The organism is Nocardioides koreensis (assembly GCF_039531775.1).
GTDB lineage: Bacteria > Actinomycetota > Actinomycetes > Propionibacteriales > Nocardioidaceae > Nocardioides > Nocardioides koreensis.
Genome location: NZ_BAAAQR010000017.1, coordinates 57,672 through 110,575 on the forward strand (window position 1 = coordinate 57,672; position 52,904 = coordinate 110,575).

Consider the following 52,904-nt stretch of genomic DNA (forward strand, 5'->3'; position numbering starts at 1 on the left):
TCGCCGTCGGCCGCGGACCCGACCGCGGCGCGCGGCAACAGCTCGCCGGCGCCGACGCCGCGGGTCAGCACGAGGTCGGCCGGCAGCTCGTCGTCGGCGGTGAAGTAGCCGCCCAGGGCGCTCGCGTCGGCGAACCGGACGCGCACGGCGACCAGGTCGTCGGCGCCGACCTCGTCACCAGCCCCCATGTCGGTGGCCACGGACCAGACGGGCACCGTGTCGTCCGCGGCGCTCAGCAGGCGCGCGCCCGCGACCACCGAGACGGCCACGATGAGGAGCCCGACCCAGAGCCGGGGATCTCGCCAACCCGGTGTCGTCGCGCGCGTCGCGGGTGGGGTCGGCGCCGTCGTGGACGTCCCGAGGTCAGTGGCCACGCGCCCATGATGCCGTTCGCGGGCCTCGCGGTCATCCGGTTCTCCACAGTCGCCGTGGCACCGGCGCCGCGGCGGGGTCGAGGTGGGACGATGTGCGCATGTCCGGCACGCCCCGCTTCCTGACCCTCGCCGACGTGGCGGAGGTCCTCAACACCTCCAGCGCCCAGGTCTACGCCCTGGTCCGGCGCGGCGACCTGCCCGCGATCAAGATCGGCGGCCGGGGCCAGTGGCGCGTGGAGTCGGCGCAGCTGGAGGAGTTCATCCAGCGGATGTACGCCGAGACCCGGACGTTCGTCGACGAGCACCCCTACGTGGAGGCCGAGCCGCGGCCCGAGTAGCCGTCAGCCGACCTCGGAGTCGAGGGTGACCGAGACGGTGCGCTCCTGGCCGTCCCGCAGCACGGTGAACTTCAGGGTCTCCCCCGGCTGGTGGGCCCGGATCGCCACGATCAGCGCGATCCCGTCGGTGACCCGCTCACCGTTCACCTCCGTGACGACGTCGCCCTTCTCCAGGCCGCTCGCCTCGGCGGGGGTGCCGTCGAGCACCTCGCTGATCTCGGCGCCGGTCCCGTCCTCCTGGACGGTCTGGACCTTGGCCCCGATCACGGGGTACCTCGCCTCCCCGGTCCGCAGGATCTGGTCGGCGGTGATCCTGACCTGCTCGATCGGGATCGCGAACCCGACGCCGATGTTGCCGGCCTCGCCGGTACCGCCGGTCGTCGCGATCGCGGAGTTCACGCCGACGACCTGGCCACGCAGGTTGACCAGCGGGCCGCCCGAGTTGCCGGGGTTGATCGCCGCGTCGGTCTGGACGGCGTTGATGTACGACGAGTCGTTGGCCGTGTCGCCGGTGGTCACCGGCCGGTGGAGGGCGCTGACGATCCCGGCCGTCACCGTCGAGCTCAGCCCGAGCGGCGAGCCGAACGCGACGACGCCCTCACCCACCCGCAGCGCCTGCGAGGAGCCGAGCGAGGCCGGCTTGAGCTTGCTGGCCTCCGGCGCGTAGAGCACGGCGAGGTCGTAGACCGGGCTGCGCCCGACCAGCGTGGCGTCGAAGCGGTTGCCGTCCTGGTCGACGATCTCGATCGGGCCGTCGTCGGAGGCCGCCTCGGCCACCACGTGGTTGTTGGTGATGACGTGGCCCTGCCGGTCCAGGACGAAGCCGGAACCCGTCGCACCACCCTTCTGGCCGCCGTACTCCGCGGAGATCTGCACGGTGCTGGGCAGCAGCTCCTGCGCGACCGCCTCGACCGAGCCGTCGGCCCTGGACAGGGGCGGCAGGGACACGGTGTCGACGCCGTCGAGGCCCTTGCTCACCGTGCCGGGGCCGCGGTCGTTGGCGATCCGCTCGTAGGCGACGCCGCCGAGGGCGCCGCCGAGGACCCCGACGACCAGCGCCAGCGCGGCCACGACCGGCCACAGCCAGCCGGGGACCCGGCCCCGCGGCGTCGCGTGCCGGGGCTGGGACATCGGCATCGGCTGGGTGCCGGGCGGCGGGAACGCGGGCCAGCGGCCCGGGGGTGGCTGGGAGGTGGGCGGCACCCACGAGGGCGCGGGGGCGGGCTCGGCGGGGCGACCGAAGGCCAACGGCCTGGTGGGCTCACTGTCCTCGGGATCACCCGGCCGGTCCGGCGCTCCCGCGTCGCCACCGGGCGCGCGGCCCTCGTCGTGCTCGTTCACGCGCCTATCTTGACCCCCCACCCGAAATCCGGGCGGTCAGGGGGTGCGCGCGGGACGGCTGGGGCTGTCCACCGGCGTCAGCATCGAGCCGCGCTTCGGGCCCAACGTCGGCGACAGCAGCCGCGGCGCCTGCGCGGGGGTGACCAGCTGGGTCACGGGGGCCCGCCGGTCGATGGTCGGGGCGTCCGCCGGCGCGACCCCCAGCGCGAGGACTCCCATCACCGCCGCACCCACGGCGCCGCCGCCGATGGCCACCAGGCCGGTGTTGCGGCGCGACGACTGCTCGGTGCGGTGCAGGGCGAGGTAGGCGTCACCGGGGGTCGCCCCGGCGGGTCTGCCCAACAGCGACCCCTTGAGGTGGTCGGGGGCGGAGGTGCTGCCGAAGGAGAGTCCGGCCAGCCGGGTCTTCACCCAGCCCTCGCGCTCGACGAGGTCCCGGCAGGCGTGGCAGGAGTGCACGTGCCCCCAGGCCCGCTCGGCCTCGTCCGGAGGCAGCTGGCCGTCCAGGAGCGCGCTCACGCGGGAGCCGAGGTGACCGATCACGTGCCCCACCCCTGGCCGGAGAACATCGGCGCGGGCCCGGAGTAGCGGGCGCGCCCGGCGCTCGGGGCGCGGTGCGCGAGCGCGGCACGCAGCATCGCCCGGCCGCGATGGATGCGGGAGCGGACGGTGCCGAGCTTGGCACCGAGGATCTCGGAGATCTCCTCGTAGGACAGGCCCTCGACGTCGCAGAGCACGACGGCGGCCCGGAAGTCCGGCGGCAGCGTCGCGAGCGCGCGCTCCACGTCGTCGTCGAAGGTCTGGTCGGCGTAGGCCATGTCCGGGCTGGGCGAGGCGCTGGTGAGCCGGTCCGCGCGCTCGTCGGAGAGCGCGTCGAAGCGGATCCGCTGCTTGCGGCGGGCCTGGTCGAGGAAGAGGTTGGTGGTGATCCGGTGCAGCCAGCCCTCGAAGGTGCCGGGCGTGTACGTCGACAGCGACCGGAACACCCGGACGAAGACCTCCTGGGTGAGGTCCTCGGCGTCGGGACGGTTGCCGGTCAGGCGGTAGGCGAGCCGGTAGACCCGGTCGGAGTGCTGCTCGACGATCTCGTCCCACGTCGGCACGCCGTCCTGCCGGCCGTCGCGCACGCCCTCGACCTCAGCGTCCACCGGGTACTCCTCGCCGCGCGCCGGGCGCGCCTTCGATCCGACGTGTCTCTGGAACAGCGTCCTGACCCTTCCACCGTAGGAAACCTGGCTGAGAGAACCCTGTGAGTGGTGTCCTCTCCCGCTGAGGGAGCTGGGCTGCACCCTCGAACCGGACAACGACCGGTGCCCGGTCGGTGTTCCCGGGCGTGACCCGCTGTGTTGTTCCCCCGGCGGGACCGGCTGTTCACGATACGGTTGGGGCCGCCACGCCGTCCGTCCACCCGGACGGCGTCCGACCCAGGAGGCCACCATCACCACCCCGATCAAGCCCGCGAGTTGGTCCTACGCCGAGGGGTTCGTCGCCGAGGACGAGGCGCTGGCCTCGGCCCGGGCCCGCGCCGAGGAGGTCGGCGTCGTGCCGATCGGCTCCGGCGGCGGCGCGGCCCTGCGCTTCCTGACCTCGGTCCTCGACGCTCGCGCCGTGGTGGAGATCGGCACCGGCACGGGCGTGTCCGGCCTGTGGCTGCTGCGTGGGATGCGCGCCGACGGCGTCCTGACCACCGTCGACATCGAGGCCGAGCACCAGCGCCTGGCGCGCCAGTCGTTCACCGACGCCGGCATCCCGGCCCAGCGCGCACGCACGATCTCCGGGGCGGCGCTCGACGTGCTGCCCCGGCTCACCGACGGCCACTACGACCTGGTCTTCTGCGACGGTGACAAGCGGGAGTACGCCGCGTACCTCAAGGAGGCGCTGCGACTGCTGCGCCCCGGTGGCGTGGTGGCCTTCGACAACGCACTGTGGCACGACCGGGTCGCCGACCCCGCCCAGCGCGACGAGGAGACCGTGGCGATCCGCGACCTCGGCCGGGCGGTCATGGACCACGACGACCTGGTGTCCGTGCTGCTGCCCGTGGGCGACGGCCTGCTCGTGGCGAAGAAGGAGTGGTCCCCCGAGGCCTGACGGCCCGGGGGCAGCGACCCCGACGCCGGTCAGTAGCGGGCAGCCGCCGCGAAGCCGTCCCAGCCCTCGGCGACCGCGACGATGTCGCACTCCTCGATGAGCACCGGCGCGCTGCCGACGATCTTCGAGCCGGGCGCCTCCGCGGCGCCGGCCGTGAAGGTCGCCTGGAACTCGGCCCGGGCCTCGTCGGTGGCGAAGACGTAGCAGCCCTCGAACCACTCCGCGGCGCGCATCCGCCAGGTCTTGAAGCGCAGCCCGGCCATCCCGGTGAACTTCGCGTGGGACGTGCCCTCGACGTACGACGCCAGCTCCTGCTCCACGCCGTCGGGGGCGTCGGTCAGTGACCAGCGGACGGTGAGCCCCTTCATCCCAGCACCTCCAGGGGGTCGGGGCTGCCGAGCCACGTCAGCAGCGCCCGGGCACCGAAGCCGGTCGGCCCGGTGGTCCACTCGTGGTGCTCCTTGGGCGAGTCACCGACCGACGCGACGTCGAGGTGTGCCCAGGGCACGTCGCCGGCGAAGTGCTGCAGGAACAGCGCGGCCGTGATCGCACCCGGCCCGCCCGGGGCATTGTCGGCGTCCGCGACGCTCGAGCGCAGCTTCTCCTCGTAGACGTCGGCGAGCGGGAAGCGCCACAGCGGCTCTCCGGCCGCCTCGGCGGCTTCGGCCAGCGCGGTGGCGAGGCCCTCGTGGTTGGCGAAGAAGCCGCCGACCCGCTGCCCCAGTGCCACCTTCATGGCCCCGGTGAGCGTGGCGACGTCGACGACCACGGCGGGAGCGATCTTGTCCACGGCGTAGGCGATGCCGTCGGCCAGCACCAGCCGCCCCTCGGCGTCGGTGTTGGTGACCTCGCTGGTGCGGCCGCCGTAGTGGCGGACCACGTCGCCGGGGCGCAGGGCGTTGCCGCTCACGGCGTTCTCCGCGGCGGCGATCAGGCCGACCACCCGCACCGGGCAGCCGAGGGTCCGCAGTGCCCCCATGACCGCGATCACGACGGCGCCGCCGGTCATGTCGCGCTTCATGTTGACCATGGCCTCACCGGGCTTGATCGAGAGGCCGCCGGTGTCGAAGGTGATGCCCTTGCCGACCAGGACCACGGTCGGCGTCTTACGGCCGACGTTGTCCGGCGTGTAGTCGAGCCGGATCAGCCGCGGCGGCGTGGCCGAGGCCTGGCCGACCGCGACGATGCCGCCGAACCCTTCTGCGGCGAGCTTCTTCTCGTCCCACACGGTGATGTCGAGCGCGCACTCCCCGGCCAGCTCCCGGGCCTGGTCGGCCAGCCACGACGGGTTCTTGAGGTTGGACGGCACGGTCGCCAGCATCCGCGAGCGCCAGCCGGCGCCGCCGAGGGCGATCGCCCGCTGCAGCTCGGCGCGGAGGCCGTCCGCGTCCGGCATGCCGGCCAGCACGATGCGTTCGACCGGGACGTGCTCGGGCCCGACCGAGCGCCAGTGGAAGGAGAACGAGCCGAGCATCGCCCCGACGACGAACGCCTCGAGGCCCCCCGGCCCGGCCAGGGCCGGGATCGAGGTGGCCACCGCGGAGCGGTCCTTGGTGGCCCGGGCCAGGGCGGCTCCGGCGCGCCGGAAGTCGATCGGTCGCTGCTCGCCGATGCCGACCAGCAGCACCCAGCGGAGGGCTTCGTTGTCGGCACCGCCCAACGGCACCGGCAGCGAGGTGACCTCGCCCGCCTTGCCGGTGGCGGCACTGAGCTCGAGCAGGGCGAGCAGATCGGTGCCGAGCTGCTCGCCGACCTCGTCGGCGCCGGGCCCGAGGAGGACGCCGGCGCCCGGACCGTCGCCGGGCAGCACCGGCAACGCCAGCACCTCGGCTCCGTTGATGGCGTGCGGCGGCACCGCGCTGAGTGCGAACTCGGGCGGCGATACCTGGGCGGGAAGGGTGGTCAGGGTGTCAGGGGTGCTCACGGGCTGGAGCCGGCCTCAGCCGACGACGTCCTTGAGGGCATCCCCGAGAGCGCCGGCCTCCTCGGCGTTGAGCTCGACAACGAGGCGGCCACCACCCTCGAGCGGGACGCGCATGACGATGCCGCGACCCTCCTTGGTGACCTCCAGCGGACCGTCGCCCGTCCGCGGCTTCATCGCCGCCATCCGCGCACCTCTTCCTGTTGCTGTTCTCGAGCAGGCGAGGTCAGAGCGACCCCGCACGCCGTACCGGCGACCATTATCCCCTATCCCGCCCGTGACTCGGACCACAGGCCTGTACCTGTCGTTCCGCACCCTCACCGGCAAGGGCTGGCAGACTCCATTCATGCACGCCCGCTCGGCACTCTTCGACGTGTACGGCGACCACCTGCGCGCCCGCGGGAACCAGGCTCCGGTCGCGGCCCTGGTGCGCATGCTCGACCCGGTGGGCATCGCCGCCCCCGCCGTCCGCACCGCGATCTCGCGGATGGTCATGCAGGGCTGGCTCGAGCCGGTCCCGGTCGACGGCGGCCGCGGCTACCGCGCCACGGAGCGGGCCACCCGGCGCCTCGACGAGGCGGCCGACCGGATCTACCGGCGCACCGAGCGGGCGTGGGACGGCACCTGGCACCTCGTCTTCGTGACCCCGCCGGACGACCGCAGCGCGCGGCACCGGCTGCGTGCGGACCTCGGCTTCGTGGGGTACGCCGAGCTGGCCGACAACGTCTGGGTCAGCCCCTTCGTGCGCACCGAGCTCGCGTTCGTGCTGGAGCGCGGCGGGGCGCGGGCCCGCTCGGCGCGGGCCGTCGAGTTCGACCCGCCGCCCGTCGAGGCCTGGGACCTCGGCGCCCTGCGCGCGGCGTACGAGGACTGGCTCAACAGCGCCGGCGACCTCATCACCCGGCGGCTGGACGCCCACCACACGGAGGACGAGGGCGCGTTCGCGGCGCGCTTCGAGCTCGTGCACGAGTGGCGCAAGTTCCTCTTCGCCGACCCGGGGCTGCCCGACCCGCTGCTCCCGGCGGACTGGCCGGGCCGGCCGGCGGCCGAGCTGTTCGCCGTCGAGGCGGAGCGGCTCAAGCCCGCCGCGGACCGGTTCGTGGCGCGCTGCCTGGACTCCTGACCCTCCGGCGATCCGGCAGACTGCCCCCCATGACCGACGACTCCCCCGCCCCCGACCAGCCGGTGCTCCTCGACCTGACCGACGGGATCGCCACGATCACGCTCAACCGGCCGGACGCGATGAACAGCCTCGACGGCGCGACCAAGGAGATGCTGCTCGACGTCCTGCGCCAGGTCGCGGACGACCCGGCCGCGCGATGCGTCGTGCTGACCGGCACCGGGCGGGCGTTCTGCACCGGGCAGGACCTCAAGGAGCACATCGCCATCCTGCGCAGCGAGTCGAGCGAGTCGCTCTTCCGGACCGTGGACGAGCACTACAACCCGATCGTCACCACGCTGGCCGGCATGGCCAAGCCGGTCATCGCGGCCGTGAACGGCGTGGCCGCCGGCGCCGGCGCGAGCCTGGCCTTCGCCTGCGACCTGCGGATCCTCGCCGACACCGCGGGCTTCAACCTCGCCTTCGCCAACGTGGCGCTGTCCTGCGACACCGGTGCGAGCTACCACCTCCAGCAGCTGGTCGGCCGGGCCAGGGCGCTGGAGCTGCTGTACTTCCCGCGCACGTTGAAGGCCGAGGAGTCCGCCGAGCTGGGGCTGGCCACCAAGGTGGTCCCGGCCGCCGAGCTGGCGGCCGAGGTCCGCGCGGTCGCGGAGCGGCTGGCGGCCGGCCCGACGGTGGCGCTCGGCGCGATGCGCCAGTCGGTGGCCTACGCCGCCGGGCACTCCTTCGAGGAGGCGCTGGTCTTCGAGAGCTCGATGATGCAGAAGACCGGCGCCACCGAGGACCACGGGGCCGCGGTCGCGGCGTTCGTGGCGAAGGAGAAGCCGGTCTTCCAGGGGCGCTGACCCGCCCGGTCATGGCGGAGGGGTGGCGGTGAACCAGCCACGCACTCGGTTCCGGGAACGGTGGACTACTCACCGCGACCCGGCGGGCCCAACACCCGGCGGTGAACCAGCCACCCAATCCGTTGCAGGAACGGTGGCCCACCCACCGCCACCCGGCGGACGCGGCCGCCAGCGGTGAACCAGCCACCCCATCCGTTGCGGGAACGGTGGCCCACCCACCGCCACCCGGCGGACGCGGCCGCCAGCGGTGAACCAGCCACCCGATCCGCACCAGGAACGGTGGCCCACCCACCGCCACCCGGCGGACGCGGCCGCCGGCGGTGAGCCAGCCACCCCATCCGCACCCGAAACGGTGGCCCACTCACCGCTACCGACGCGGGCGCGCGCCTCAGCCGCCCTGGCCGACGCCGTACTGGCCCCGCCAGGCACCCCAGATCGACAGCACCTGTCGCGGCGCCCGGACCCGCATCAGGCGCCGCGGCGGGGACTGGCCGTACTCGACGGTCAGCGCGGTGCCGGCGAACTTGTGGTTGAACCACATCGTCATGGTCCCGTGGCAGACACCGCCGCAGGTGAACTTCTTGGCCGGCAGGTCGAGGTGCCGGCCGACCTTGCGCGCGAACTTCGGCCGCTTGGTGTCGGTGTCGACCCCGTGCAGGGGCTGGTGGAAGCTGAGGATCCACTTCGGGCGGACGTCGCGGAGGAACTTCATCATCGCGCGCGTCTCCGGCTCCGAGGCCGCCTTGGCGCCGGACTCATAGCCGCCGTCCAGGTCGGTCCAGCGGTAGGGGAAGTTCCGGTTGAGGTCCACGCCGTGGGCGTTCTTGCGGGTGCCGGCCGCGGCCCCGTCGGGGTTGTAGGTCGGGACGACCCAGAGGTTGACCCCGTTGATCTGGTCGCCGTCGCGCAGGGTCTTCAGGATCTGCCGGGGCGCCATCTCGTTGCCGTGCATGCCGGCGATCAGCACCACCTTGGGCTTCCCCGGCTCGCCGAGGTGCCAGGCCATGATCTTGCGGCCGTCCACGGACTCGCCGAGCACCCGTTTGCCGAGCACGGCGCCCTTGTGGGCCGGCGCCGGCGCGGCCGAGGACGGTACGCCGGGCGCTGCGGCCGCGAGCAGGAGCAGGGTGGCTGTGGCGATCCCGAGGCGTCGAAGCATCGCCCCAGCATCACACAGCCGGTGCCTCAGACCGCGGAGGTGAGGTAGGCCCAGGTGAACACGGAGACCCCGACGAGCATCCCGACGTGCGCCAGGACCGACAGCCCCGGCCCCTCCGACCAGGTGTCCTCGGTGGCCGACTGGGCGTGCCGGCCGTGGCTGGGGAGCCACCGCACCAGGATCAGCAGGCCGGCCACGACGACGATCCACCAGAACGCGAGCGCGACGATGCCGACGGCGCCGCCGCCCAGCGGCGAGTCGGAGTCGGCGACCAGGAACAGCAGCCAGGTGACCAGCGCCAGGACCCCCGCGGTCGTGTGCACGTCGACGAGCCGCCGGCCGACCTGGAAACGCCCGGCACCGCCCGTCTCCTGGCGCAGCCGCAGCCGCGTGAGCACGATGACGACCGCCGCCAGAGCGGTCAGGATGTAGACGATCACCTGGGTCGACACGCTGGGAAGTGTGCCCTACCGCGATGCGTCGTCGCCACGACCCTCCGAGTCCACCGCGTGTTCATCTTGCTGCTCGAGCTGCGAGGACAGCCGGTCCAGCAGCGCATCGACCTCGGACATCCGGTAGCCACGCAGGGCGATGGAGAACCGGATCCGGCGCAGGTCGTCGGCCCGCAACGGCCCGCCGGCGGGCACGCTCGCGTCCGGGCGGTCGTCGTACTCCTCGGCGAGCGGAGCGCCCTTCCCGGCTGCCAGCACGGCCACTGCGCCCATCGCCAGCACGATGAGCACGGCGAAGAACCACGTCATCCGGCGTCACCCGCCCGGGCCGCCACCATCAGCGCGACGGCCTCGTCGACGTCATCGGTGAGGGTGAGCATGTCGAGGTCGTGCTGGCTGATCTTGCCGTCGGCGAGCATCGACTCGCGCATCCACGCCAGCAGGCCCGACCAGTAGTCCACGCCGATCAGGACGATCGGGAACCTGGTGACCTTGCGGGTCTGCGCGAGCGTCAGGGCCTCGAACATCTCGTCGAGGGTGCCGATGCCGCCGGGCAGCACCATGAAGCCCTGGGAGTACTTCACGAACATGGTCTTGCGGGCGAAGAAGTAACGGAAGTTGATGCCCTTGTCCACCCACGGGTTCAGGCCGGCCTCGAAGGGCAGCTCGATGCCGAGCCCGACGCTGAGGCCCCCGGCCTGGCTCGCCCCCTTGTTGGCCGCCTCCATCGTGCCCGGGCCACCGCCGGTGATCACCGCGAACCCGGCCTCCACCAGCGCGCGGCCGACCCGCTCGCCGATCTCGTACGTCGGGTGGTCGGGCTGGGTGCGCGAGGAGCCGAAGACCGCGATCGCCGGCCCGAGCTCGGCCAGCGCGCCGAAGCCCTCCACGAACTCGGCCTGGATGCGCAGCACGCGCCACGGATCCTGGTGGACCCAGTCGCTGGGGCCGCGGCTGTCCAGCAGCCGCTGGTCGGTGGTGGTGGTCTCCTGGGCCTGCCCGCGGCGCTTGAGGATCGGGCCGGCGAGCTTGTCCCGCATCACTCGCCACCGAGCCAGGCGCGCAGCAGCCGCTCGCAGCGCTCGATGTGCTCGACCGGCACGTGCTCGTCCTGCTTGTGCGCGAACATCGGGTCGCCCGGGCCGAAGTTGACCGCCGGGACGCCGAGGCCGGTGAAGCGGGCGACGTCGGTCCAGCCGAACTTCGGGTTGGCCTCGCCGCCGACGGCCTCGAGGAACGCCTTGGCCGCGGGGACGTGCAGCCCCGGCAGCGCACCGGGCGCGCTGTCGGTGACGGTCACGTCGTACCCCTCGAAGAAGTCGCGGACGAACTGCTCGGCGTCCGCCTCGCTGCGGTCGGGGGCGAAGCGGAAGTTGACCTCGACGACGCACTCGTCGGGGATCACGTTGCCGGCGACGCCGCCGCGGACGAACACCGCGTTGAGGCCCTCGTGGTACTCCAGCCCGTCGATCACCGGCGTGCGGGCGTCGTACTGCTGGAGGCGCGCAAGGATGTCGGCGGCCTTGTGGATCGCGTTGTCGCCGAACCAGCTGCGTGCCGCGTGGGCCCGCTCGCCGGTGGTGCGGACCTCGACCTTCAGGGTGCCCTGGCAGCCCGCCTCGACCCCGGCGTTCGAGGGCTCCATCAGGATCGCGAAGTCGCCCCGCATCAGCTCGGGGTTGCTCGCGGACAGCTTGGTCAGGCCGTTGAACTCCGCCTCGACCTCCTCGGCCTCGTAGAGGATGAAGGTGACGTCGCGGTTGGGCTCGGGCACGGTGGCGGCGAGGCGCAGGATGACCGCGTCGCCGCTCTTCATGTCGCAGGTGCCGAGCCCGTGCAGCAGGTCGCCCTCGGGGCGCACCTCGCGGCGCACGGGCAGGTTGTCGTTGAGCGGCACGGTGTCGAGGTGGCCGGCGATGACGACCCGCTCGCCGCGGCCGAGGTCGGTGCGGGCCACGATCGTGTGCCCGTGCCGCGAGACCTCCAGGTGGCCGAGCGAGCGCAGCGCCTCCTCGACGGCGTCGGCGATCTCCTGCTCGTGGTGGCTCACCGACTCGATGTCGACCAGCTGCTCGGTGAGGGTGACGGCGTCCGCGGTGAGATCCAGGCGTGGCATGGCGCCAAGGGTATGTGGTGGCGGACCGGCCCCCGGTCAGCCCGTCCCCGCCGCGCCCGCGGGCCATACCGCCCGGGCTGCAACGGGTTCTAGCATCGAAGGATGCGTCACGGCGTCGTCCTGTTCACGTCCGACCGCGGGATCACCCCGGCGGACGCCGCTGTCGCCGCCGAGGAGCGTGGCTTCGACACGGTCTACGTGCCCGAGCACACGCACATCCCGGTGCGCCGGGACGCGGCGCACCCGGGCACCGGCGACGAGACGCTGCCCGACGACCGCTACCTGCGCACGCTCGACCCGTGGGTCTCCCTGGCCACCGCCGCGGCGGTCACCTCGCGGATCCGGCTGGCGACCGCCGTGGCGCTCCCGGTGCAGTCGCACCCGATCACGCTGGCCAAGACCGTCGCGACCCTCGACCACCTCTCCGGCGGCCGGGTCACGCTGGGCGCCGGCTTCGGCTGGAACACCGACGAGCTCGCCGACCACGGCGTGCCGACCGGGCGGCGGCGTACGGTCCTGCGGGAGTACGTCGAGGCGATGCGGGCCCTGTGGACGCAGGAGGAGGCGTCGTACGACGGGGAGTTCGTGTCGTTCGGACCGTCCTGGGCGTGGCCCAAGCCGGCCCAGGACCACCTCCCGGTGCTCGTCGGCGCGGGCGGCGGACCGCAGACGTTCGCCTGGATCGCCGGGCACGCCGACGGCTGGATCACCACGCCGATCGAGCAGAACGTCGCCGGCAAGGTCGCCCAGCTCCGCGCGGCGTGGACCGCCGCCGGCCGCGCCGGCTCCCCCGAGGTCCACCACCTGGTCGCCGCCAAGCCCGCCCCCGAGGACCTCCTCGAGTGGGGCGAGGCCGGCGTCACCGACCTGATCTGGGGCGTGCCCGACCGCGCCACCGAGCAGGTCGTCGCCCACCTCGACCGGCTCGCGGAGCGCGTGGGCCTCTGACGCCCCCGGCCCCGCCCGCCGGCGGGTCGGCGTTCAGGCGCGGGCGACGTGGACGGTCGCCTTCTCGTTGTCGCCGACGGTCACGGGCGTGCCCTCGCCGTTGGCCTCGACCACGGCGTACGACGTGGCCAGGGTCTCGCCGGCGATCAGGGACTCGTGGGTCCGGGCGGCGGCCTGCACCGCGGGCGAGCCCCCGACGGTCAGCGCGATCCGGTCGGAGACGTCGAGACCGGCGTCGCGGCGGGCCTGCTGGACGGCCCGGACCAGGTCGCGGGCGAGGCCCTCGGCGGCCAGCTCTCGGGTCACCGCGGTGTCGAGCACGACGAAGCCGCCGCCGGGCAGCATCCCGGTCGCGGAGCCGCCGTCGGCGGAGCCGGCCACGGTCTCGAGGGTGTACTCCCCCTCCTCCAGCACCAGGCCGCCGGACGTGACGGTGCCGTTCTCGGCGACCGACCAGTCGCCCGACTTCGAGCCCTTGATCGCGGTCTGCACGTCGCGGCCCAGCCGCGGCCCCGCGGCGCGCGCGTTGACGGTCAGCTTCTGCGAGACGCCGTACGACGCCGCCTCGGGCGCGTCCGCGTCGAGCAGCCGCACCGCCTTCACGTTCACCTCGTCGGCGACGATCGACTCGAAGCCCTCCAGCGCGGCCGCGTCGGTGACGACCACGGTGAGCGTCGACAGCGGCAGCCGGTTGCGCAGGTTGCCGGCCTTGCGCAGCGCGGACGTGGCCGAGCAGACGTCGCGCACCTGGTCCATCGCCGCGACCAGCGCGTCGTCGCCGGGCAGGTCCTCGACCAGCGGCCAGTCGGCCAGGTGCACCGAGCGGCCGCCGGTCAGGCCGCGCCAGACCTCCTCGGTGGCCAGGGGCATCAGCGGCGCCGTGAGGCGGCAGACGACCTCGAGCACCGTGTAGAGCGTGTCGAAGGCGTCCTCGTGGTCGCGGCGGGCTCGATCACCGGAGGAGTCCGTCGCCCAGAACCGCTCCCGCGACCGGCGGATGTACCAGTTCGTCAGCACGTCGAGGAACGACCGGGTCGAGTCGCACGCGTTGGCGACCTCGTAGTTGTCGAGCTGCTCGGTCATCGCCTCGACGTACTGCCGGCACTTGGCCAGCAGGTAGCGGTCCAGCGGGTCCGTGGACGCCGTGGACCACTGCGCGTCGTACCCCCCGTTCTCCTGGGCGGCGTTGGCGTAGAGCTGGAAGAAGTACCAGCTGTTCCACAGCGGGATCAGCACCTGGCGCACCGAGTCGCGGATGCCCTGCTCGGTGACGACCAGGTTGCCGCCGCGCAGGATCGGCGAGGACATCAGGAACCAGCGCATCGCGTCCGCGCCGTCGCGGTCGAAGACCTCGCGCACGTCGGGGTAGTTGCGCAGCGACTTCGACATCTTGTTGCCGTCCGAGCCGAGCACGATGCCGTGGCTGAGGCAGGTCTCGAACGCCGGCTTGTCGAAGATCGCGCTGGCCAGGATGTGCAGCGTGTAGAACCAGCCGCGGGTCTGGCCGATGTACTCGACGATGAAGTCCGCCGGGAAGTGGTGCTCGAACCAGTCCGCGTTGTCGAACGGCACGTGCACCTGGGCGAAGCTCATCGAGCCGGAGTCGAACCACACGTCGAGCACGTCGGGGACGCGCCGCATCATCGACTTCCCGGTCGGGTCGTCGGGGTTCGGCCGGACCAGGTCGTCGACGTAGGGCCGGTGCAGGTCGGGGTTGCCCTCCTTGTCGCGCGGCAGCGTGCCGAAGTCGCGCTCGATCTCCTCGAAGGAGCCGTAGACGTCGACGCGGGGGTACGTCGGGTCGTCGCTCTTCCAGACCGGCACCGGCGAGCCCCAGAACCGGTTGCGGGTGATCGACCAGTCCCGGGCGTTCTCCAGCCACTTGCCGAACTGGCCGTGCTTGATGTGGTCGGGCACCCAGCGGATCTGCTCGTTGAGCTCGAGCATCCGCTGCTTGACGGCCGTGACCTCGACGAACCACGACGAGACGCCCTTGTAGATCAGCGGCTCGCGGCAGCGCCAGCAGTGCGGGTAGGAGTGCTCGTAGCTCTCGCGGCGCAGCAGCACCGTCCCGTCGCTGACCGAACCGGTCTCCCCCGACCGCTTCGTCGCGGCCTTGAGGTGGTCGATGACGTGCAGGTTGGCGTCGAAGACGAGCATGCCCTCGTAGTCGGTGACCGGGAACGTGAACCGGCCGTCCTTGCCGACCGGCATCACCGCCTCGATGCCCTCGCGGTCGGTCACCTCCTTGTCGACCTCACCGAAGGCGCCGGCGGTGTGCACCAGGCCCGTGCCGTCCGTGGTGGTCACCGCGTCGTTGGCCGCCACCACCCGGAACGCGTTCGCGTGGCCCCGGTAGTAGGAGAACGGCGGGGTGTAGGTGCGGCCGACGAGGTCGCGGCCCTTGAGCCGCCGCACGACCTGCTGGTCGACGTCCTCGACGTCCTCGTTGCGCAGCTCGCGGGCGTAGGACTCCAGGCGCGCCTCGGCGAGGACGTACCGCTCGGTCACGCCGGTGACGTCGGACTCCACCACGACGTAGTCGATGTCCTCGCCGACCATCACCGCGAGGTTCGACGGCAGCGTCCACGGCGTGGTCGTCCACACCAGGACCAGCGCGCCCCCGAGGTCGTCGTCGCCGTCGAGGCGGTAGCCGACGGTGACCGCCGGGTCCTTCACCATCTGGTAGACGTCGTCGTCCATCCGCAGCTCGTGGTTCGACAGCGGGGTCTCGTCGTTCCAGCAGTACGGCAGGACCCGGAAGCCCTCGTAGACGAGGCCCTTGTCGAAGAGCTGCTTGAAGGCCCAGATCACCGACTCCATGTAGTCGGGGTTCATGGTCCGGTAGTCGTTGTCGAAGTCGACCCAGCGGGCCTGGCGGGTGACGTACTCGCGCCACTCGCCGGTGTACTTCATCACCGACTCGCGGCAGGCCTTGTTGAACTCCTCGATGCCGAGCTCGAGGATCTCGTCGGTGGTCTTGATGCCGTTGAGGCGCATCGCCTCCAGCTCGGCGGGCAGCCCGTGGGTGTCCCAGCCGAAGCGGCGCTCGACCCGCTTGCCGCGCATCGTCTGGTAGCGCGGGATCAGGTCCTTGACGTAGCCGGTGAGCAGGTGGCCGTAGTGCGGCAGGCCGTTGGCGAACGGCGGGCCGTCGTAGAAGACGAACTCGTTGGAGCCGTTCTCGCCGGGGTCGCGCTGGTCGACGCTGGCCTGGAAGGTGTCGTCCTTCTTCCAGTACGCCAGCACCCGCTCCTCGATCTCGGGGAACTTCGGCGAGGAGGGGACGGCGGTGCCCTCGGCGGCGGTGGAGACCTTGGGGTAGGTCATCGGTGGCTCTCTCCTGCGGTCGGTCCTGCTCGTGTCGAAACACGAGGACGACGTCTGCCGCGGTACCACCTCGCTTGCCACCGGTCGCCCGGTGACCACTCGTTCACGGCTGTGACGGGCCTACCCGTCCGGTTCTACTGGGCCAGCCCCCCTCGGTGGTCGAGCTTGTCGAGACCACGTCCGGTGCGGACCGTTCTTCCGGAGGCTCGCCGCTGATGACGGCTCGAACGCCTGTGGCCACAGCGTACGGCGGCCCGCCACCGCCGCGCGAATCAGTTGCGGCGCGGGTCGGCGGCCGTCGGGACCAGCCGGCCGCGGGCGTCGAGCCACGTGGTGATCTCGGCGGCCGACTGCTCGGGGGTGAGCTCGCTGTTGTCGAGCCGCAGGTGCGCGAAGTCGGTGAGCACCTCGTCGGCCGGGGTCGGCCGGCCGGGACGGGTGTTCATGACGTACGACGCGTCGAGCTCGCGCACGTGCGCGTCGGACCAGACCAGGTCGCGCTTGGACCTCTTGTGCGAGATCCGCTCCTCCCCCACGTTGCGCTCGAGGCGGGTGGGGAGGTCGGCGTACAGCTCGACGAAGGAGACGGGCATGCCGGCGTCGCGGTACGGCGCGACGAGGTCCACGACGAAGTCGGCGTCCTCCTGCTCCTCGACGTTCCAGACGAAGGTGAAGATCAGGCGGGTGCCGGAGGCCGCGGCCTCCTCGATGACCCGGCGCCGGAACTCGCCGTTGAGCGTGCGGAACGCCGGGGTGCCGAAGCCGAAGATCTCCAGCAGCGGCTCGATCGTGTGGTGGTTGTGGAACAGCCGGAAGTCGGTGCGCGCGCACACGGCCCGTCCGACCGTCATCTTCCCCACGGCCGGCGGTCCGATGATCAGCAGCAGCTCCCCGTCACTCATGGCGCGGAGGTTATGGGGTTGCCGAGCCCCGGCGCGAGCCGATTTGCTGGGCCGGTGACCGAGCAGACCTCCGAGCAGACCGAGAACCGGACCCAGCCGGGCTTCAACGGCATGTGGGTGGATCCCGCCCACGACCCTCGTGGCACCGACGAGCCGCCGGTGGGCGAGAAGGCGACCCTGCGGCAGTACCTCGACCACTACCGCATGACCTTCGAGATGAAGTGCGAGGGCCTCACGCCGGAGCAGCTGGCGACCCGGTCGGTCCCGCCGAGCACGATGAGCCTGCTCGGGCTGGTGCGACACCTCGCCAAGGTCGAGCACCACTGGTTCCGTAGGGTGCTGGAGGGGCAGGGGGACCTCCCGCACCTCTACGACACCGAGGAGGACCCCAACCTCGACTTCAGCGGCGCGGTCGGCACCGAGGCGTGCGTCGCGGACGCGTGGGAGTCGTGGCGGCGCGAGGTGGCGCACGCCCGCGAGGTCTACGAGCGGTACGACGACCTCGGCGAGAGGTTCGTCCCGGGCGAGCCGTGGCAGGTGCGCGGCGTCGTCGTCCACATGATCGAGGAGTACGCCCGGCACTGCGGCCACGTGGACCTCCTGCGCGAGTGCGTCGACGGCCGCACCGGGCAGTAGCGGCCCGGCGTACGTCCGTAGACTGCTCGCCCATGACCTCCCCTGTCACCGGCCCGGCCTGGGGCTTCAGCCTCGCCACCCTCGACGCGAACGGCACCGTCCTGGACGTGTGGTTCCCCGCGCCCGCACTGGGCGCGAAGCCGGGCGATGCGTCGGAGCCGGAGGAGCTGGTCGCGCTGGCGGGCAAGGACGACGTACGCCGGGTCACCCGCGAGGTGCGCCTGGTCGAGGTGGCCGACCTGCAGGCCGCCCCGGGCTCGACCGAGGACGCCTGGCTGCGGCTGCACCTGCTCTCGAGCCGGCTCGTCGCGCCCCAGTCGATCGCGATGGACGGCATCTTCGGGCTGCTCACCAACGTGGTGTGGACCTCGGCCGGCCCGTGCGCCGTCGAGGGCTTCGAGGCCACCCGCGCCCGCCTGCGCGGCGCCGGCCAGCACGTCACCGTCCTCGGCGTCGACAAGTTCCCGCGGATGGTCGACTACGTGCTGCCGACCGGCGTGCGGGTCGCCGACGCCGACCGGGTGCGCCTCGGCGCGCACCTGGCCGAGGGCACCACGGTGATGCACGAGGGCTTCGTGAACTACAACGCCGGCACGCTCGGCGCCTCGATGGTCGAGGGCCGCATCTCGGCGGGCGTCGTGGTCGGCGACGGCTCCGACGTCGGCGGCGGCGCCTCGATCATGGGCACCCTGTCCGGCGGTGGCAAGGAGGTCATCGCGATCGGTGAGCGCTGCCTGCTCGGCGCCAACGCCGGCATCGGGATCTCGCTCGGCGACGACTGTGTCGTGGAGGCCGGCTGCTACGTCACCGCCGGCACCAAGGTCACCGTCAAGGACATGGACGGCAAGCCCAAGGTGGTCAAGGCGCTGGAGCTCTCGGGCGCCAGCAACGTGCTGTTCCGCCGCAACTCGGTGACCGGCACCATCGAGGCCGTGCCGTGGAAGAGCGAGGGCGTCGAGCTGAACGCCGCCCTCCACGCCAACTAGCCCATGCGGCTGCGGACCGCCGCCGCGCTGGTCGGCGCGGCGGCGCTCGGGGTCGTCGGGGTCACCGGCTACTTCGTGCTGCACCACGTCGGGCCGCTGCTGCCGACCCAGGAGTGCACGGCGACCGTGGGCGGGCACACCGTCGACCTGAACACCGAGCAGGCCGAGAACGCCGCCCTGATCGCGGCCGTCTCGGTGCAGCGCGGGATGCCCGCGCGCGCCGCCTCGATCGCGCTCGCCACGGCGTACCAGGAGTCCAAGCTCTACAACCTCGAGCAGGGCGACCGCGACTCGCTCGGGCTCTTCCAGCAGCGCCCCTCCCAGGGCTGGGGCACCCGCCAGCAGATCCTCAACCCCTACTACTCGACCAGCGCCTTCTACGACGCGCTGGCCAAGGTCGACGGCTACGACACGATGCGGATCACCAAGGCCGCGCAGGAGGTGCAGCGCTCCGGCTACCCGGAGGCGTACGCCGACCACGAGGCCGACGCCCGGGTGCTGGCCTCGGCGCTCACCGGCAACTCGCCGCACGCGTTCAGCTGCGTGGTGACCGGCGACGTGCCGTCGGCCGGGGACCGGCTCAACGACGCCGGGCTGACGCACCGCGCCGACGTCGTACGCCGTGAGGTCGAGGCGGTCTTCGGGGAGCAGTCCCTCGGCGGATTCGCGCCCGGCGGGGTCAAGGACGGCCACATGGAGGGCTCGACCCACTACGAGGGTCGCGCGATCGACATCTTCGTGCGCCCGATCAGCCCGGCCAACAAGGTCAAGGGCTGGGCGATCGCGCAGTACCTCGTCGCCGAGGCCGACCGGCTCTCGATCCAGACGGTCATCTTCGACGACCGGATCTGGAAGTCCGGCTCCCAGTCGAAGGACGGCTGGCGCGACTACGACCCGCCGGAGAGCTCCGGCGACCGGGCCGTCCTCGAGCACCGCGACCACGTGCACGTCGACGTCTTCGACTGACACCTGATCCTGGGGGAACTCGGCGTCGGCGGAGCCGATGCCTGATGATGGGACCGTGCCCCGTGTCTCGGAGACGGTCGACGACCGGACCCCCATCACCGCGTCGCGCATCGACGTGGCAGCCCGCGTCGGCTGGCTGCTGCGCACCCACCGCAGCGTCGCGGGGCTGTCGCTGCGGCAGATGTCGGCCGCGCTGAAGGAGCACGGCGTCTCCCTGTCGGCGGCCACGCTGAGCCGGATCGAGTCCGAGGGCCACCCCTCACCGGCGGCGCTGGACGGGTACGCCCGGGTCCTCGGCCTCCCCCAAGGTGCGCTGCGGGCGCCGACGGAGCTCCTGTGCCGCACCTTCCCCTACGCCCCGGGAGCCGGCTCGAGAGTGGCCTCCGGCGGCCTGGAGGAGTTCAGCCGGGCCTTCGAGGCGATCGACGTCGCGAACCCGACGGGCGCCGCCTGGCAGGAGTTCGCCCACCAGCACGCGCACGGCGCCTTCGGCCTCCCCCGCACGTTGGTCGAGCCCCACGTCCGCCGTCTGGCGATCGAGCTGACACGGTCGAGCGGCGTCGCCCGGTTCACCCGCGTCGAGGCGCTGTCCACGCTGCGCTGCAGCGCGTACGGCGACGTGGTCGAGGACGTGGCGCGGTCGATCGTGCTCGCCCCCGACGCCCAGAACACCTGGGACCTCGTCGCGGCCGTCACGGAGCGCCCGACCCCGAAGGTGCTCGACTGCCTGGCGAGCCTCCTGCGGCACCCCTCGCTCTACGTCGCGCAGGGGGCGTCGTACGGGCTCCAGGGCATGCTCGTCATCGGCGGCCTGGGCCTCGAGCCGTGGAGGGGCCTGCTCCCCCACGTGGAGGCGGCCTGGCGCGAGGGCGGCGAGGACCGCCGGGCGATGTTCACGCAGCTGTGCGCCGCGCTGCCGCCGGTCCTGCAGAAGGAGCTGCAGGCGAGCTGCCCGCGCGAGCAGACGACCCACTGCGGCCCCGCCGTCTGGTCCCGGAGCCGGCAGAACCTCCACTACGTGGGAGCGGAGTGCCTCGCCCGGACCGTCACCACCCGGATGTCCCACCCGGAGGAGCCGCTGCTGGCCCGGCTGCTGTTCGAGGCGCTGTTCGACCCCCGCGGGGTGCGGATGTCCACCGCGACCTACACGCTGGCCTTCTCACCCTTCGCCGCCACCCTCGTCGACGTGCTCCTCGAGAAGCGGGACGGCCTGCCCGACGACGCCGCCCGGGCCTCGGCGCTCCGGGTCGCGGCGTTCTGCCACGAGGGCGAGCCCCCCGCCGGAGTGACCGACCTGCTGGGGTCGCTCGACGAGACCGTGCTCCAGCACGTGATGGCCTTCTACAGCCGCGGCAGCCGTCCGGTGCCGCAGGCGCTCGTGGACCGGGGACTCTCCGGCGGGGAGCTGACGGTGCGTCGGACGCTGTGCTGCCTCGGCCTGCTCGGAGACCCCCGCCTCCGGAAGGTCGCGGCGGACCCGGCCCTGCCGCGGGAGACGCGGGGTGGGGCTCGCTGGTGGATCGAGCAGGGGCGCCGGGTCCCCGTCTGAGGGTGACCGGAGCGGCTGCCTGTCCCCCGTACAGGCAGCTCGGCTCCGCCCGGAACGGCTCCAACGTGAGGGGAGCCGCAGCCAGGCAGGAGGCTAGGCGACGAGGACCCCTCGAGGGCGCGTTGTTGCACCGGGGCGAACACCCGGAACACCCGCGGCGCAGCCTCTAGGCTGCCCGCATGCGCGCCATCGGGGGGACACTCACCGCGGTGCTGCTCGTGGCCGGCACGGCCGCGCTGGGTGGGGACGGATCTGCGGACGCCTCCGCGAACCCCTGCGCGGCGGCCACCGTGGTCGGCACCGGTGGTGACGACGTGCTCCAGGGCACCGAGGGCGACGACGTCATCGACGGTCGCGGCGGCGACGACCGGATCCTCGGGCTCGGCGGTGACGACGTGCTGTGCGGCGGCGAGGGGCAGGACCGGCTGCTGGGCGGCGCGGGCGCCGACACGCTGCACGGCGGCACCGACGCGAAGGTCGTCGAGGACACCGAGTACTACGTCTACTACGGCGACACCCTGGACGGGGGCGCCGGCGACGACGTCCTCGACCCGGGCTCAGACGGCCGCCACGAGGGCACGGTGGACACGATCACCTACGTCCACGCACCCCAGGCGGTCACGGTCGACCTCGGCGCCGGCACCGCGACCGGTGTCGGCGACGACACCCTCCTCGGGCCGGTCGCGACCCTGGTGGGCTCGGCGTACGACGACACGCTGACCGGCAGCGACGCGGCCGAGACGATCGTCGGCAGCGGCGGACGCGACCGGCTCGTGGGCCTGGGCGGCGCCGACCTGCTCGCGGGAGGCTCATGGGGCGCGGGCGACGACGACCGCGTCGGCAACCTGCTCCTGGGCGGGCCCGGCCGCGACGAGCTGCACGGCTCCGCGGGCGACGACGAGATCCACGGCGGTCGCGGCAACGACCTCGTCCAGGGCGAGGGCGGCCGCGACCGGACCTTCGGCGGAGCCGGTGACGACAGCTTCAACGACCTGGTGTTGCCGGGAGGGGCCCAGGCCGTCCACGGCGGCCGCGGCCGCGACAGCCTCTCCGCCTTCGGTTACGCCGACGCCGGCGGGCACGAGCTGCGCCCCGTGCGCGGGCTCACCGACCTGCGCGAGGGCGTCACCCGCGCCCGCTTCACCGACCGCAGCGTCACGGTCACGACGGCCGGCATCGAGAACGTCAACACCCCGCGGGCGAGGCTGTGGACCGTCCGCGGCACCGGCGGCCCCAACGAGCTCATCGCCGGCTTCGACCACACCGCCGTCCGCCTGTACGGGCTCGCGGGCGACGACCGGCTCTACGGCTCGTTCGAGGACGACGTGCTCGACGGCGGTCCCGGCCACGACGAGGGCAGCGGCTGGACCGGCCACGACCGGATCCGGTCGATCGAACGGCTCCGCGGCTGAGCTACAGCGCCAGCCGCGCGACCGCCGCGTCGATCCGCTCGTCGGTGGCGGTGAAGGCCACCCGGACGTGCCGGGCGCCGGCCCGGCCGTAGAAGCTGCCGGGCGCGGCGAGGATGCCGCGCTCGGCCAGCCAGGAGACGGTGTCCCAGCAGTCCTCGTCTCCCCCCTCGGTCTGGCGGGAGGCCCACAGGTAGAGCGACGCCTCGGAGTGGTCGATCCGGAACCCCGCGGACTCCAGCGCCTCGCGCAGCTTCGCCCGGCGGGCGGCGTACCGCGCGTGCTGCTCGAGCACGTGGTCGTCGTCGTCCAGCGCCGCGATCATCGCCGCCTGCTGGGGCGCGGGCATCTGCAGCCCGAGGTTCTTGCGTACCGCGAGCAGCTCACCGACCAGCGCGGGGTCGCCGGCCACGAACGCGCACCGGTAGCCCGCGAGGTTGGACCGCTTCGACAGCGAGTGGACCGTGAGGATCCCCTCGGTCGAGCCGCCGGACACCGAGGGGTGCAGCACGGAGACCGGCGTCGCCTCCCACGCACACTCGATGTAGCACTCGTCGGAGACCAGGACCGTGCCGCGCTCGCGGCACCAGTCGACGACCTTCTTGAGGTGCTCGACGGGGAGGACCCGTCCGGTCGGGTTCGACGGGGAGTTCAGCCACAGCAGGGCCGGCGTCTCCGGTCCCATCGAGGTCAGCGAGTCGGTCGCGACGGCGCGCGCCCCGGCCAGCACCGAACCCACCTCGTAGGTCGGGTAGGCCAGCGCGGGGTAGGCGATCAGGTCGCCCGCGCCCAGGCCGAGGTGACCGGCCATCGAGGCGATCAGCTCCTTGGAGCCGACCACGGGCAGCACCGCGTCGAGGCCGAGGCCCTCGACGCCGTGCCGCCGCGAGAGCCAGTCCAGGCAGGCCTGCCGGGTGTCCACCCGCCCGATCGTGGTCGGGTAGCCCGGCGCGTCGGCCGCCTCGCACAGCGCGTGCTGGACGACCGCCGGGGTCGGGTCGACCGGCGTACCGACCGAGAGGTCGACGATGCCGTCGGGGTGCGCCCGCGCCGTGGCGGCGTGGGTCGTGAGGTTGTCCCAGGGGAAGTCCGGGAGCCGGCTCGAGACGGTGCCGAGCCGGCTCGAACGCGGGCTCAGGAGTCCTGGTTCTGCGGCGGCAGGGCAGCGACGAACGGGTGGTCCTTGTCGATCTCACCCATCTTGGCGGCTCCACCGGGCGAGCCCAGGTCGTCGAAGAACCCCACGTTGGCCGTGTAGTAGTCCTTCCACTCCTCCGGGGTGTCGTCCTCGTAGAAGATCGCCTCGACCGGGCAGACCGGCTCGCAGGCACCGCAGTCGACGCACTCGTCGGGGTGGATGTAGAGCATCCGCTTGCCCTCGTAGATGCAGTCGACGGGACATTCGTCGACGCACGCCCGGTCCTTGAGATCGACGCACGGCTGGGCGATGACGTAGGTCACCAGATCCTCCTGAGGGAGCACGGGACAGCACAACTGTTCGGACAACAGACAGCCTAGTATCCCGTCGTGCCAGACTCCCCGGAAGCCCACCGCTTGGGCCCCCACGTGGTGGGGGTGCGCGTCGTCGTACGCCGGGTGCTGCCCGGCGAGACCGGCCCCTCGGGCGGTCCGGCGATGACCGACGTCCTCGGGATCTGCACCGCGTGGGGCGAGGGCCCCTCCGGTGAGGGTTACTGCGTGATCGCCCCCGAGACCGGCGACCCGGTGGAGATCCGGCTCGCCGACATCGTGTCCGGCAAGCCGGTCCCCCCGCGCCCCTCGGTCCGGCACCGGGTCAGCACCCGTGCCGCGGAGCAGCACACGATCAACCTGTGGCCGCGTCTGGAGACCGAGCCCCTGGGCGAGTGGGTCCTGCGCCACGACCCGGCACCGGTCGGGCGGCTGCGCAAGCGGGCCAGCTCGTGCCTGGCGATCGGCGACCCGGGGGTCGACCTGGCCGAGGCCACCGACCGGGTCCGGACTTTCTACGAGGCCCGGGACCGGCGGGTGCTGGCCCAGGTCGAGCACGGCTCGGAGGTCGACGACGCGCTCGTCGCGGCCGGCTGGGCCCCGGTGCCGGACGGTGACGCCCACTTCCTCATCGCCTCCCTCGCCCGGGCGCTGCGGTCGGCACGGGCCGCGGGCACCGGCGACGAGCCCCGGCTCACCGAGGACGACGACCACGCGCTGGTCGAGCTCGGCGACGTGGCGGCCGGCCGGGCCACCCTCGACGGGGACTGGCTCGGCCTGCACTCGCTCACCGTCGAGGAGTCACACCGCCGCCGCGGGCTGGGTACGACGGTGCTCGCGGCGCTGCTGGACTGGGGGGCCGAGCGCGGCGCGACGACGGCGTGGCTGCACGTCGAGGTCGACAACGCGCCGGCGCTGGCGATGTACGAGCGGCTGGGGTTCCGCGTCCACCACACCTGCCGCTACCTGACGCCCGACCTCTAGCCCTCGGCCTTCTAGCCCTCGGCCTTCTGGCGCCGGGGCTTCAGCCCGCCGCGTGGCTGCCGTTGCCCGAACAGCCGCTCGGCCTGCGTCGTGACCCAGGTCCAGCTGGTGCGCATCACGGCCAGCACGACCACGCCGGCGATGACCATGCCGAGGACGTTCGTGCCGAGCTGCTCGAGGGACCCGACGATCTCCGAGCTCTGCCACAGCCCCAGCCCGAGGGCCAGGTTGCCGGCGGCGGGCACGGTGGTCACGCTGATGAAGACGCCGACCATGGTGGCGGTCTTCTCGATCGCCAGCGCCAGCACGCCGGCCGCCCCGGCGACCAGCGCCACCACGAACGACCACATGTCGGGGTGCCAGATGAAGCCGGTGTTCGGCCGGGGCCGGGTGATCATCTCGGCGTCCAGGGCGCCGGTCAGGCTGACCAGCCAGGCGAGCACCGCCACGACGCCGACCGCGAAGGCGAAGCTGAACACCAGCAGCTGCAGGCTGCGTCCCACCAGCCCCCAGCGCGCGAAGACGATCCCGACGGAGGCGGCCGCGATCGCACTGAACTCCGGGCCCACGACCATGGCCCCGACGACCAGGATCGCGGAGTCGGTGATCACGGCGATGGCCGCGAGGATGACCGCCAGCACCAGGAACACGACGTACGACACCGTGGGCTGGGCGCCGTCGTCCGCCTTGGCCTCCACCGACTCCCAGATGACCGCGTCGTCGGGGTGGCCGGGCGCGAGCTCCTCGAGCCGGGACGCCTCTGCGAAGGGGGTCGACAGCGGGGTGGAGAGGACGATGCCCCCGCGCTCGTCGAGGCCGAGCTCGTTGAGCTGGTGCAGGACCACGCCGGCCTTCTCCCGCGCCACGTCGCACTCGATCAGGTCGCCCTCCGGGTCGACGCAGATCCCGCTCTCGAGGGTCACGTTGGTGACGCACTCGGCGTCCACGAGCAGGTCCCGCACCCGGTCCGAGAGGTCGTCGGGCACGGTGAGGCGGAAGTGGACGAGCACGGCGACAGCGTACGGCGAATTCCGGTTTCCCCCGGGCCTGCGGCCGACCTAGGATCTGGGTGGCTCACGCGAGGACTGACGACCCTCCCCCTGCCCGCCAGGGAAGCGTGGCCCGCGCGTACGGCGTACCGACGAGAGGCCGGCTCCCCGACGGGGTCTCCGGCGAAGGTGTGGTGGCACCGCGACCTTGCCCCCGCCCACACCTCCAGGGCTTCCGCAGCTACTGGAGGTGAAGGACATGAGACCCATGGTCTCGACACGCTCGACCACCGAACCGCGCACCCTGAGCGCAGAGCTCCCCCACATCACGCCCGGACAGACCGTCCGGCTGCAGGGCTGGGTCCACCGCCGTCGCGAGCTCGCGGCCCTGACCTTCCTGGTCCTGCGCGACCGGACCGGGCTGGCCCAGGTCGTGGTCAAGCCCGGCCCCGCGGGGATGCCCGAGGTGCCGCCGGAGGAGACGACGGTCGAGGTGACCGGCGTGGCGACCGCCAACCCGCAGGCACCCGGCGGCATCGAGGTGACCGAGCCGGTGATCACGGCGCTGACCGAGCCGGCCGCGACGCCGCCGGTCGAGCTGTGGCGCCCGGCCCTGAACGCCTCGCTGCCCACGCTGCTCGACCACGCCCCGGTGACCTGGCGGCACCCGGCCCAGCGGGTGAAGTGGGAGCTCGCGGCGGCCTCGCTGCGCGGCTTCCGCGACACCCTCGACCGGGCCGGCTTCACCGAGATCCACACCCCGAAGTTCGTGGCCTCGGCGACCGAGTCCGGGGCCAACGTCTTCGAGGTCGACTACTTCGGGCGGCCGGCGTACCTCGCCCAGAGCCCGCAGTTCTACAAGCAGCAGATGGTCGGCGTCTTCGAGCGGGTCTACGAGGTCGGGCCGGTCTTCCGGGCCGAGCCGCACGACACGGTGCGGCACCTGGCCGAGTACGTCTCGCTGGACGCCGAGCTGGGCTTCATCGAGGACCACCGCGACGTGCTGCGGGTGCTCCGCGACGTGCTCGCCGGCATGGTCGCCGCGATCCACGAGCACGCCGGGCCCGCGGTCGAGCTGTCCGGCGCGGAGATCCCGGTGGTGCCCGAGGAGATCCCGGTCATCCACTTCCGCGACGCGCTGAAGCGGGTCGGGGCGCCCGAGGACGAGCCCGACCTCGCCCCCGAGCACGAGCGGGCGCTCGGCGCCTGGGCGCGCGAGGAGCACGGCAGCGACTTCGTCGCGGTCGAGGGCTACCCGATGGCGAAGCGGCCCTTCTACACCCACGGATGGTCTCGACCGGCTGGACCCTCGGAGGAGGACCGCTGGTCGAACAGCTTCGACCTGCTCTTCCGCGGGCTCGAGCTGGTCACCGGCGGCCAGCGCCTGCACCGCCCCTCGGCGTACGACGCGGCGATCCGCGCCCGCGGCGAGGACCCGGCGGCGTACGCGTCGTACCTCCAGGCCTTCGAGCACGGCATGCCGCCGCACGGAGGGTTCGCGATCGGGCTGGAGCGCTGGACCGGCCGCCTGGTCCGGGCCGCCAACGTGCGCGAGGTGACGCTCTTCCCGCGCGACCTCAACCGCCTGGCCCCCTGAGCCGCTGGCGCACGAGCGACGGGACGGCCCAGCGGCGCGCCAACTCGACTAAATACAGTTGGTTTGTATGCTTACCGCATGCTGCGATGCTCCCTGGGCCGTCCCCTCGACGGCGGTGACTGGTTCGTCCACCACGGCACCGACGTCGAGACCCGGTGGGACGCCGACGTCCCGCACCTGACGCCGAACGACCGGTTCTTCGTGCGCAACCACACCCGACCGCCGGTGGTGGACGTGCACAGCTGGCGGCTGCTGGTCACCGGCGACGGCGTCCTGGGCGAGCGGACCTACTCGCTGGCCGACCTCCAGTCCTTCACCAGCAGGACCTACGAGCGCGCCCTGGAGTGCACCGGCAACGGCCGGCGGCTCTTCGCCGACCAGCAGGGCACGCACCGGCCGGGCACCCAGTGGGGGCTGGGCGCGATCGGCGTCGCGCGCTGGACGGGCGTCCCGCTCTCCACCGTGCTGCGGCACGCCGGACTGCGGCCCGAGGCCGTGCAGGTGATGCCGGTCGGCCTCGACGAGCCGTACGTCGAGGACGGCGTCGACCACGGCCGGGTCCGTCGACCGCTCCCGATCGCCAAGGCGCTCGACGACACGATCATCGCCTGGGCGATGAACGACGAGCCGCTGCCCGTCGACCACGGCTTCCCGGCCCGGCTGGTCGTGCCGGGCTGGGTCGGCATCGCCAGCATCAAGTGGCTCGGCGAGCTGCGGGTGACGACCAGCGTGGTCGACTCGCCGTGGAACACCCGGTGGTACCGGATGCACGGCGAGGGGTGGGCCGGGCCGGACGCGGTGCTGGACCGGATGCCGCCCAAGAGCGCGATCGACGCGACGGGGCCGCTCGAGGCCGGCCGGCTCGCGGTGCTGCGCGGCCGGGCCTGGTCCGGCGACGCGTCGATCCGGATGGTCGAGGTCAGCACCGACGGCGGGCGCACGTGGGACGAGGCCCACCTGACCGGGGCCAACGAGCCCTCGTGCTGGGTCGGGTGGGAGCACCCGTGGACGCCTCCCGCGGCCGGCGAGCACGTGCTGATGACCCGCGCCACCGACAGCCTGGGCCGGACCCAGCCGGACCGGGCGCCGGCCAACGACGACGGCTACCTGTTCTCGGCCGTCGTGCGGCACCCGGTGACCGTCGCGGCACCCTACTTGCAGACCACCGTGTCCGAGGGGGTGTAGCGGGTGTGGAACACCTCGTTGTGGTGCAGGCTGCTGCGGCCGTGCCGACGGAAGTGCCGGGTGACGTCCACGTCGAAGCCGTCGTACCCGGTGTTCGGGTAGCAGTCCTCGGTCTTCAGCGTGCGCGTCCTCGGCGGCACGAAGCGGTAGCGCCGGGAGGTGGTGGAGGTGATGTCCCAGTACTTCGTGGACCACATCGACACCGTGACCACGCCCTGGCTCGACGGGGTGCTGGGGGTGACGTGGGCGTCGATCAGCACGCCGTACGGCGTGTCGTTGCGGAAGCGCAGGTCCACCGAGCCCCAGGCGACGGTGGCCTCGCGGCCGACCGGGTAGCGGTCGATGTAGAAGGAGTGCGGCTTGTGCTCGACGTCCTCGAGCCCGGCGAAGTACATCGCGTTGAACAGCGTGGTCGCCATCTGCGAGACCCCGCCACCGAGGTCCTCCTTGAAGATCCCGTCGCTGATGATGAAGCCCTCGGTGAAGCCGTTCGCGCGGGTGCGCTCACCGACGGTGCCGTTGAGGGAGAACGTCTCCCCCGGCTCGAGCACGGTGCCGTCGACGATCTCGGCGGCCCTGCCGATGTTGGTGTTGCGGTACTCCGCGTAGGGGAAGTACGTCGTGAACGACGAGACCTTCTCGCGGATCCGCAGCTTGCGGGCGTCCTTGGTGGTGAAGTCCGGCTCGGCGACGCGGGCCTTCACCTTCATCGAGCGCTTCCCGAGGTCCCGGGTCACGAGCTGCAGGAAGGCGTCGTTGACGTCGCGCTGGTGGTAGACGACGCCCGGCTTGGCCGGCACCACCTTCGGCCTGCCGTCGACCAGCGTGACGCGCGCGTCGACGGGCGCTCCGTCGGCCGCGACCGCGTCGCCGACGAGCTTGCGCAGGACGGCCTCGTCGAGCTCCGGGACCAGCCGGCCGTTCTCGGCGCGCATGGCGAGCGCCGGGGCGTACTCGCGGGGCTGCAGCCGCACCGGCGTCCTGCCGAAGAGCAACCGCACCGAGCCGGACATCGCCGGGTTCGCGAAGCGGGTCATCGCCTTCTGCACGTCGGCTCCGTCGATGTCGGGGGCCTGGTCGTGGAGGGTGAGCGCGGCGACCGGGTCGTCCTGGAGGTACGCCGCCTCGAGCGCCGCCCGGGTCTCGTCGGGGTCGAGCCGCTCCCCGACCACGGGGTCGGTGACCTTGATCCGGTCGCGGCCGAGCTCGATGGCCCCGTCGGTGGCCGGGGTACCGGCGGCCGCGTCGAGCCGTGCCACCAGCGCGTCCATGCGGCCCTGGTCCACGGTGATGACGGGGTCGAGCTCGTCGCCACCGGCGTAGTGGTCCCACAGCCGCGACAGCTTCCAGCTCTGCTCCTCTGCGACCTGGTCGACCGAGGCGGCGAAGTCGACACCGAGCCCCGCCGCGCGCGGGGAGACTCGCTGGGTCTGCCCGTCGATCGTCACCGTGATGGCCCGGTGGGTCCGCTCGCGCAGGCCCGCGCGGAGCGCGACGAAGGCTGCGGAGTGGGTGCGACCGCCCACGTCCACCCCGGCGATCGTCGTGCCGCGGGGCGTCCGGTCGGCGGCGGCGTAGTACGCCGCGGCGTACCCGCCGCCGAGCATGATCGCCAGCACGAGGATCAGGACGAGGACGACCCGTCCGCCTGCCCGCTCCCGCTCGCTCACGGCGCCGAGTCTAAGGAAGCCGGTGGGGCGGTCCGGGGCTCACGCGCCGGGGCCGGCGTGGTTCGACGGCTCGGACGCGGCAGCGTGGCGATCCCGACCACGAGGACCAGGAGGGCGAGCCCCACCAGCGCGTAGCCGCGTGCGTCCGAGCTGATCGCGTAGCCGCCGTCGACCCGCGGCCCGACCACCAGGCCGACGAACCCGGCCCAGGCCAGCGCGAAGGGCAGCCGCGACCACCAGCCCGGCGGGAGCGCCACCAGGGTCACCAGGGTGGCCGCCGCGGCGAGCGGCAGCCCCCAGGAGATCTGGTGGACGGCGACCGAGGCCAGTGCGGTCCCGGCGCCCACCACGAGCAGCCCGGCAGCCGCCGCGGCCCGGGCCAGGGTGTGCATCAGAGCCCGGCGAACAGGTCCGTCTCGAACCCGTCCTGACCCACGGGCCCCGGCGTGCCCTTGGCGATCCGGAAGTACTCGATGCCCCAGGCGGTGCTGCCCACGTTGTTGGACAGCGCGAAGAACGGCCCGTCGGTGGTGATCTGGGTGGCGTGCGCCCTCATCGCGGCCATCTTGTGGTCGATGAACTCCTGCGCGTCCACGGCCGCGGTGAGGTCCTCGTCCTTGATGGCGAAGTACGGCAGCGGCCCCTCGGGGTCCATCCCCTCGAAGGAGGTGGTGTCGCCGGCCTCGCGCAGCATCCGCAGCCCGGCGCGCAGCCGGCTCTCGGACATCGCGCCCCAGTAGATCTTGGCGATGTCCCAGGCCTCGCCCAGGTCACGGCGGTACGACGGCACCGCCGCGAGCTGCGCGGCGTACATCGCGACCCGGTGGGCCTGGATGTGGTCGGGGTGGCCGTAGCCGCCGAACTGGTCGTAGGTGACCAGCACCTGCGGACGCACCTCGCGGATCACCCGGACCAGGTGGTCGGCGGCCTCGGTGAGGTCGGCGTGCCAGAAGGCGTTGTCGTGGACGTCGTCGGCGGCGACGGCGTGGCCGTCCGCGTGCCACTTCATGCCGGAGTCGCGGTAGGTGCCGAAGCCGCCGAGCCAGCGGTAGTCGGTGACGCCGAGCTCCTTCATCGCGTCCGCGAGCTCGCCGCGCCGGTGCTCGGCCAGCTCCTCGGGGCTCAGGTGCTCGAGCTCGGGCACCAGGATCTCGCCGAGCTCGCCGGCGGTGCAGCTCACCAACGTCACCCCGCGGCCCTCGGCGACGTACTTCGCCATGATCGCGCCCTGGTTGATCGACTCGTCGTCGGGGTGGGCGTGGACGAGCAGGAGGCGCTGGTCGGCGGTCATGCCTTCGATCCTAGTGAGGCCCCCCGCGTGGCCGAGACGCGGAACCGGCACCATTGCCCCCCGTGATGGGGTGGAGGAACGCACGAGGCCGGGCCGTGGTCGTGGCAGCAGTGCTCGGAGCCGCGCTCGCGTCGGGGCTCTCGGCGTGCACGCTGCCGGCCGAGCCGGGCTCCGCCGGCCCGCGGCAAGGCGGCAGTACGTCGGTCGCGGGCGGAAGCGCGAGGGCGGCGCTCGAGCGGCTGCCGGTGAAGGGGCGGGCGCCGATGACCGGCTACGACCGGGACCGGTTCGGCCCGGCGTGGCTCGACGCCGACCGCAACGGGTGCGACACCCGCAACGACGTGCTCGCCGCCCACCTGACCCATTTGGTGCTGGAGCCCGGCACCCACGACTGCGTGGTCACCTCCGGCGACCTGGCCGACCCGTACACCGGCACCGCCGTCCACTTCGTCCGGGGCGACGGCACCCTGGTCGACATCGACCACGTCGTCGCGCTCGGCAACGCCTGGGTCACCGGCGCCTTCAAGGAGCCGGTGCGGGAGCGCGCGGCGCTGGCCAACGACCCCCTCAACCTGCTCCCGGTCGACGCGTCTGCCAACCGCCAGAAGGGCGACGCCGACGCGGCCACCTGGCTGCCCCCGGACAAGTCGTTCCGTTGCCGCTACGTGGCGCGTCAGGTCGCGGTGAAGGCGAAGTACGACCTGTGGGTGACGCCGCCGGAGCGCGCGGCGATCGAGCGGGTGCTCGACGCCTGCCCCGGGCAGCGGCTGCCGGCGGACTCCGGCGCGCCCGTGCTCGCGCCCGTGCGGGTCACCGACCCCGCCTCACCCTCTGCCTCGCCCTCTGCCTCACCCTCTGTCTCGCCCGGATCGGGCGCCTTCGCGAGCTGCGACGCGGCCCGGGAGGCCGGCGCGGCGCCGCTGCACCGGGGCGACCCCGGCTACTCCTCGCAGCTGGACGGCGACGGGGACGGGGTCGCCTGCGAGTGAGGACAGGCGGCAGAGGCGGTCACCTGGTGTCGGGCCGCTTGATCCGCTTCGGCGCGGTCGGCAGGTCCGGCACCGCGTCACCCGACCCCCGGTGACCGGCTGTCCCCCGGTGATCGAGCTTGTCGAGATCATCCTCGTCGAGCCACCCGTCGTACTCGTCGACGAGCAGCTCGAGCACGATCGAGGGCGCGTCGGTGAGGATCGCCCAGGGGTGGTCCTCGTCGTCGTCCTCGCCGGCCAGCCGCTCACGCACCAGCGTGGCCTCGTAGCCGTCGTTCAGGAGCCGGGCCTGCACGGCCCGGGCGTCGTCCTCGTCGAAGAAGATGCCGCGCACGCGCCCAGTCTCGCCGAGGCACACCCGGCCGGAGCCACCGGGCTGCCCTCCGTTCCAGGCGCGCGGCATCGGCGTCGGGATACACCGCACGGGTGATGTGCGGGGACGTGGCCGCGGCGACGATGAGGCATGAGGTGCGGGGGCAGGGTCCTGACCTGGGGGCTTGCGGTGGCTACGGCTGCGACCCTCTTGGTGTCCGGCTGCTCCGACGACTCATCCTCCAGCTCCAGCACAGGAGACGGCGACTCCTCCTCAGGGGCGAGCCCGACGGCGACCCGGGCCGGGTCGTCGGAGACGACCGGAGCGGGGCTGTCCGGCAGCATCGACGTCGGCGGTCGCTCGCTGCAGCTGACCTGCAACGGCCTGGGCGCGCCGACGATCCTGCTCGAGGGTGGCGAGGGCCAGCCCGGCGGGGCCCTGGCGGCCATCCGCACGGCCTACGAGGCGAAGCACCTCGTGTGCACCTACGACCGGGCCAACGTGGGCGCCAGTGACCCCGCCCCCACCCCCCGCAAGGCCACAGCAATGACGGCCGACCTGCACCGGCTCCTCCGGCAGGCCGACGTACCCGGCGACTACGTGCTGGTCGGGACGTCGGCCGGCGGCCTGCTCGTGCAGGCCTATGCACGCGCCTACCCCGACGAGGTCGCCGGCGTCGTCGCCCTCAATCCCGTACCTCCCTGGGACCAGTGGTCCACGCTCGGGCTCCGCGAGATGTCACCCCAGGAACGGACAGGCGAGAAGGCCTACTACGCCGGCGAGAACGGCGAGTCCCTGGACTACCGGGACCTGAGCGCCGCGGTCGCGGCGGCCCCCGCGCCGCCAGGCGTCCCGTTCCACTTGGTGATCTCCACCATCGCGCAGTGCGAGAGCCCGCACGACGTGTGCTCGCGGACCTATCCGGCCTACGAGAAGATCATGCGAGCGGTGAGTCAACAGTGGCCGGGCGGAAAGATCGACGAGGTGCAGGCCGGGCACGAGATCCATCTCGACAACCTGCCCGCGGTGCAGGCAGCCGTCGATGACGTGCTGAGTCGCTGACCGACCCACCAGCTCAGCTCACCAGCCTGCTCGAAAGCGGGGCACTCCGCGGAACTCACGTCCGCCTGGTGAACCTGACGTCGCCGCTGGCAAGCCGGCTCATGTCGAACCGTTCGTCGTGGGCACGGTGGTGGTGCCAGGGACAGAGCAGGACCCCGTCGTCGAAGTCGGTCCGGCCACCCTGGCTCCAGGGCCGGAGGTGGTGGGCCTCGCACCAGGCGGCGGGGATCGAGCAACCCTCGGTGCGGCACCGCCGGTCGCGGACGGCCATGGCCTTGCGCTGGCCGGGGCTGAACAGGCGGCGGGCGCGGCCGAGGTCGAGCACCTCGCCCTTGCCGCCGAGGACCACGGGAAGGATGTCGGCGGTGCAGGCCAGCCGCCGGGCCTCGGCGGCGGTGATCCGGTCGCCGCTGCCCAGGTCGGCGGCCCCGAGACCGGACGTGAGCTGGTCGAACGGGATGGTGACCATCACGCTGGTGGCGGTGCCGCCGTGCTGGGGCAGCACCTTCGCCGGCAGCCGCTCGAGCAGCGCACAGAACGCCTCGCCCAGCCGGCGCGGGTAGGGCAGCCGGGCCTGCTCGTCCGCCGGGTCGGGCCGGCCGGGCTGACGCGGCGAGGTGAATGACTCCAGATAGACCTTGAGCCGCGCCGCTACATGCTCGGGCACCCGGATCCGGATGTCGGTGGCACCGTCTCCGCGGGCATGCATCGACAGCGACGTGGCCCGCCGCGCGGCCCGCTCCTCGGACTCGAGCTTCTTTCGCTCCTCCTCCTCGGCGATCTCGGGCGCCAGCTTCTCGAGGACCGATTCCCCCAGAACCTTGAGCTCCCGCGGCGCGAACTCCGCGGTCTGCTCCACGAGGTACTCCTCGGCTCGACCGAGCAGCGCCGGGCCGAGCCGCTCAGGCAGGGCATCGAGGGCCCGCACCAGCACCGTCGCCTGCGCCTCGGTCGCCCGCCCGTCCAGGAACGCGGCAGCGAGCCGGGGCCAGCGGCGGTCCAGCGCCTCCCCCAGCCGCGCCGCCCGGGCCGTCTCCCGGGAGTCCACCCGCATCGCCAGCTCAGCCCACGCGGCGACGTTGCGCGCACCGGTGTCGACCGCGACGTCGTCGGCGTTCGCCAGCAGCCGCAGCTGGACCGCGCGCAGCTGCTCCACCGCGCCCGTGACGACCAGCAGCGCCGCCCGCTTCTCGGCGGTGTTCAGGTACGCCGGGTCATGCTGAGCGGCCTGCTCGACCTGCTGCAGCACCGCGTGCACGTCGCCCAGCAGCGGGTGCTTCAGCGGGAGCGGGTCGACGGCCATGCCTCAGTCTAGGCCGTCTTGACACATTATTCGAGCACATTTTCGAATCTGTGGAGAAGTCAGATGGGCACCCGCAGAAGGGCCCTGAGCTCGGCCAGGAACGGCCGGTCCGGCTCGAGCCAGTCGACGTCGTCGAGCTCCTCGGCGGCCAGCCACCGCACGGCGTCGTGCTCGTGCGGCACCGGCTCGCCCGCGACGATCCGCACGACCGCGACGGTGAGCCGGTGCGTCGTACCGATCGGGACGGCGCCCTCGAGCCACCGCTCCACCGACACCGCGCAGCCGAGCTCCTCCTCGATCTCACGCACCACCGCGTCGTCCGGCGACTCCGCGCCCTCGACCTTGCCGCCCGGGAACTCCCAGCGGCCGGCCGCCGCCGCGGGTCGGGTACGACGAGCCGCCAGGACCCGCCCGTCCCGCACGATGGCGGCGCCGACGACAGGATGCATGGCCCGGACGCTAGCCCACGCTCCCCTACGGTGGGCGTCATGCCGCAGTCAGCCGACCTCTCCACCCGGGGCCTGCACCTCACCCGGTCCGACGAGGACACCGCGAGCATCGACGCGCTGGCCGACCTGCTGGGTGGCCGCGTCGGCCTCGACGGCGTGCTCGACGACCTGGACCGGCGGGCCCGCCGCGGCCTGGCGCCGGGGCTCGCGGCGAGACACGCGTTGACCTGGGACCGCGAGGACCGGCGTACGACGCGCTGGTGGCCGCAGGGCATCTCGAGCTCCTCGGACGCCTCCGAGACCGAGACCGTGGGCGGCCGACGGGTCGTGGTGGTGTCCTGGTACGCGAAGGAGAGCGACGGCGAGGCCCCGCAGGGCTCCCGGCTCACCTTCCTCGACCTCGACACCCGCCGCTACCGACACGTCCTCCTCGTCACGCCGACGCCGACGCCGGCGACGGACGGCTCCGTGCGGCTGGAGCCGCTGCGCGTGCACGCCGGCGGACTCGTCTGGTGCGGCCCGTGGCTGCACGTCGCCGCGACCGGGCGCGGGTTCCTGACCTGCCACGTCGACGACCTCCTGCACGTACCCGACGAGATGGCCAGCGGTGACACCTCGCGGCTGGCCGTCGACGGCGACCGGGTGTCGTCTTTCGGGTACCGCTACCTCCTGCCGGTCCGGCTCGCCCACCGCGCCGGCACCGAGGAGGGCCACGAGCGGCTGCGCTACTCCTGCCTCTCCCTCGATCGGAGCACGACGCCGCCGGAGCTGCTCGTGGGTGAGTACGGCCGCGGCGACAAAACCCGTCGACTGGCCCGCTTCGCCTTGGCCGCCGACAGCCTGCTGCCCGCCGTGGACGAGGACGGCCTGTCCCGGCCGCGGGTGCTCGACGAGCGCGGCGTCCCCGGCACCCAGGGCGCGGTAGTCGTCGGCGGGGACTGGTTCCTGACCGTCTCGCACGGTCCGATGAAACCGGGATCGGTGTACGTCGGGCGGCCCGGCGCCTTTCGCCGGCGCCGCTGGGCGACCCCGATGGGGCCCGAGGACCTCACCTACTGGCCCTCGACGGACACCCTGTGGTCGGTCACCGAGCACCCGCGCCGGCGCTGGATCTTCGCGATGCGTCGCTCCCGACTGACCTGACCGATTCGTCGATCGGCCTGTCCACCAGCGGCGGTCGAGCTTGTCGAGACCCCGAAATGCCACAAGGCGCCACTCGTGGTGGCGCCTCGTTACGGGGCTTCGCGGATCACATGCCCTAGGGTGAGACAGGCGGTCCGGACCATTCTCGCGCAGCGGCAAACAGAGAATGGCCCGGACCGCGTCTGTGTGTCCCGACTTTTTTGGTTCAGATGGTGCTGGGGTGTGCGGGAGCAGCGCCCCCTGGGAGAGCTCGCTCCGGGGCACTTGCGTGCCCCGGAGCTCACTCACTTGTCGCTAGGCGATCAGCGAACCTTCTTGGTGTTCGTCTTCGCGGCCTTGTTCGCGTCGGTCCCGAGGACCTTGGCGATGTACTTCGTGACCTTGTTGCCGTTCTTGTCGGCGGCGACGAACTTCGCGTTGCCCCACTTGTTCACGGTGCCCTCGTCAACCAGAACCTTCTTGCCGTTCTTGTTGAACTTCCAGAGCTTGACGGTTGCGCCCTCGGCCACCTTGTCGGTGTGAACCTTGAGCTTGTCGTCCTTGGCGCCGTTGCTCTTGCCCTTGAGGACCGCAACGATGTCCGAGGGGCCAGACGGCGCGGGCGCCGCCTTCACGGTGGTGGTGGCGGTGGCGACGTTCGACGACGCCGCCAGGCCCTCGCCGTCCTTGGTGGACGAGTCGGCGTGGAGGCGGTCAGCCGCCGCACCGAACTGCGTGTTGTACCAGTAGTCGGGAAGACCCGTGACCTTGATGGTCACGTCGCCCTCGGCGCCGCTGTCGACCTTCACGTTCAGGTTGATCTGACCGGCAGCGTTGGTCATCACGTCGCTGTCCTGGAACTGAGCCGGGCCGGAGACCTGGATGTTCAGCTGCTGGACAGGGATGTTCGGAACCGGGTTGCCGAAGGCGTCGGTGATGACCGCGGTGTAGGCGATCTGGGTAGCACCGTTCTCGACCTCAGCCGGGCCGCTGACCGTCACGTTGCGGGCGGAGTCCTGGTCGGTCTCGTCACCCACGGTCATCTGCGCCGTCTCGGTGCGGTGCGCCGACTCGACGGTCACGGTCACGACGCCGGACTTGGTGCCGACGATCTGGTAGCCAGACGCGGTGTTGAAGTCACCCGCGGCCGCGGTCACCGACGACGAACCCTCGGAGAGCTTGCTCTCGCCCGGCTCGAGGATCAGCGCGCCGTTGTCGACCGAGACGCTCATCTCGGCACCGGGCTCGGTGCTGTCGACGTCCAGGTCAGCGGCCTCGTCGCCCGAGTCGGCGACGGTGTCGGCCAGCGGCACGACGGTCACGTCGGACGCGTCGTAGTCCTTGGCCTCGGTGTCGGTGTCGGCGAGGCTGATCTTGTAGTCGCTGCCCATGCCGTCGACCGTGTACTTGATGGTGGCGTCGCCGCCCAGGTCAGTACCGGTGTTGTCGTACTGGTCCGCGAAGTAGCGGAACTCCACCGTGTCGGTGTCCCCCGCAGTGGCGTCCTTGTCGGTGAAGGTGAAGGTCGCCGACCCGTCGCTGCCAACCGGCTTCTTCTGCGTCGTCGCGGCGGTGTCGTTGTTCGCGCCGTTACGAGCAGCAGACAGGAAGCCCGTGGTGACCGGGAGGCCGAACTGGTCCAGAACCGTCGCGGTCACGTCGACCGAGCCGTCCAGCTTCGAGAAGTAGACGTCGGACGACGGCTCGACGGCCGTGGCCGCCGCGCGCTGGAAGTTCAGGGTCTGGTCGAACGTGTTCCCCGAGACGGTGATCGAGTCACCGGCCTGGATGCTGCCGGCGTCGGGGGTGATGACGACCGAGCCCACGCCGTTGGCGTCGAGCTTCGTCGAGACCTTGGTGGAGCCCTCGCCACCGAAGGTGACATTGCCGCTGGAGACGGTCAGGATGACGGTGCTGTTCTTGTCGTTCGCAACGTCGGTGGACTTGAAGTCGATGCGGATGCTCGACTGGTCGACGCGGACCGCAGTGGTGCCACCGTCGGTGCCGTTGCCGAAGCCGTCCCACGAGTCGGCGCCGGTCACGATGTCGACCTCGTCGGCCGTGATGACGGCCGCCTTGGTGACGTTGAGGGTCACCTTGTTCTTCACCGTCGGGGTGAGGGTGTCGACCAGGGTGATGTCGTGAGCACCGACAGTGTTGCCCGTGGCGGTGAAGGTGTCGGTGCCGAGCTCGGTGTCGGTCGCCGAGAGCGAGGTGTCGGACGGGGTGGCGTCGCCGTCGCCGGCGACCGTGATGCTGTCAGCGTTGAGGAGCTGGGTCGGCCGATCGGCGGCATCCAGGAGGGACACCGTGTAGTCGTCGCTCGCCACGCCCTGGACCGCCGACTGGCTGGCCGGCGAGACGTCGATCTTCGCAACCTTGCCCGAGGTCGACTGGTCGACCGTGGTGCGCGCCTCGTTTGCGTCAACCGTGTTGCTGTTGTTGTCGTCGACGTAGAGGGCGTAGTGGGCGGTGTCGCCGTCGTGGGGCGTGGTCACCGCAACGTGCAGCTTGACCTCGTCGTACCCGTCGTTCGGGTTCGAGTCGTTCGCGCTCTTGTCGGCGATGAAGGTCGCGTCCTTCACGAGCACCGTCTGGTTGGCGTTGTCCGCGGAGGACTTCAGGTCGGTGCCGATGGCCTTGATGTTGGCCTCGTCGCCGGCGGTCAGGCCTTTGGTCTTGAGGACGACGACGCCGCCGAGGTCCCCAGCGTTCAGGGTCGGGCCGACGGAGGCGACCGTGATGCTGTCGCCGACGGCGGCGGAAGCCGAAGAGGCGAGGAACGGAAGACCCGTCACCGCCAGAGCGGAGATGGCGCCAGCCGCCAGACCCCGCTTGATGCCGCTGCTGTTCATGATGTTCCTTCCGGAGTGAAGATTCGGCCGAGGCACTCCCCCGCCCGAGCATCGGGCCAAAAGTGGAAGGCCCTACGTGTCGCAGCACTCGTTCACGGATCCCGAGTGCCGGGATGGACGCTAGGGCTGTGGCGCCAATCACCGGGTTCTTGTTGCAGCGCAGGTTTATTTCTGCAATAAATGGGCAGCGACGCCGGATCACCGGCATGTCATTCGGGGGATCTAGGCGGGGGCCTGACATGAGCACGGACAGTTCCGACGGTTCAGCGCGTCGGCGGGGGCGGCCACAGCGACTGCCCGAGGACCGCTCGCCAATGCACTCCGGAGTCGTGGGGTGCGATCAGCGGATCGCCTGGCTGCTGACCACGTGCCGCATCCTCGGGCCCGATCCCGTCCTCGCTCGCCGCGACGGGTTCATCAAGGCGCTCGCAGAAAAGGGAGTCCATGTCGACAGCTCCCGGGTGTCCCGGTGGGAGTCGGGTCTCCAGCCGTTGCCGATGCGGGTCCCCGCGACGTACGAGTCGGTCCTCGGCGCGGCCGAGGGCTCCCTGGTGGCGGTGGTGGCCGGGCTGCGACGTGCGTTCGGCAACGGCACGACCCCCAAGGATGCCGCGGGTCGGGAGGGTGACCTCTCCGACGGCGACGTCGACCGGCTGATGAGCCTCACCGAGTCGGGTCGGGCGCACGGCGGGCAGTGGCTGCGGCTCGCCGGTCAGCTCAACCGCTACGACCGCGTCTACCTGCGCAAGCGGGACTGGCAGGACCTGTGCGGGCAGCTCGTCAGCGAGCTCGCGGCCTCGGTCGGCGTCGGCTACGTCCGCCGTTACGAGGCCGCCGCCTCGCTGATCCGCCACCCCCGCGCACAGCGCCACCTGACCCGGGCGCTCGGCAGCTTCGTGACCCACCCCGACACCCAGGTCGTCGCGCCCGTGCTCAACCTCCTGGCCGAGGTCACCGACGAGGCGGCGGGCGACCTGGTGCTGCGGATGCTCGGGTCCGAGCACCGGGACCTGCGCCGGGCAGCGGCGTCCGTCGCAGCGGTCAAGGTCGCGCGTGGGCACTTCGAGGCCGAGGCCCTCAAGCAGCTGGAGCCCCACGTCGTCGGCAGCCTGCGGCGGGGCGAGTCCCTCGACGGGCGTCTCGACTTCTTCGACCTCGCGGTCCAGCTCCCTGAGGACTGCTGGGACCGGATCCAGCCCGCCGTGCGCAACCGGCGCGCGTTCGACCTGGTCACCCGGTCACGACAGGGCGGCGAGCTGGTGCCCTGGACGCAGACCTCGACGGTGGTCAAGGAGGTGGCGTCGAAGGTCCAGGCCGAGACGCCCGCGCACCACCCCTCCGAGCCCGACCTGATGCTGCACCGTCTGCTGCGGGAGTCGCTGCTGCACGCCCACAAGGCACGCCGTCACCACGCGGCTCTGCTCCTCGCAGCCAGTCCGTACGCGCCGGCAGTCTCGCGACACTGCCTGGCGCTCGCGAAGCAGCAGAACGACCTGCTCGCTGCGCGCGCATGGACAGTGCTGATGCGGGTCGGCCACGGCGACCGTCAGGACCAGGTCGTTCTTCAGGCCATGGCCGAGCCTCGTGCCTCGATCCGGGCGCGGGCGCTGGTGAACGTGGGCCTCATGGATGTCCCCCTACGACCCGATGAGGCCCAGGTCCTGTGGAGCCAGCTCGACGGCGCGACCAAACCGGTCGAGCGGCAGGCCACGATGTTCGCGCTCGGGATGGCCGGCGCGGCCAAGGTGGCCGAGCTGGCCAAGGACGAGTCGGACTGGCCGGGTCGCAGCGCACGCTGGTGGCTCGACCAGGGACCGGCCCGGCACGACCCGGATGTCGGCGGTCCGGCCGACTCCCAGCAACTTGCCCCAGCCCGGTGATAACTTGACGCCACCCTTGACGGTTGGCTCGGGGGAACCATCCATCTCTCGGTGAGGTCTTCATGCGAAAGACTCTTCTCGGCGCGATGAGCGCCGCCGCGCTGCTGTCCACCTCGCTCGCCGCGGCAGCATCGGCTGCGCCGATCCGTGTCGACGGTGACCATGTCCGCCCCTCCGGACTCACCTACGCGAGCCAGCAGTGCAGCGACGACACGATCCAGCCGCCCACGGAGCCGAAGGTCCACATCACCCGTGGCCCCAAGACACCGCCGCTCGGCAACCAGTCCTTGGGGTGGGACATGCAGGACCAGACGACGTACGGCGCAGGAGTGCTTTCACATGTGCCGGACCCGAAGTCCCTCAAGAAGGCCAGCATCAAGGTCTTCTTCGTCGGTGGATCTGGTCAGGGGTCCGCATACGCCGTGTACCACGCGCCATCTGACCCCGGCGTGTGGAAAGGTGTCGCGGCTCTGCAGCTGGACGCGACCCCCGGATGGCATCGCGTCAACGTCAGCAAGGTGGAGTTCAACTGGCGGTACACCGGTGACACACAAAGCGGCGAAGAGTCGGCAATGACGCTGCAAGACCTGGCGGCCCGGCATGGCGGCAACGGTCGCGGCGCTGAGATCGGAGTCCTTTTCGGCTGCACCGGCGAGAGCTTCTATGTCGACGACCTCGAAGTCTCGAGCCGCAAAGTGGATCGCACGTACGATCTCGGTGGCTACCGGACGCTGAGCGACATCATCTGGGGCTCGGCGGTCAGGAAGAAGATCACGATCACCTACGGCCAGCGGCTCGGTCTGACCGGAAGGCTTCGCGCGAGGTACGACTCCTCCCGCGTGTCCGGCGCGCTCAGCATCCAGGCGAAGCCGTACGGCGCGACGAGGTGGCGGAAGTTCGAGCGTGTCTCTTCTGGTGGTGACTTCAAGGTCTCACCAGCGCGCTCCACGACCTACCGCTCCATGTTCGATGGCAGCGAAAGGTACCGTGCCAGCGAGCCCAAGAACCTCCAGGTGCTGGTCCGCTCGGTCGTCAAGGCCGGCCTGGCGGACAACTCCGTGACCAAGGGCAAGACCTTCACCGCACGTGGCCGTGTGCTGCCCGGCCACAGCGCCAAGGTCGCGCTCCAGCGGTTCCTCCACAAGAAGTGGACCACCGTCAAGACTGGCCGCTCGGGCAAGGACGGTCGGTACCACCTCTCGCTCACCGCCAAGAGCCTCGGCACCAGCTACTGGCGCGTGACCGCGGCCACCGGCGGTGGGAACCTCGGCAACCACTCGAACCAGATGAAGCTCAAGGTCACCAAGCCGGCGGCCAGTGGCGGCGGTGGTGGTGGGACCTACGATCCCCCGCCGCCGCCGGATGACCCGCCGCCGCCGACCGAGCCGCCGCCGCCGAGCCACTGAGGTTTCGAGGCTCGCTTCGCTCGCACCTCAACCACCGACGAGGCCCGGACCATCACGGTCCGGGCCTCGTGGCATTCAGCAGAAGTCCAGTTTAGCGGGGCTGGCGGGCGAGCTGCCGGCTCTGGGCGACCAGGCGCCCGGTGGAGTCCCACACCTCGCAGTCCTCCTCGAACATGCCGCCCGCCATGTTGCGGGTGGCGTGGCGGACCTTGAGCCACAGCGGCGCCGGGCGCGCCCGCACGTGCGCGGTCAGCTCGAGGGTGGGCGCCCAGCCGGGCATCCCCAGGTCGAAGGTGACCGGCGGCAGCGCGTCCACGACCATCAGCAGCGAGATCGGGTCCGGCTCGCGGCCGTCGGCGAGGCGGAACCACGCGCTCAGCACGCCGTTCCCGCTCGGCTCGCCGACCGCCCAGCCGACGTGCTCGGGGTGGAAGCGCATGTCGAAGCGCTCCAGCAGCGGCGCCGCGGCGAGCACCTCCGGCGGCGCCATCGTGTTCGGCACGCACTGCTCCGGCGGTGGCATCGGCGGCTCCTCCGCCGTGGTCCGCACGTCGTCGCCGAGCGCGCCGAGGTCGCCGTACGTCGCCAGGGCGGTGATCCGGGCGTCCTCCCCCTGCCGCAGGTCGGCGGCCGCGGTGGCGATGCTGCCGCCGTCGCGTCGTACGTCGACACTCACCGTCGCCGGGCCGGGCACCGACGCCGAGAGGTAGTAGGCGCTGACCGCGATCGGGTCGGGCTTCCCGGGCAGGCTTGTCCGCAACGCATTGCCGACGACGGCGAGCAGGTAGCCCCCGTTGACGCCGCCGCCCACCACCCAGCCGGGCGCCAGGTCGGCCGCGTAGGAGCCTTCGTCCTGCCGGGTGACCTCGATGTGGCTGTCGAACTCGTGACCCATGGACCGACCCTACGGTCGCCCGGTTTGCGCCCTCGACCCAGAGGGCAGGAATGGCCCATGAAAACGGGGATCCTGGCCGCCACACTCACCTTGACGCTCGCCACGCTGGGCGCTTGCAGCTCCGCCGGCGGCGACGAGCCGACCGCCACGAAGGCCAGCCCCAGCGCCTCCGGGGCCGCGAGCCCGTCGGGCTCCGCCTCCCCCGCGGTGCGGATGCGCGAGGACGGCGGCCAGTGGACCAACTGCGTGCCCTACCAGCGGTCGGAGGGCGACTTCCTGTGGACCGGCGTCCGGCTCACCGCGGACGCGGACGCGCGGCTGGTCCGCGTGGCGCCGGCCCAGGCCAACGGCGTGCGCGTCGTGGGTGCCTGGGTCGCCGAGGCCGAGCACGCCTCCGGGGCGTTCGTGCCCTGGTCCAAGAGCCACGAGTTCTTGCGCAAGATGGACTGGGCCGACCGCGCGGACGCCGACGGGGCGCAGCTGTCGGCGGGGACGAAGTACTCCATGGTGTTCCGGCTCCGCCCCATGCCCAGCCGATTCCCCGCGGAGCTGACGGATCTCACGATCGAGTGGGAGGGCGACGGCTCCTCCGGGTCGCTGACGAACGACACGGTGCTGCAGTTCAAACGACACTGCTGACCGCGGCGGGTGCGTACTCGAGGATGCGGCCGAGGTCGCGGAACCCGGCGGCGGCGTACACGCCCTCGGCCATCTCGGTCGACTGCAGGCTGGCGGTCCGGCATCCCCGGTCCCGCGCGTCGTACAGGTGCAGCGCGGTGAGTGCGGTGCCCAGGCCCCGTCGACGAGCGTGCGGCTGCGTGGTCACGTTGTAGATCCCGCAGTCGCCCTCGAGATCGAACGCCATCGCGGTGGCGACGTTCTCCCCGTCGAGGCGTGCCACCAGCACGTGGAGGGCGTCGTCCCGGACACCACCGAGGAACCCCGGCGGCACGCCGAGGACGCGGAGGTACTCGGACCAGTCGGCGGGACCGAGCTCGAGCGTCGGCCGGGGCAGCCGGAGGTCGTCGAGCGCCATGCCCATCGCCCGCGTCGACTCGGCGACCGTGTAGCCGCGCGCCTCGAGGTCGGCACGCATGGACCCGTCGCTCTCGTGCACCCAGGCAGCAAAGCGTCCGACCCCGGCTCGGGCGTACGCCGACTCCATCGCGTCCAGGGCCTCGGCACGTCCGGCGGGGTCGAGCGCGCGCTCGAGGAGCGCGTTGTTGAAGAACTCTCGCTCGGGCCCGTTCGGGAAGACGGCGACGGCCACGCCGGGCAGTCGCGCCACCGTGGCGCCCGACGCGCCGCGCGCGTACGCCTCCCACGAGGCGAGCAGGGTCGCGGACGCACGGAGGTACAGCTCGCCGTCCTCCCACCCGGTCCGTGGCACGCTCATGTCGCCCATCATCGCGCCCGGCACCATGCGCTCGGACGAGCCCGGCCATCCGTCTCCCGGTGCCGGGACCCGCTCGACTACCGTGTCGTGGTCCCCGACCGCCCTGACGACAGGACACGCCATGCCGCTCGCGACCAGGCGCGCGCCGGGGCGACCGCTGCTCCGGCACCCGGCCCAGGTCATCGTCACGGCGTTCGCCGCGGCCGTCGTGGTCGGGACCCTGCTGCTGATGCTGCCCGTCGCGCGACCGGGGGCCCACGGTGCGCCGGCCATCACTGCCCTGTTCACAGCGACGAGCGCCGTGTGCGTCACCGGACTCGCCACCGTGGACACCGCGTCCTACTGGAGCGACTTCGGCCAGGCGGTGATCCTGTCCCTGATCCAGGTCGGTGGCTTCGGGATCATGACTCTGGCCTCCCTGCTGGGTCTGCTGCTCTCGCGCCGGATGGGTCTGCGGACCCGGCTGACCGCGGCGGCCGAGACGAAGAGCCTGGGCCTGGGTGATGTGCGCGCCGTCCTGGTCGGCGTCGCGAAGGTCAGCCTGCTCTTCGAGTGCCTCACCGCGGTCCTGCTGACCGGAAGATTCGCGTTCGGGTACGACGAGCCGTGGGGACGGGCCGTCCACCTCGGCGTCTTCCACGCGGTGTCGGCGTTCAACAACGCCGGGTTCGCGCTCTACTCCGACAGCATGACTCGCTTCGTCACGGACCCGTGGATCTGCCTGCCTCTCGCGGCCGCCGTGGTCTTCGGGGGCCTCGGCTTCCCGGTCCTGCTCGAGCTGCGCCGCCTCCTGGGGCGACCCCGGGAGTGGAGCGTCCACACCAGGCTCACCGTCGGGACCTATGCGGCGCTGCTGGTGATCGGCTTCCTCTTCATCACGGCCAGCGAGTGGAACAACCCGGGCACCCTCGGCCCGCTCCACACGCCGGGCCGGCTGCTTGCGGGGCTCTTCCAGGCGGTGATGCCTCGGACTGCGGGATTCAACAGTCTCGACTACGGACAGATGAACGACGGCACGCTGCTGGGCACGGAGGTCCTCATGTTCATCGGCGGCGGGGCGGCCGGCACCGCCGGTGGCATCAAGGTCACGACCTTCATCCTTCTCTTCTTCGTCGTGTACGCCGAGGTCCGCGGCGAGCACCAGGTGAACGCGGCGGACCGCCGGATCGGCGAGCGCGTCCAGCGGCAGGCGCTCACGGTCGCCCTGCTCGCCGTCGGGCTGGTCGTGTCAGCCACCCTGTTGCTCCTCGGCCTCACCGGACTCCCGATCCGGGACGTGCTGTTCGAGACCGTCTCGGCGTTCGCCACCGTCGGGTTGTCCACCGGCATCACCGGCGAGCTCCCAACCAGTGGTCAGCTGGTCATCGCAGCCCTGATGTTCGTCGGCAGGCTCGGACCCGTCACGCTGGTCTCAGCGCTCGCGCTGCGCGAGACGCAGCGGCGATACACCCTCCCGGAAGGACGGCCACTCATTGGCTAGGCAGATCAAGCTCGACAGCTCACCGGTGGCCGTCATCGGACTCGGCCGGTTCGGCAAGTCGCTGGCGCTCGAGCTCGTCGAGGAGGGCGTCGAGGTGCTGGGCATCGACGGCGACCACAAGGTCGTGCAGTCCCTCGCCGGACGTCTCACCCACATCGTCGAGGCCGACACGACCGACGAGGAGGCCATGAAGCAGCTCTCCGTCCACGAGTTCGACAGAGCGGTCATCGGCATCGGCACCGACCTCGAGTCCAGCATCCTGTCCGCGTCCGTGCTGCTCAAGCTGGGGGTGCCGAGCATCTGGGCGAAGGCGGTCAGCGAGTCACACGCCCGCATCCTCACCCAGATCGGCGTCCATCACGTCGTGCGGCCCGAGCACGACATGGGGAAGCGGGTGGCGCACCTGGTGCGTGGACGGATGCTGGACTACATCGAGTTCGACGACGGCTTCGCCATCGTGAAGACCCGGCCCCCGAAGAGCCTGTTCGGCCTGCCGCTCGGTGAGTCCCGGCCCAGGTCCCGACACGGGATCACCATCGTCGGGGTGAAGCGGGCCGGCGAGGACTTCACGCACGCCACCCCGGACACCGTGGTGGAGGAGGGCGACCTGATCATCGTCTCCGGGCCCCAGCAGAAGGTGGAGCGTTTCAGCGAGCTCGCCTGATCTGATCCGGGGTCAGGCCCAGGTGAGCGCGTGCCGCTCGAAGTCGTCCCCGGTCTGGATCGGCACCACGCAGAAGACCAGCCCGCCCGGGTCCTGCAGGATCGTGTAGGTCTGGTGCGCCTCCAGCACCGTCGCGCCCAGCGCCACCACCCGGCGTACCTCCGCGGCGACGTCGTCGCTCTCGATGTCGAGGTGGACCCGCGCCGGGGTGCCCTCGCCGGTGCGCTGCGACTCCAGCCCGATCCCGGCGATCCGGCCGAGCCCGCGGTACATCGACGCGGTGTCGCCGGGCTCCTCCGTCGTCGGCTCCACGCCCCGGACCCCGGCCCAGAAGGCCAGCGCCTTCTCCCAGTCGCTCTCCGGGTGGTCGATCAGGACGAGGCCGATGCGTGAACGGTGCATACGACCCAAACTATGACGAGTCCTACGACAGCGCCGCGCCGACCGCGGAGAACGCCGTGCAGGCGACCAGCAGGATCAGCAGCAGCGGCCAGATGAACCGGAGGTACTGGTCGTAGCGGACCTTCGCCAGCGCGAGGCCACCCATGACCACCGCCGAGGTCGGCGTGACGAGGTTGATGACCCCGGAGGCCGACTGGTACGCCGTCACCACCATCGCGCGGGACACCCCGGCGAAGTCAGCCAGCGGCGCCAGGATCGGCATCGCCAGCGCCGCGTGGCCCGAGGTCGACGGCACCAGGAAAGCCAGCGGCAGGTTGAGCAGGAACATCAGCCCCCCGAAGACCCCGGCCGAGGTGTTGCTGACGGCGTCCTCCATCGAGTGCAGCACGGTGTCGGTGATCAGCGCGTTGTTCATGATCACGGTGATGCCACGGGCCAGCACGATGATCAGGCCGACGCCGATGAAGTCGCCGGCACCGCGCACGAGGGTGTCGGTGAGCTTCTTCTCCCCCATCCCCCCGATCAGGCCGACCACCAGCGACATCAGGAGGAACAGCGCGGCGAGCTCGGGGAAGTACCAGTCGAACTGCCAGGTGTAGCTCTCCGCGTCCGGGCCGTTGATGACCTGCGCCCAGGGCACGATCGTGAAGATCATGAACGCGAACGTGAACGCCACGACCGCGAGCACCGCCTTCTGGCGTCCGGTCGCCACCGGGAGCTCCCCGAGGCCGCGTGCGGCCGTCTCCTCGTCGCCGGCCTGCGGCCCGGTCATGGACCGTGCGGGGTCGGCCTTCACCTTCCTCGCGTAGCGCAGGACGAACCAGATGCCGACGGGCACCAGCACGACGTACATCAGGAAGCGGTAGCCGATCCCGTCGCCGATCGAGATGCCGGCCGCGTCGGAGGCGACCCCGGTGGCGAACGGGTTGACGGTCGAGGCGAGTACGCCGATCCCGGCGCCGATCAGGATCGTCGCCGCCGCGACCATCCGGTCGTAGCCCAGGCTCAGCATCAGCGGCACGACCAGGGCGTAGAAGCCGAGCGTCTCCTCGGCCATGCCCTCGGTGGTGCCGCCGACCGAGAACAGCACCATGAGGATGACGATGAGGGCCGACCCGCGGGTGCTGTAGCGGTGCGCGACGCGGGCGATGCCGTTGTCGATGGCCCCGGTGCTCATCGACATCGTGATGAAGATGCCGATGGCGATGACGAAGAAGAAGACACCCGCGGCCCCGAACAGCTCGCCGGACTCGTAGGGACCGATGAAGCCGCTGGCCGCCGACTTCACGCCGTACAGCCCGTTCACCGGCGACAGGAACAGCTCCATCAGCCGGTCGGTGAAGGAGAGCCCGGAGTCGACGTGGTGATAGCTGCCCGGCACCGGGCCGCCGGTCTTGTCGCTGACCTTGTAGGAGCCGGTCGGGATGATGAACGCGAGCAGCCAGACCGCGACCGTGATCCCGAAGAGCACGGTGAACGCGCTCGGGAAGTTGAATCGGTGCTGCTTGTGGCCCGGCGCCGGCCGGGCCTGCTCCTGGGTCGCCATGGTGCGCCGTCCTTCCCCGGGCGGACGGGGTCCGCAGGATCAGGACACCAGCGGCGGCGACCGACCACCGCGGGCCAAGGTCTCCACCCGGGATGACCTTGGGCCCTCAAGGACGCCGGTCCCGCGGAGCGACAGTGGGGCATGACCCTGCACGTGGACTCCGAGGTCGGCCGCCTGCGGCAGGCCATCCTGCACCGCCCCGACCTCGAGCTGAAGCGGCTCACCCCCACCAACAAGGACTCCTTCCTCTTCGACGACGTGCTCTGGGTCAAGCGCGCCAAGCAGGAGCACGACGGCTTCGCCGAGACCCTGCGCGACGCCGGCGTGAAGGTGCACCTGCTCGACCAGCTGCTGCGCGAGACCGTGGCGATCCCCGAGGCGCGGCGGCACATCTTGGACCACTCCTTCGACGAGCGCCTTTACGGGCCGATGGCCACCGACGCGCTGCACAACACGTTCGCGGGGTTCGACGACGAGACGCTGGTGCGCCACCTGATCGGCGGGATGACCAAGCGCGAGCTGCTGGAGCACGTCGAGGAGCCGCGCTCGGTGGTCGTGCAGGCCCTCGACCTCGACGACCTGTTCCTGCCGCCGCTGCCCAACCACCTCTTCACCCGCGACACCTCCGCGTGGATCTACGGCGGGGTCGCGATCAACTCGATGCGGATGAAGGCCCGGATGCGGGAGACCATCCACTACGAGGCGATCTACCAGTGGCACCCGCTGTTCGAGGGCGAGGCCTTCGACGTGTGGACCCCCGGCTCGGCCAGCGGCCCGGCCACCGCCGAGGGCGGCGACATGCTGGTGCTCGGCCGCGGGGTCGTGCTGATCGGGATGAGCGAGCGGACCACCCCGCAGGGGGTCGAGCGGCTCGCGAAGAGCCTCTTCGCCCGCAACGCCGCGACCCGGATCGTCGCGCTCGCGCTGCCGCAGCGGCGGGCGTTCATGCACCTCGACACGGTGATGACGATGGTCGACGGCGAGACCTTCACCAAGTACGCCGGCCTCGGGCTGCTGCCGTCGTACACGATCGAGCCGGGCGACACCGAGAAGGAGCTCAAGGTCACCGCCCACGACGCCGAGCGGATGCACGACGTGATCGCGGCCGCGCTCGGCCTGGACTCGATCCGGGTGCTGACCCCCACCCAGGACGTGAAGTCGGCCGAGCGCGAGCAGTGGGACGACGGCTGCAACGTGCTGACCGTGCGTCCGGGCGTGGTCGTCGCCTACGAGCGCAACGTCACCACCAACACCCACCTGCGCAAGCACGGCGTCGAGGTGATCACCATCCAGGGCAACGAGCTCGGCCGGGGCCGGGGCGGCCCCCGCTGCATGACCTGCCCGATCGAGCGCGAGGGGATCTGAGATGGCCTTCAACCTGCGCAACCGCAGCTTCGTCAAGGAGCTCGACTTCACCCCGCAGGAGTGGACCTTCCTGCTGGGCCTGGCCGAGGAGCTCAAGCGCGCGAAGTACACCGGCTCCGAGCGGCCGCGGCTGACCGGCAAGACCGTCGCGCTGATCTTCGAGAAGGCCTCGACCCGCACCCGGTGCGCGTTCGAGGTCGCGGCGTTCGACCAGGGTGCTCACGTCACCTACCTCGACCCGTCCGGTGCACACATCGGCCACAAGGAGTCGATGAAGGACACCGCGCGGGTGCTGGGGCGGATGTACGACGCGATCGAGTACCGCGGCTCCACCCAGGCGAACGTCGAGACGCTGGCGGCGTACGCCGGGGTCCCGGTGTGGAACGGCCTCACCGACGAGTGGCACCCCACCCAGACGCTGTGCGACATGCTCACGATGCGCGAGCACGCGGCCAAGCCCGACGCCGAGATCTCGTTCGCCTACCTCGGCGACGCCCGCAACAACGTGGGGAGCTCACTGCTGGTCGCCGGCGCGACGATGGGGATGGACGTGCGGATCGTCGCGCCCCACGCACTGTGGCCCTCCGACGAGGTCGTCAAGCAGGCGGCCGCGATCGCGCACAGCACCGGAGCGCGGCTGACCCAGACCGAGGACGTGGCCAAGGGCGTGAAGGACGTCGACTTCGTCTACACCGACGTGTGGGTCTCGATGGGTGAGCCGGCGGCGACCTGGGACCAGCGGATCGAGCTGCTGCTCGCCTACCAGGTCAACGCCGAGCTGCTGGCCCGGACCGAGAACCCCACCGTGAAGTTCATGCACTGCCTACCGGCCCTCCACGACCGGCACACGGAGGTCGGCGAGCAGATCTTCGAGAAGTCGGGGCTCGAGGCGCTCGAGGTCACCGACGAGGTGTTCGAGGGCCCCGCCTCCATCGTGTTCGACCAGGCCGAGAACCGTGTGCACACGATCAAGGCGGTCATGGTCGCCACGCTGGGTGACTGACCCGGACCGCTACTTGCCCTCTGCATACTGGGCGGGGATGACCGACGACACCGGCCAGAAGCTCGGGATCGACTGGCTCAAGACGATCGCGGGCGCCCTCGCGGCGGTGTCCTCCGCCGTGCTGCTCTCCACCCTCGGCGCGGCCGGCACCATCATCGGCGCCGCGCTCGGCAGCGTGGTCGTGACGGTCGGCGGTGCGCTCTACGGCCAGGGCCTCGCCCGCAGTCGCGAGCGGCTGGCCCAGGTGCCGGTCACTCCTCGGCGCAAGGTCGTCGCCGTTGAGGATGAGAGTCCCGGCCCGAGCGAGCAATCCGGCCCCGGCTGGCGCGAGCGCTTGGGCGGGCTGCCGTGGAAACGCATCTCGCTGGGCGCCGCCGGCCTGTTCGCGGCCACCGTCGTCGCAATCACCGTCTTCGAGCTCGCGGCGGGCCGGACCGTCTCGTCGATCACCGGCGGCTCCGATGGCAGCGGCGGCACCACACTCACCCGCATCGGCGGCGGCTCCCACGGCGGCAAGACGCCGGACGACGACCAGTCCCCGTCCGACGGCACGACCTCCCCGTCCGACGAGTCCTCGGAGCCGGCCACGCCCACGGACGAAGCGTCGTCCACGGACCGCGCCTCGCCCACCGACCGGGGCTCCGTGTGGTCCGAGCCGACCGACGAGGTGTTCGAGTCGCCGTCCGACTCCCCCAGCCCGGCGCCCACACCCGCGACCCCGACCACCCCCACGCCCACCCTGCCCCCGGAGCTCACGACGACGCCGCCGGCGAGCTGACCCAGGCTCGGTCCGGGCCTTCGCGCCTACCCGTCCCTCGCGCCCGGTGGTCGGCATCGTCGAAGACGGCACCGGCTGACCTGCGTCCTGTGGACGACCACCGTGTTTTCAACCGGTAGTTGCAACTCGTGACTGAGTTGGAAGAGGTTGCCGGCCATGCCTGGTGCGCGATTGACGGTGGAGCAGCGACGAACGATTGAACAGGGGTACCGGATCGGGTTGTCGCAGGGGCAGATCGCCTCGATCATCGGCAAGCATCCCTCGACGGTGAGCCGAGAACTGGCGAGGAGCTTCTCCGCGCCGGGATCGCGCTCGCCCAGGCGGCGAAGC

General features: G+C 71.9%; 53 protein-coding genes (1 of these 53 only partly in view). 25 read left to right on the forward strand and 28 right to left on the reverse strand.

Annotation, left to right across the window (positions count from 1 at the left end; all coding sequences use genetic code 11):
- Nucleotides 1–374 carry the 5' portion of a CpaB family protein gene (locus tag ABD268_RS21305; protein WP_344157431.1) on the reverse strand. The gene continues 316 nt to the left of window position 1, outside the view, so the window shows 374 of its 690 coding nt (coding positions 1–374); its start codon is at nucleotides 372–374; its stop codon lies beyond the left edge, outside the window.
- A gap of 98 nt (nucleotides 375–472) precedes the next feature.
- Here ABD268_RS21305 and ABD268_RS21310 point away from each other — a divergent pair, with 98 nt between their 5' ends.
- Entirely contained in the window at nucleotides 473–712 is a 240-nt protein-coding gene (locus tag ABD268_RS21310; RefSeq protein WP_344157434.1) for a helix-turn-helix domain-containing protein, read from the forward strand.
- A gap of 3 nt (nucleotides 713–715) precedes the next feature.
- Here the strand turns inward: ABD268_RS21310 and ABD268_RS21315 are convergent, their stop codons facing one another.
- The 3 genes from ABD268_RS21315 to sigE are packed head-to-tail and all read right to left on the reverse strand — an operon-like array spanning nucleotide 716 to nucleotide 3,201.
- Nucleotides 716–2,053, reverse strand: a complete 1,338-nt coding sequence (locus ABD268_RS21315; RefSeq protein ID WP_344157437.1) for a S1C family serine protease — start codon at nucleotides 2,051–2,053, stop codon at nucleotides 716–718.
- A gap of 36 nt (nucleotides 2,054–2,089) precedes the next feature.
- The gene (locus ABD268_RS21320; RefSeq protein ID WP_344157440.1) at nucleotides 2,090–2,572 is read right to left on the reverse strand and encodes an anti-sigma factor family protein; all 483 of its coding nucleotides are present in this window, start codon (nucleotides 2,570–2,572) and stop codon (nucleotides 2,090–2,092) included.
- Between the two features lie 20 nt (nucleotides 2,573–2,592).
- Nucleotides 2,593–3,201, reverse strand: coding sequence for an RNA polymerase sigma factor SigE (sigE, locus tag ABD268_RS21325; protein WP_344157443.1), 609 nt, complete (start codon nucleotides 3,199–3,201; stop codon nucleotides 2,593–2,595).
- A gap of 394 nt (nucleotides 3,202–3,595) precedes the next feature.
- On the opposite strand from sigE, the gene ABD268_RS21330 reads away from it, so the two are divergent.
- A complete protein-coding gene (locus tag ABD268_RS21330) occupies nucleotides 3,596–4,141 on the forward strand; it encodes an O-methyltransferase (RefSeq protein WP_425573779.1) in 546 nt (181 codons plus the stop codon).
- A 29-nt stretch (nucleotides 4,142–4,170) separates the two neighbouring features.
- Here the strand turns inward: ABD268_RS21330 and ABD268_RS21335 are convergent, their stop codons facing one another.
- Genes ABD268_RS21335 through ABD268_RS21345 form a run of 3 tightly spaced genes read right to left on the reverse strand, consistent with a single transcriptional unit; the run spans nucleotide 4,171 to nucleotide 6,248 of the window.
- Nucleotides 4,171–4,509, reverse strand: coding sequence for a hypothetical protein (locus tag ABD268_RS21335; RefSeq protein ID WP_344157446.1), 339 nt, complete (start codon nucleotides 4,507–4,509; stop codon nucleotides 4,171–4,173).
- On the reverse strand, nucleotides 4,506–6,065 hold the full coding sequence (locus ABD268_RS21340) for a leucyl aminopeptidase family protein (RefSeq protein ID WP_344157449.1): 1,560 nt from the start codon (nucleotides 6,063–6,065) through the stop codon (nucleotides 4,506–4,508). The genes ABD268_RS21335 and ABD268_RS21340 overlap by 4 nt, the downstream gene beginning before the upstream one ends.
- Nucleotides 6,066–6,080: 15 nt before the next feature.
- A complete protein-coding gene (locus ABD268_RS21345) occupies nucleotides 6,081–6,248 on the reverse strand; it encodes a DUF3117 domain-containing protein (RefSeq protein WP_082574674.1) in 168 nt (55 codons plus the stop codon).
- Nucleotides 6,249–6,339: 91 nt separating this feature from the next.
- On the opposite strand from ABD268_RS21345, the gene ABD268_RS21350 reads away from it, so the two are divergent.
- Together ABD268_RS21350 and ABD268_RS21355 are read left to right on the forward strand one after the other, a co-directional pair.
- The gene (locus ABD268_RS21350) at nucleotides 6,340–7,185 is read left to right on the forward strand and encodes a PaaX family transcriptional regulator (RefSeq protein WP_344157452.1); all 846 of its coding nucleotides are present in this window, start codon (nucleotides 6,340–6,342) and stop codon (nucleotides 7,183–7,185) included.
- A gap of 29 nt (nucleotides 7,186–7,214) precedes the next feature.
- Nucleotides 7,215–8,027 (forward strand): enoyl-CoA hydratase/isomerase family protein, encoded by an 813-nt coding sequence (locus tag ABD268_RS21355; protein ID WP_344157455.1) that lies wholly within the window; start codon nucleotides 7,215–7,217, stop codon nucleotides 8,025–8,027.
- 388 nt (nucleotides 8,028–8,415) lie between these two features.
- Here ABD268_RS21355 and ABD268_RS21360 read toward each other — a convergent pair whose 3' ends face one another.
- The 5 genes from ABD268_RS21360 to dapE are packed head-to-tail and all read right to left on the reverse strand — an operon-like array spanning nucleotide 8,416 to nucleotide 11,754.
- Complete coding sequence (locus ABD268_RS21360; protein ID WP_344157456.1) at nucleotides 8,416–9,186, reverse strand: M14 family zinc carboxypeptidase; 771 nt, start codon at nucleotides 9,184–9,186, stop codon at nucleotides 8,416–8,418.
- 26 nt (nucleotides 9,187–9,212) lie between these two features.
- Nucleotides 9,213–9,638: a hypothetical protein gene (locus ABD268_RS21365; RefSeq protein WP_344157459.1), complete on the reverse strand. Its 426-nt coding sequence runs from the start codon at nucleotides 9,636–9,638 to the stop codon at nucleotides 9,213–9,215.
- 15 nt (nucleotides 9,639–9,653) lie between these two features.
- Complete coding sequence (locus tag ABD268_RS21370; protein ID WP_344157462.1) at nucleotides 9,654–9,947, reverse strand: DivIVA domain-containing protein; 294 nt, start codon at nucleotides 9,945–9,947, stop codon at nucleotides 9,654–9,656.
- Entirely contained in the window at nucleotides 9,944–10,678 is a 735-nt protein-coding gene (locus ABD268_RS21375; RefSeq protein ID WP_344157465.1) for an LOG family protein, read from the reverse strand. The genes ABD268_RS21370 and ABD268_RS21375 overlap by 4 nt, the downstream gene beginning before the upstream one ends.
- Nucleotides 10,678–11,754 carry a succinyl-diaminopimelate desuccinylase gene (gene dapE / locus ABD268_RS21380; protein WP_344157468.1) on the reverse strand — a complete coding sequence of 359 codons (1,077 nt, stop codon included), beginning with the start codon at nucleotides 11,752–11,754 and terminating at the stop codon, nucleotides 10,678–10,680. The genes ABD268_RS21375 and dapE overlap by 1 nt, the downstream gene beginning before the upstream one ends.
- Before the next feature lie 102 nt (nucleotides 11,755–11,856).
- Between dapE and ABD268_RS21385 the strand changes: the two genes are divergently transcribed.
- Nucleotides 11,857–12,702, forward strand: a complete 846-nt coding sequence (locus ABD268_RS21385; protein ID WP_344157471.1) for an LLM class F420-dependent oxidoreductase — start codon at nucleotides 11,857–11,859, stop codon at nucleotides 12,700–12,702.
- A gap of 33 nt (nucleotides 12,703–12,735) precedes the next feature.
- Here ABD268_RS21385 and ileS read toward each other — a convergent pair whose 3' ends face one another.
- Together ileS and ABD268_RS21395 are read right to left on the reverse strand one after the other, a co-directional pair.
- Nucleotides 12,736–16,032, reverse strand: a complete 3,297-nt coding sequence (ileS, locus tag ABD268_RS21390; RefSeq protein WP_344157474.1) for an isoleucine--tRNA ligase — start codon at nucleotides 16,030–16,032, stop codon at nucleotides 12,736–12,738.
- Between the two features lie 272 nt (nucleotides 16,033–16,304).
- Nucleotides 16,305–16,934 (reverse strand): P-loop nucleotide/nucleoside kinase family protein, encoded by a 630-nt coding sequence (locus ABD268_RS21395; RefSeq protein ID WP_344157477.1) that lies wholly within the window; start codon nucleotides 16,932–16,934, stop codon nucleotides 16,305–16,307.
- A gap of 54 nt (nucleotides 16,935–16,988) precedes the next feature.
- Between ABD268_RS21395 and ABD268_RS21400 the strand changes: the two genes are divergently transcribed.
- The 5 genes from ABD268_RS21400 (at nucleotide 16,989) to ABD268_RS21420 (ending at nucleotide 22,483) form a co-directional block, all read left to right on the forward strand.
- Entirely contained in the window at nucleotides 16,989–17,570 is a 582-nt protein-coding gene (locus ABD268_RS21400; RefSeq protein ID WP_344157480.1) for a DinB family protein, read from the forward strand.
- A 32-nt stretch (nucleotides 17,571–17,602) separates the two neighbouring features.
- The gene (gene dapD / locus ABD268_RS21405; protein WP_344157483.1) at nucleotides 17,603–18,556 is read left to right on the forward strand and encodes a 2,3,4,5-tetrahydropyridine-2,6-dicarboxylate N-succinyltransferase; all 954 of its coding nucleotides are present in this window, start codon (nucleotides 17,603–17,605) and stop codon (nucleotides 18,554–18,556) included.
- A gap of 3 nt (nucleotides 18,557–18,559) precedes the next feature.
- A complete protein-coding gene (locus ABD268_RS21410) occupies nucleotides 18,560–19,522 on the forward strand; it encodes a VldE C-terminal domain-containing protein (RefSeq protein ID WP_344157486.1) in 963 nt (320 codons plus the stop codon).
- Nucleotides 19,523–19,577: 55 nt separating this feature from the next.
- Nucleotides 19,578–21,071 (forward strand): helix-turn-helix domain-containing protein, encoded by a 1,494-nt coding sequence (locus tag ABD268_RS21415; RefSeq protein WP_344157489.1) that lies wholly within the window; start codon nucleotides 19,578–19,580, stop codon nucleotides 21,069–21,071.
- 179 nt (nucleotides 21,072–21,250) lie between these two features.
- Nucleotides 21,251–22,483 (forward strand): calcium-binding protein, encoded by a 1,233-nt coding sequence (locus ABD268_RS21420; protein ID WP_344157492.1) that lies wholly within the window; start codon nucleotides 21,251–21,253, stop codon nucleotides 22,481–22,483.
- 1 nt (nucleotide 22,484) lies between these two features.
- Here ABD268_RS21420 and dapC read toward each other — a convergent pair whose 3' ends face one another.
- Together dapC and fdxA are read right to left on the reverse strand one after the other, a co-directional pair.
- Nucleotides 22,485–23,618: a succinyldiaminopimelate transaminase gene (dapC, locus tag ABD268_RS21425; protein WP_344157576.1), complete on the reverse strand. Its 1,134-nt coding sequence runs from the start codon at nucleotides 23,616–23,618 to the stop codon at nucleotides 22,485–22,487.
- Entirely contained in the window at nucleotides 23,615–23,941 is a 327-nt protein-coding gene (gene fdxA, locus ABD268_RS21430) for a ferredoxin (protein WP_344157495.1), read from the reverse strand. The genes dapC and fdxA overlap by 4 nt, the downstream gene beginning before the upstream one ends.
- A 66-nt stretch (nucleotides 23,942–24,007) precedes the next feature.
- Here fdxA and ABD268_RS21435 point away from each other — a divergent pair, with 66 nt between their 5' ends.
- Nucleotides 24,008–24,934 carry a GNAT family N-acetyltransferase gene (locus tag ABD268_RS21435; RefSeq protein ID WP_344157498.1) on the forward strand — a complete coding sequence of 309 codons (927 nt, stop codon included), beginning with the start codon at nucleotides 24,008–24,010 and terminating at the stop codon, nucleotides 24,932–24,934.
- Between the two features lie 11 nt (nucleotides 24,935–24,945).
- Here the strand turns inward: ABD268_RS21435 and ABD268_RS21440 are convergent, their stop codons facing one another.
- Complete coding sequence (locus ABD268_RS21440) at nucleotides 24,946–25,944, reverse strand: DUF389 domain-containing protein (protein WP_344157501.1); 999 nt, start codon at nucleotides 25,942–25,944, stop codon at nucleotides 24,946–24,948.
- A 238-nt stretch (nucleotides 25,945–26,182) separates the two neighbouring features.
- Between ABD268_RS21440 and aspS the strand changes: the two genes are divergently transcribed.
- The gene (gene aspS, locus ABD268_RS21445; protein ID WP_344157504.1) at nucleotides 26,183–27,520 is read left to right on the forward strand and encodes an aspartate--tRNA(Asn) ligase; all 1,338 of its coding nucleotides are present in this window, start codon (nucleotides 26,183–26,185) and stop codon (nucleotides 27,518–27,520) included.
- A gap of 78 nt (nucleotides 27,521–27,598) precedes the next feature.
- Nucleotides 27,599–28,705 (forward strand): sulfite oxidase, encoded by a 1,107-nt coding sequence (locus ABD268_RS21450; protein ID WP_344157507.1) that lies wholly within the window; start codon nucleotides 27,599–27,601, stop codon nucleotides 28,703–28,705.
- On the opposite strand, the gene ABD268_RS21455 is transcribed toward ABD268_RS21450, so the two are convergent.
- The 3 genes from ABD268_RS21455 to mshB are packed head-to-tail and all read right to left on the reverse strand — an operon-like array spanning nucleotide 28,672 to nucleotide 31,666.
- The gene (locus ABD268_RS21455; RefSeq protein WP_344157509.1) at nucleotides 28,672–30,375 is read right to left on the reverse strand and encodes a VanW family protein; all 1,704 of its coding nucleotides are present in this window, start codon (nucleotides 30,373–30,375) and stop codon (nucleotides 28,672–28,674) included. The two genes, ABD268_RS21450 and ABD268_RS21455, sit on opposite strands and share 34 nt — an antisense overlap.
- Nucleotides 30,372–30,767 (reverse strand): hypothetical protein, encoded by a 396-nt coding sequence (locus ABD268_RS21460; protein ID WP_344157512.1) that lies wholly within the window; start codon nucleotides 30,765–30,767, stop codon nucleotides 30,372–30,374. The genes ABD268_RS21455 and ABD268_RS21460 overlap by 4 nt, the downstream gene beginning before the upstream one ends.
- Nucleotides 30,767–31,666 carry an N-acetyl-1-D-myo-inositol-2-amino-2-deoxy-alpha-D-glucopyranoside deacetylase gene (gene mshB, locus ABD268_RS21465; protein ID WP_344157515.1) on the reverse strand — a complete coding sequence of 300 codons (900 nt, stop codon included), beginning with the start codon at nucleotides 31,664–31,666 and terminating at the stop codon, nucleotides 30,767–30,769. The genes ABD268_RS21460 and mshB overlap by 1 nt, the downstream gene beginning before the upstream one ends.
- Before the next feature lie 95 nt (nucleotides 31,667–31,761).
- On the opposite strand from mshB, the gene ABD268_RS21470 reads away from it, so the two are divergent.
- Complete coding sequence (locus ABD268_RS21470; protein WP_425573781.1) at nucleotides 31,762–32,655, forward strand: excalibur calcium-binding domain-containing protein; 894 nt, start codon at nucleotides 31,762–31,764, stop codon at nucleotides 32,653–32,655.
- A gap of 19 nt (nucleotides 32,656–32,674) precedes the next feature.
- Here the strand turns inward: ABD268_RS21470 and ABD268_RS21480 are convergent, their stop codons facing one another.
- Entirely contained in the window at nucleotides 32,675–32,989 is a 315-nt protein-coding gene (locus ABD268_RS21480) for a hypothetical protein (protein WP_344157518.1), read from the reverse strand.
- Nucleotides 32,990–33,157: 168 nt separating this feature from the next.
- Here ABD268_RS21480 and ABD268_RS21485 point away from each other — a divergent pair, with 168 nt between their 5' ends.
- Nucleotides 33,158–34,030 carry an alpha/beta fold hydrolase gene (locus ABD268_RS21485; protein WP_344157521.1) on the forward strand — a complete coding sequence of 291 codons (873 nt, stop codon included), beginning with the start codon at nucleotides 33,158–33,160 and terminating at the stop codon, nucleotides 34,028–34,030.
- A gap of 55 nt (nucleotides 34,031–34,085) precedes the next feature.
- Here ABD268_RS21485 and ABD268_RS21490 read toward each other — a convergent pair whose 3' ends face one another.
- Nucleotides 34,086–35,333 (reverse strand): HNH endonuclease signature motif containing protein, encoded by a 1,248-nt coding sequence (locus ABD268_RS21490; RefSeq protein ID WP_344157524.1) that lies wholly within the window; start codon nucleotides 35,331–35,333, stop codon nucleotides 34,086–34,088.
- Between the two features lie 59 nt (nucleotides 35,334–35,392).
- Nucleotides 35,393–35,782 carry a (deoxy)nucleoside triphosphate pyrophosphohydrolase gene (locus ABD268_RS21495; protein ID WP_344157527.1) on the reverse strand — a complete coding sequence of 130 codons (390 nt, stop codon included), beginning with the start codon at nucleotides 35,780–35,782 and terminating at the stop codon, nucleotides 35,393–35,395.
- Between the two features lie 39 nt (nucleotides 35,783–35,821).
- Between ABD268_RS21495 and ABD268_RS21500 the strand changes: the two genes are divergently transcribed.
- Nucleotides 35,822–36,925, forward strand: a complete 1,104-nt coding sequence (locus ABD268_RS21500; RefSeq protein WP_344157530.1) for a hypothetical protein — start codon at nucleotides 35,822–35,824, stop codon at nucleotides 36,923–36,925.
- Between the two features lie 302 nt (nucleotides 36,926–37,227).
- Here the strand turns inward: ABD268_RS21500 and ABD268_RS21505 are convergent, their stop codons facing one another.
- Nucleotides 37,228–39,759: an Ig-like domain-containing protein gene (locus ABD268_RS21505; RefSeq protein ID WP_344157533.1), complete on the reverse strand. Its 2,532-nt coding sequence runs from the start codon at nucleotides 39,757–39,759 to the stop codon at nucleotides 37,228–37,230.
- A gap of 329 nt (nucleotides 39,760–40,088) precedes the next feature.
- On the opposite strand from ABD268_RS21505, the gene ABD268_RS21510 reads away from it, so the two are divergent.
- Complete coding sequence (locus tag ABD268_RS21510) at nucleotides 40,089–41,639, forward strand: hypothetical protein (protein ID WP_344157536.1); 1,551 nt, start codon at nucleotides 40,089–40,091, stop codon at nucleotides 41,637–41,639.
- Between the two features lie 86 nt (nucleotides 41,640–41,725).
- Nucleotides 41,726–43,045, forward strand: a complete 1,320-nt coding sequence (locus ABD268_RS21515; protein ID WP_344157540.1) for a hypothetical protein — start codon at nucleotides 41,726–41,728, stop codon at nucleotides 43,043–43,045.
- Between the two features lie 91 nt (nucleotides 43,046–43,136).
- Here ABD268_RS21515 and ABD268_RS21520 read toward each other — a convergent pair whose 3' ends face one another.
- The gene (locus tag ABD268_RS21520) at nucleotides 43,137–43,940 is read right to left on the reverse strand and encodes a thioesterase family protein (protein WP_344157543.1); all 804 of its coding nucleotides are present in this window, start codon (nucleotides 43,938–43,940) and stop codon (nucleotides 43,137–43,139) included.
- 57 nt (nucleotides 43,941–43,997) lie between these two features.
- On the opposite strand from ABD268_RS21520, the gene ABD268_RS21525 reads away from it, so the two are divergent.
- The gene (locus tag ABD268_RS21525; RefSeq protein WP_344157546.1) at nucleotides 43,998–44,579 is read left to right on the forward strand and encodes a hypothetical protein; all 582 of its coding nucleotides are present in this window, start codon (nucleotides 43,998–44,000) and stop codon (nucleotides 44,577–44,579) included.
- Here ABD268_RS21525 and ABD268_RS21530 read toward each other — a convergent pair.
- Nucleotides 44,563–45,336, reverse strand: a complete 774-nt coding sequence (locus tag ABD268_RS21530; RefSeq protein WP_344157549.1) for a GNAT family N-acetyltransferase — start codon at nucleotides 45,334–45,336, stop codon at nucleotides 44,563–44,565. The genes ABD268_RS21525 and ABD268_RS21530 overlap by 17 nt on opposite strands.
- A 121-nt stretch (nucleotides 45,337–45,457) precedes the next feature.
- On the opposite strand from ABD268_RS21530, the gene ABD268_RS21535 reads away from it, so the two are divergent.
- Together ABD268_RS21535 and ABD268_RS21540 are read left to right on the forward strand one after the other, a co-directional pair.
- Nucleotides 45,458–46,816 (forward strand): TrkH family potassium uptake protein, encoded by a 1,359-nt coding sequence (locus ABD268_RS21535; RefSeq protein ID WP_344157552.1) that lies wholly within the window; start codon nucleotides 45,458–45,460, stop codon nucleotides 46,814–46,816.
- Nucleotides 46,809–47,480 carry a potassium channel family protein gene (locus ABD268_RS21540; protein WP_344157555.1) on the forward strand — a complete coding sequence of 224 codons (672 nt, stop codon included), beginning with the start codon at nucleotides 46,809–46,811 and terminating at the stop codon, nucleotides 47,478–47,480. The genes ABD268_RS21535 and ABD268_RS21540 overlap by 8 nt, the downstream gene beginning before the upstream one ends.
- Nucleotides 47,481–47,492: 12 nt before the next feature.
- Here ABD268_RS21540 and ABD268_RS21545 read toward each other — a convergent pair whose 3' ends face one another.
- The gene (locus tag ABD268_RS21545; RefSeq protein WP_344157558.1) at nucleotides 47,493–47,882 is read right to left on the reverse strand and encodes a VOC family protein; all 390 of its coding nucleotides are present in this window, start codon (nucleotides 47,880–47,882) and stop codon (nucleotides 47,493–47,495) included.
- 22 nt (nucleotides 47,883–47,904) lie between these two features.
- Nucleotides 47,905–49,428 carry a YfcC family protein gene (locus tag ABD268_RS21550; protein WP_344157561.1) on the reverse strand — a complete coding sequence of 508 codons (1,524 nt, stop codon included), beginning with the start codon at nucleotides 49,426–49,428 and terminating at the stop codon, nucleotides 47,905–47,907.
- A 141-nt stretch (nucleotides 49,429–49,569) separates the two neighbouring features.
- Here ABD268_RS21550 and ABD268_RS21555 point away from each other — a divergent pair, with 141 nt between their 5' ends.
- The 4 genes from ABD268_RS21555 to ABD268_RS22860 all read left to right on the forward strand — a co-directional run.
- The gene (locus ABD268_RS21555; RefSeq protein ID WP_344157564.1) at nucleotides 49,570–50,793 is read left to right on the forward strand and encodes an arginine deiminase; all 1,224 of its coding nucleotides are present in this window, start codon (nucleotides 49,570–49,572) and stop codon (nucleotides 50,791–50,793) included.
- Between the two features lies 1 nt (nucleotide 50,794).
- Entirely contained in the window at nucleotides 50,795–51,796 is a 1,002-nt protein-coding gene (gene argF, locus ABD268_RS21560; protein WP_344157567.1) for an ornithine carbamoyltransferase, read from the forward strand.
- Between the two features lie 37 nt (nucleotides 51,797–51,833).
- Nucleotides 51,834–52,574 (forward strand): hypothetical protein, encoded by a 741-nt coding sequence (locus ABD268_RS21565; protein ID WP_344157570.1) that lies wholly within the window; start codon nucleotides 51,834–51,836, stop codon nucleotides 52,572–52,574.
- Between the two features lie 156 nt (nucleotides 52,575–52,730).
- Nucleotides 52,731–52,904: helix-turn-helix domain-containing protein (locus ABD268_RS22860; RefSeq protein ID WP_425573782.1), on the forward strand; the 174-nt coding region annotated here is incomplete at its 3' end.

Excerpts from the sequence above, each read along its gene's own strand:
- ABD268_RS21310 (WP_344157434.1), top strand. The coding sequence starts at position 473 with ATGTCCGGCACGCCCCGCTTCCTGACCCTCGCCGACGTGGCGGAGGTC.
- ABD268_RS21335 (WP_344157446.1), bottom strand. The coding sequence starts at position 4,509 with ATGAAGGGGCTCACCGTCCGCTGGTCACTGACCGACGCCCCCGACGGC.
- ABD268_RS21345 (WP_082574674.1), bottom strand. The coding sequence starts at position 6,248 with ATGGCGGCGATGAAGCCGCGGACGGGCGACGGTCCGCTGGAGGTCACC.
- ABD268_RS21355 (WP_344157455.1), top strand. The coding sequence starts at position 7,215 with ATGACCGACGACTCCCCCGCCCCCGACCAGCCGGTGCTCCTCGACCTG.
- ABD268_RS21360 (WP_344157456.1), bottom strand. The coding sequence starts at position 9,186 with ATGCTTCGACGCCTCGGGATCGCCACAGCCACCCTGCTCCTGCTCGCG.
- ABD268_RS21370 (WP_344157462.1), bottom strand. The coding sequence starts at position 9,947 with ATGACGTGGTTCTTCGCCGTGCTCATCGTGCTGGCGATGGGCGCAGTG.
- ABD268_RS21375 (WP_344157465.1), bottom strand. The coding sequence starts at position 10,678 with ATGCGGGACAAGCTCGCCGGCCCGATCCTCAAGCGCCGCGGGCAGGCC.
- dapE (WP_344157468.1), bottom strand. The coding sequence starts at position 11,754 with ATGCCACGCCTGGATCTCACCGCGGACGCCGTCACCCTCACCGAGCAG.
- ABD268_RS21385 (WP_344157471.1), top strand. The coding sequence starts at position 11,857 with ATGCGTCACGGCGTCGTCCTGTTCACGTCCGACCGCGGGATCACCCCG.
- ileS (WP_344157474.1), bottom strand. The coding sequence starts at position 16,032 with ATGACCTACCCCAAGGTCTCCACCGCCGCCGAGGGCACCGCCGTCCCC.
- ABD268_RS21395 (WP_344157477.1), bottom strand. The coding sequence starts at position 16,934 with ATGAGTGACGGGGAGCTGCTGCTGATCATCGGACCGCCGGCCGTGGGG.
- dapD (WP_344157483.1), top strand. The coding sequence starts at position 17,603 with ATGACCTCCCCTGTCACCGGCCCGGCCTGGGGCTTCAGCCTCGCCACC.
- ABD268_RS21410 (WP_344157486.1), top strand. The coding sequence starts at position 18,560 with ATGCGGCTGCGGACCGCCGCCGCGCTGGTCGGCGCGGCGGCGCTCGGG.
- ABD268_RS21420 (WP_344157492.1), top strand. The coding sequence starts at position 21,251 with ATGCGCGCCATCGGGGGGACACTCACCGCGGTGCTGCTCGTGGCCGGC.
- aspS (WP_344157504.1), top strand. The coding sequence starts at position 26,183 with ATGAGACCCATGGTCTCGACACGCTCGACCACCGAACCGCGCACCCTG.
- ABD268_RS21450 (WP_344157507.1), top strand. The coding sequence starts at position 27,599 with ATGCTGCGATGCTCCCTGGGCCGTCCCCTCGACGGCGGTGACTGGTTC.
- ABD268_RS21460 (WP_344157512.1), bottom strand. The coding sequence starts at position 30,767 with ATGCACACCCTGGCCCGGGCCGCGGCGGCTGCCGGGCTGCTCGTGGTG.
- mshB (WP_344157515.1), bottom strand. The coding sequence starts at position 31,666 with ATGACCGCCGACCAGCGCCTCCTGCTCGTCCACGCCCACCCCGACGAC.
- ABD268_RS21490 (WP_344157524.1), bottom strand. The coding sequence starts at position 35,333 with ATGGCCGTCGACCCGCTCCCGCTGAAGCACCCGCTGCTGGGCGACGTG.
- ABD268_RS21495 (WP_344157527.1), bottom strand. The coding sequence starts at position 35,782 with ATGCATCCTGTCGTCGGCGCCGCCATCGTGCGGGACGGGCGGGTCCTG.
- ABD268_RS21500 (WP_344157530.1), top strand. The coding sequence starts at position 35,822 with ATGCCGCAGTCAGCCGACCTCTCCACCCGGGGCCTGCACCTCACCCGG.
- ABD268_RS21505 (WP_344157533.1), bottom strand. The coding sequence starts at position 39,759 with ATGAACAGCAGCGGCATCAAGCGGGGTCTGGCGGCTGGCGCCATCTCC.
- ABD268_RS21515 (WP_344157540.1), top strand. The coding sequence starts at position 41,726 with ATGAGCGCCGCCGCGCTGCTGTCCACCTCGCTCGCCGCGGCAGCATCG.
- ABD268_RS21520 (WP_344157543.1), bottom strand. The coding sequence starts at position 43,940 with ATGGGTCACGAGTTCGACAGCCACATCGAGGTCACCCGGCAGGACGAA.
- ABD268_RS21525 (WP_344157546.1), top strand. The coding sequence starts at position 43,998 with ATGAAAACGGGGATCCTGGCCGCCACACTCACCTTGACGCTCGCCACG.
- ABD268_RS21530 (WP_344157549.1), bottom strand. The coding sequence starts at position 45,336 with ATGAGCGTGCCACGGACCGGGTGGGAGGACGGCGAGCTGTACCTCCGT.
- ABD268_RS21535 (WP_344157552.1), top strand. The coding sequence starts at position 45,458 with ATGCCGCTCGCGACCAGGCGCGCGCCGGGGCGACCGCTGCTCCGGCAC.
- ABD268_RS21545 (WP_344157558.1), bottom strand. The coding sequence starts at position 47,882 with ATGCACCGTTCACGCATCGGCCTCGTCCTGATCGACCACCCGGAGAGC.
- ABD268_RS21550 (WP_344157561.1), bottom strand. The coding sequence starts at position 49,428 with ATGGCGACCCAGGAGCAGGCCCGGCCGGCGCCGGGCCACAAGCAGCAC.
- ABD268_RS21555 (WP_344157564.1), top strand. The coding sequence starts at position 49,570 with ATGACCCTGCACGTGGACTCCGAGGTCGGCCGCCTGCGGCAGGCCATC.
- argF (WP_344157567.1), top strand. The coding sequence starts at position 50,795 with ATGGCCTTCAACCTGCGCAACCGCAGCTTCGTCAAGGAGCTCGACTTC.
- ABD268_RS21565 (WP_344157570.1), top strand. The coding sequence starts at position 51,834 with ATGACCGACGACACCGGCCAGAAGCTCGGGATCGACTGGCTCAAGACG.